This is a genomic window from Actinophytocola sp., from assembly GCF_036555685.1.
GTDB lineage: Bacteria > Actinomycetota > Actinomycetes > Mycobacteriales > Pseudonocardiaceae > Actinophytocola.
This window is the reverse complement of sequence record NZ_DATBKY010000264.1, coordinates 1-56,516: the sequence shown is the minus strand read 5'-3', so window position 1 is coordinate 56,516 and position 56,516 is coordinate 1. Positions and strand designations below refer to the sequence as shown.

Here is a 56,516-nt window from a genome sequence, read left to right as displayed (position 1 = left end):
AGGCGAGCAGGACCTTGCCGAGCGCGGTGGCGTGCAAGGGAAGCATGGCGCCGATGCCGAGAGTCTGCATGGAGTCATCGGGCCGGAACACGTGGTGCACGACGAGCACCGCACCGTCCAGGTGCATCCCGATGCGGACCTCCTGGCCGCTGCGCGCGGCCAGCGTGTCCGACCAGTTGATCGAGCGGGACCGCAGCTCGTTCGCGTCCAGGTAGCTCGTCCCGAGGTGCAGCAGCGCCGCGCCGAGGCGGTACCGGCCGGTGGCGTGGTCCTGCTCGACGAACTCGACCCGTTGCAGCGTACGGAGAATCCCGTGCGCGGTCCCCTTCGGCAGGCCGAGCGACGCGGAGATCTCCGCGAGCCCGTGGTGGCCCGAACCGCGTGCCAGCAGTCGCAACACCGCCGCGGCGCGCTCGATCGACTGGATGGAACCCGGCACGACACGAAAGCTAGCTGGCAGAACCGGTGTCGGCAATGTCGAACACCGCGGCGAGCCGCGTTTTCCCACATGTCCGCTGTGCCCGTTTCCATAGCGGACCCAGGCTAACCACCGAAACGGGCAGCAACCAGGGAGCGGGTTCGACATCGTCGACCGCGTTCCGTTGCCGCACCGGATGCCCCAGCTTACGTTCGCCGCGGCCGTTCGACGACGAATGGAGGAACCGTGTCCCTCGGCGAGGTGTTCTTCAGCGAAGTCCTGGGCACCGGCATGCTGCTCCTGCTGGGCGGCGGCGTGGTGGCGAACGTGTTGCTGGCCAAGTCCAAGGGCAAGGACGGTGGCTGGCTGCTCATCAACTTCGGGTGGGGCTTGGCCGTGTTCGCCGGCGTGTTCCTCGCGTACAAGTCCGGCGCGCACCTCAACCCCGCGGTGACGCTGGGCATCCTCGCCAGCGGTTCCGGTGAGTACGCGCCCGGCGTGGACATCACCTTCTCCTCGACGCTCGTGTACTTCGCGGGCGAGATGGTCGGCGCGTTCCTCGGCGCCTGCCTGGTCTTCCTGACCTACCGCAAGCATTTCGAGGCCGAGGAGGACGAGCGGAAGAAGCTCTGGGTGTTCTCCACCGCGCCGGAGATCCGCAGCCCGGCCTGGAACTTCCTGACCGAGGTCGTCGGCACGTTCGTGCTCGTGATCGTGGTGCTGTCGTTCGGCAACACCCCCCAGCAGCTCGGCCCGCTCGCCGTGGCGCTGCTCGTGGTCGGCATCGGCGCCTCGCTGGGCGGCCCGACCGGGTACGCCATCAACCCGGCCCGCGACCTCGGCCCGCGGATCGCGCACGCACTGTTGCCGGTGCAGCACCGCCCGGTGGTCACCGCGCGGCCACCGGCCGTGGGGGTGGGCGCCGCGGCCGCCGCCGAGCTGGGTTCCCGGCCGCGCAAGGACTCCGACTGGGGCTACGCGTGGATCCCGGTCTTCGGCCCCATCGTCGGCGGCGTGATCGCCGGTCTCCTCTCCCAGGTCGTGTTCTGACGGTGTTCTGACGGGGTTCCGAGAAAGGACGCATGATGTCTCAGTACGTGCTCGCCATCGACCAAGGCACGACCAGCACCCGGGCGATCGTCTTCGACCACTCCGGCTCGATCGTCTCCGCCGGCCAGAAGGAACACCAGCAGATCTTCCCCCGCGCCGGGTGGGTCGAGCACGACCCGAAGGAGATCGCCGAGAACACCCGTGACGTCACCGGCCAGGCGCTCGCCAAGGCCAACCTGAACATCGGTGACCTCGCGGCGGTCGGCATCACGAACCAGCGCGAGACGACCGTGGTGTGGGACCGGCACACCGGTGAACCGGTCTGCAACGCGATCGTCTGGCAGGACACCCGGACCCAGGCCATCGTCGAGGAGCTCGGCGCGCTGGGCGACAACGGCCCCGAGCGGTACAAGGCGAAGGTCGGCCTGCCGCTCGCCACCTACTTCTCCGGCCCGAAGGTGCGCTGGATCCTCGACAACGTCGCGGGCGCGCGGCAGCGCGCGGAGAACGGCGACCTCCTGTTCGGCAACACCGACACGTGGACGCTGTGGAACCTCACCGGCGGCCCGAACGGCGGCGTGCACGCCACCGACGTCACCAACGCGTCGCGGACGATGCTGATGGACCTCGACACGCTGTCCTGGGACGCCGACATCGCCGCCGAGATGGGCATCCCGCTGTCGATGCTGCCGGAGATCCGCTCGTCGTCGGAGACCTACGGGCACGGCGGTCCCGGCGGCGTGCTGAAGGGCGTGCCGATCGCCGGCATCCTCGGCGACCAGCAGGCGGCCACGTTCGGCCAGGTCTGCTACGACATCGGCACCGCGAAGAACACCTACGGCACGGGCAACTTCATGCTGCTCAACACCGGCGAGGAGAAGGTGCCGAGCAAGAACGGCCTGCTGACCACGGTCTGCTACAAGATCGGCAAGGCCCGCCCGGTCTACGCGCTCGAGGGCTCTATCGCGATCACCGGCGCGCTCGTGCAGTGGCTGCGGGACAACCTCGGCATCATCTCCTCCGCGGCCGAGATCGAGACGCTGGCCCGCGGCGTCGAGGACAGCGGCGGCGCGTACTTCGTGCCGGCGTTCTCCGGGCTCTTCGCGCCGTACTGGCGGGCCGACGCGCGCGGCGCGCTCGTCGGCCTCACCCGCTACGTCGACAAGCGACACCTCGCCCGCGCGGTGCTGGAGGCGACCGCGTTCCAGACCCGCGAGGTGCTCGACGCGATGAACGCCGACTCCGGCGTCGCGCTCACCGAGCTCAAGGTCGACGGCGGCATGGTGCAGAACGAGCTGCTGATGCAGTTCCAGGCGGACATCCTCGACGTGCCGGTGGTGCGGCCGAAGGTCGCCGAGACGACCGCCCTGGGCGCCGCGTACGCCGCGGGCCTCGCGGTCGGCTACTGGACCGGCCTGGACGACCTGCGCGGCAACTGGGCCGAGGACAAGCGGTGGATCCCGCAGGTCGACGCCGCCGAGCGGGAACGGGTCTACCGGAACTGGAAGAAGGCGGTCACCCGGACGTTCGACTGGGTCGACGCCGACGTCCGCTAGCAGTTCGTTCGCCGGATCGGGGTTTGCGATGTCCGTGCGGCTGGACGCCGCGTACCGGTCGGCGGCGGTGCGTGCCATCGCCGGTACCGGGGCCGGCACCGAGTTCGACGTGCTCGTCGTGGGTGGCGGCGTGGTCGGTGCCGGCGCCGCCCTCGACGCCGCGTCGCGCGGCCTGTCGGTCGCGCTCGTCGAGGCGCGGGACTGGGCGGCGGGCACGTCGAGCCGGTCCAGCAAGCTCGTCCACGGCGGGCTGCGCTACCTGGAGCAGCGGGACTTCGCGCTCGTGCGGGAGGCGTTGCGGGAGCGCCGCCTGCTGCTGCAGCGGCTGGCCCCGCACCTGGTCCGGCCGGTGCAGTTCCTGTTCCCGCTCACGCACCCGGGGTGGGAGCGCGCCTACGTGGGCGCCGGCGTTGCGCTCTACGACAGCATCGGCGGCGCCCGCGCGCTGCCGGTGCACCGGCACCTGTCCCGCGGGCGGGCGCTCGAGCTCGCGCCGTCCCTGCGTCCGGACGCGCTCACCGGTGCGATCCGCTACCACGACGCGCAGGTCGACGACGCCCGGCTCACGATGACGCTCGCCCGGACGGCCGCGCAGCACGGCGCCACGGTGCTCACCCGAGCCGAGGCGAGGGGGCTGCTGCGCGACAGCGGCCGCGTGGTTGGCGCCCGCGTGCACGACGTGCGCTCGGGCGTCACCCACGCGGTCCGCGCCCGCCGGGTGATCGGCGCGACCGGCGTGTGGACCGGCGGCCTCGGCTCGGCGCCGTTCACCATCCGCATGTCCAAGGGCGTGCACGTACTGGTGCCCCGCTCGCTCATCCGGCTCGGCACCGGCCTGGTCACGCGCACCGAGAAGAGCGTGCTGTTCGTCATTCCGTGGGGCCGGTTCTGGCTTGTCGGCACCACGGACACGCCGTGGCAGGGCGACCCCGACCGCCCCGCCGCGACCCGCGGAGACGTCGACTACCTCCTCGCCCACGCGAACGCGCTGCTGCGCGAACCGCTGCGGATCGAGGACGTGGTCGGCGTCTACGCGGGGCTGCGCCCGCTGCTCGCCGCCGCCGGCACGAGCGAGACCACGAAGCTGTCCCGCGAGCACGCGGTGGCGCAGCCGGAGCCGGGCCACGTGATCGTCGCGGGCGGCAAGCTGACCACGTACCGGGTGATGGCCGCGGACGTCGTGGACGTGGCCGCCCGCGGGCTGGGCCGGGCGGTCGCGCCGTCGCTGACCAGGCACCTGCCGCTCATCGGCGCAGTCGGCCACCACGAGCTGTGGGCGGACCGGGCGGACCTGGCCCACCGGGCAGGCCTACCGGTGTCCACTGTGGAGCGTCTGCTCGGCCGGTACGGCTCCGAGATCACCGACCTGCTGGCGCTCATGGCGGACGACCCGGAGCTCGCGTCGCCGCTCGGCGGGGGCTACCTCGCCGCGGAGGCCGTGTACGCGGTGACCCACGAGGGTGCGCTGGACCTGGACGACGTGCTGGCCCGCCGCACCCGGATCGCGATCGAGTACGCCGACGGCGGCGCCGGCGTGGCAGCGCGGGCGGCCGAGCTGGTCGGCGAGCACCTCGGCTGGGACGCGTCGAGCCGGCGCGCGGCCGTGGCGGCCTACCGCGAGCAGGCCCGCGCGGAGTCGGCCGCGCTCGCCCGGGTGACGCTCGCGCCGGCCTAGCCTTCGACCGGCGGCGCCCACCCGGGGCGCGGGATGAGGCAGAACGGGTGGCCGGCCGGGTCGGCGTAGACGTCGTCGCGCAGCCGGGTGGCACCGAGCGCGAGCACGCGCGGGCCGGCCGCCTCGATGTCGTCGACCATGACGTCGAAGTGGACCTGCTGCGGCGCGGCCGGATCCGGCCAGCGCGGCGGCACGTGGTCCGGCGCGAGCTGGAACGCGAGGCCCGAGGTGGTGTCGTCCGCCGACACCACCACCCAGTCCTCGCTCGTGTACGTCACCGGCAGGCCGAGCAGCCCGGAGTAGAACGCGGCCAGCGCGCCCGGGTCGCGGCAGTCGAGCACGACGTGGTGCAGCCGGCCGATCGGGGTTGGCATGGTCGCATTGTGCATCGGTTCACCCGCGATGGGTGAGCACAGGCTCGGGCGGCCAAACCTAGCGTCCGGCGCATGACCACAGATGTGTGGCTGGACGCGTTCACCACCGAGGACTACCGGGCCCGGATGAGCCGGGCCGTCGACGCGGCGGTCCGCGCGGGCCTGGACGGCGTGATCGTCGCGCCTGGGCCGGATCTGGTGTGGCTGACCGGCTACCAGCCGACCGCGATCACCGAGCGGCTGACCGCGCTGATCCTGCTGGCCGGTCAGCCGGCCACCCTCGTCGTGCCGGCGCTGGAACGACCGGACGCGGAGGCGGCCGCCGGAGCGCCCGCGCTGCGGATCGTGGACTGGGCGGACGGGTCGGACCCGTACCGCGCGGCCGCCGCGCACCTGCCGCCGGACGGGCGGCTCGGCATCTCCGACTCGACGTGGTCGCTGCACCTGCTCGGCTTGCTGAACACGGTGCCGGACACCCGGTACGACGCGCTGAGCCCGGCCCTGCCGATGCTGCGTGCGGTGAAGGACGCCAACGAGCTCGCCCGCCTCGCGGCGGCCGGCGCGGCGGCGGACGCGGCGTACCGCGAGATCGGCGACCTGCGCTTCACCGGCCGGCGGGAGAGCGACGTGGCCGCGGACCTGGCCCACCTGCTTCGCCAGTTCGGGCACGAGCAGGTCGACTTCACGGTCGTCGGCTCGGGGCCGAACGGGGCGAACCCGCACCACGAGGCCGGCGGGCGGACGATCCAGGCGGGCGACGCGGTGGTGCTGGACTTCGGCGGCCTGATGAACGGCTACGGCTCGGACACCACGCGCACGGTCTGCGTCGGCGAGCCGTCGGCGGAGATCCAGCGGGTGCACGACGTCGTGCGGGCCGCGCAGCAGGCGGCGTTCGACGCGGTGCGGCCGGGCGTGCCGTGCGCGGAGATCGACCGGGTCGCCCGCGCGGTGATCACCGAGGCCGGCTACGGCGACCGCTTCATCCACCGCACCGGCCACGGCATCGGCGTGACCACGCACGAGCCGCCGTACCTGGTCGAAGGCGAGAAGCAGCCGCTGGAACCCGGCATGTGCTTCTCCATCGAGCCGGGGGTCTACCTGCCGGGCCGCTTCGGCGTCCGCATCGAGGACATCGTCACGGTCACCGAGGACGGCGGCTACCGGCTGAACAACACCGACCACGGCCTGCGCGTCGTCCGGTAGCGGGTCGGCAAGCGGTCGTCACGGCCGGGGCGGCTCCGGGGCGTGCAGCGGGAGCCGGACCTGGAAGTGGGTGTCGCCCGGCTGCGACTCGACCCGCAGGTCGCCGCCGTGCCGGTTGGTGATCACCCGGTACGACACGTCCAGGCCGAGGCCCGTGCCCCGGCCGACGCCCTTCGTGGTGAAGAACGGCTCGAAGACGCGACGGCGCAGCTCCGCCGGCACCCCGGGCCCGGTGTCGATCACCTCGACGAGCGCGTAGTCGCCGTCGCGGGCCGTGCGCAGCGTCAGCGTGCCGGACCCGTCCATCGCGTCCAGCGCGTTGTCGATCAGGTTCGTCCACACCTGGTTGAGCTCCGCGGCGTAGCCCGGCACCCGCGGCAGGCTCCGGTCGAAGTCCTTCACGACCCGCACGCCGGACGGGATCTTGCCCGACATCATCACGAGCGTGGCCTTGAGCCCGTCGTGCAGGTCGGTCTCCTGGTGCGGCGTGCGGTCGAGCTGCGAGTACTGCTTCGCGGCCCCGACGAGGGCGGATATCCGGGTCGTGCTGTCCTTGATCTCCAGCAGCAGGTTCTCGGTCTCCACGGTGTAGGCGAGCCAGCGCAGCGCGGGCTCGAAGAAGCCGGTGTCCACGGCGGCCTCGATGTCGTCGAGGTCGTCGGTGGTGAGCCCGGCCGCGACGAACACCGGCGCGAGGTCCCAGCCGCCGGCCACGTCGCGCTCCTCGAGCCACTCGCCGAGCTCGTCCTCGCGGTCGGACTCCTGCATCGGCGTCAGCTGCTCCGCGGTGTTGACGCGGCCGACGAACTTCTCCTGCAGGATCGTCAGCTTGTGCAGCTGCTCGCCGTCGAAGCGGCCGTCCGCGAGCAGCTGCAGCTTGTGCCGCATGCCGGCGAACCGCTCCCGTAACGTCTCCGACGCCCGCACCGCGGCCGCGGCCGGGTTGTTCAGCTCGTGGGTCAGCCCGGCGGTCAGCTTGCCGAGCGCGAGCAGCCGCTCCCGCTGGGCGATCAGCTCCTCGGCGTTGCGGAAGCCGACGAACATCCCGTCCAGCAGGTGCACGGCCATGGGGAACCACTGCCGGAACTTCGCGCCGAACTCGGCGACCGGCAGCGCGAGGAACTCCGCGTCGGTCACCGCCCGCACGCTTGTGGGGTACAGCTGCTCGACCTGGTCGCCGAGGTAGAACTGGATGGCGCCGCAGTAGACCCCGCGCCGGTCGGTCCGCACGGTCTCGACCTCCGCGCCGCGGACCATCCGCACCATGCTGAGCGTCCCGGACAGCAGCACGTAGAAGCACTCCGCCGGGTCGCCTTCGGCGGAGACCACGTCGCCGGCAAGGTAGGCGACCACGTCGCCGTGGGCGGAGATCCAGTCCAGCTGGTGCTCGCCGAGGTCGGCGAAGAGGAACAGCTCGCGCAGTTCCGCATTGGACAGACGACGTGTGGTGCTCACCGCTCCTCCAGGTACCGGTGCACGAGCGTCACGGCCATGGCGCCCTCCCCGACGGCCGAGGCCACGCGCTTGACCGACTGCGCGCGGACGTCCCCGGCGACGAACACTCCCGGCACGCTCGACTCCAGGTAGTACGGATCGCGACCGAGCACCCAGCCGGTCGGGCGGCGGCCGTCGAGGAGCAGATCCGGCCCGGTCCACACGAACCCGTGCTCGTCGCGCTCCACCACGCCGTCGAGCCAGTCGGTCTTGGGCTGCGCGCCGATGAAGATGAACAGGTGGCTCGTCTCCACCTTCTCCGACGTGCCGTCCGCGTGGTCGAGCCGCAACCCCTCGAGGTGCTCGCCGCCGTGTGCCTCGCCGACCGTCGTGCGGGTGCGGACGTGCACGTTGTCGATGGCCTCGAGCTGCTGGATCAGGTAGTGCGACATGGACGAGTGCAGCGACTCGCCGCGCACGACCAGCGTCACCGAACGGGCGTGCCGGGAGAAGAACACCGCCGCCTGGCCCGCCGAGTTCGCCCCGCCGACGATGTAGACGTCCCGGTTCGCGCACTCGGGAGCCTCGGTCATCGCCGACCCGTAGTACACGCCGCGCCCGGTCAGCTCGGCGCACCCGGTCGCGGCCAGGTTCCGGTACGACACGCCGGTGGCGAGGATGACCGCGTGCGCGGCGATGGTGCTGCCGTCGCCGAAGCGCACCGCGCGCGCCGAGCCCTGTACCTCCAGCGCGGTCACGTCCCGCGCGGTGAGCATCTCGGCGCCGAACTTGATCGCCTGCCGCCGCGCGCGGTCGGTGAGCTGCGCGCCGGACACGCCGTCCGGGAAGCCGAGGTAGTTCTCGATCCGCGAGCTCTGGCCGGCCTGTCCGCCCGCGGCCTGCCGCTCGACGAGCAGCGTGCGCAGGCCTTCGGACGCGCCGTAGACCGCCGAGCCGAGCCCCGCCGGCCCGCCGCCGACGACGATCAGGTCGTAGAAGTCGGTCACCGGGTCGACCGTCAGGCCGACGGCCGCGGCGATCTCCGCGGGGGTCGGCGCGAGCAGGGCCCGTCCCTCGGTGGTGATCACGACGGGGATCTCGGTCGGGTCCGCGGCGGCCGCGTCGAGCAGCCGGCGGCCCTCCGGCTCGTCGATGCTGTAGTACCGGTAGGGCACGGCGTTGCGGGCGAGGAAGTCCCGCGCGTCGTAGGTCGGCGCCGACCACCGGTGGCCGACGATCTTGATCTCCTCGACGGCGGAGTCCGCCGAGGCGCGCCAGGTCTCGACGAGCGCGTCGACGACCGGGTAGAGCTTCTCCTCCGGCGGGTCCCACGGCTTGAGCAGGTAGTGGTCGACGTCGACGAGGTTGATCGCCTGGATGGCGGCGTCGGTGTCGGCGTACGCGGTGAGCAGGGCGCGGCGCGCGCGGGGGAAGAGGTCCATCGCCTGCTCGAGGAACTCGATGCCGTTCATCTCGGGCATGCGGTAGTCGGCGAGTATCGCGGCCACGGCCTCGCCGCGCAGCTTGAGCTCCTTGAGGGCCTCGAGCGCCTCCTGCCCGGAGGAGGCCCGCACGATGCGGTGGGCCTCGCCGTAGCGGCGGCGCAGGTCCCGGGCGACGGCGCGGGAGACCCCGGGATCGTCGTCGACGGTCAGCAGGACGGGCTTGCTGGTCACACCGCGACCTCGTCGACGTAGCACCAGCGCCAGTCCTCGCCGGGCTCGAACGACCGGACGACCGGGTGGCTGGTCTGGTTGTAGTGGGCGGTGGCGTGCCGGTTTGGGGAGGAGTCACAGCAGCCGACATGCCCGCAGCTCAGGCATTCCCGTAGGTGGACCCACGTGCCGCCGATCGCCAGGCAGTCCGTGCAGCCCTCGGTGGAGCTCGCCGTCACGTCGCGGATCTGGTCGACGTGCGTACATTCAGCCATGCCACATCTTTACACCCGAACGGCAGGCGACAGCCCGGTCGAAGGCCCCCGTCACGCTCACGGCGAACGCCGGGAAGCTCCTGCGTGTTCGGTGCGTGTTCGGTGCGTGCTCGGTGTGTGCTCAGTGCCGTGGGCGCCCTACGTCCGGTTTGCGGTAGTCGCAGACGCCCGTCGGGAAGATCTGCTCGAGCCGTGCCAGCTGCGCACCCGTCGGATGCCAGTCGCCGTACAGGCCACGGGCCAGTGCCGCCCGCACCGGTTGCAGCGCGCACTTGTAGTGCTGCTCGTCGAACGGGCCGCCCGCGATCGTGCGGGACGTCTCGTGGATCGGGAACCGCTGCGTGCACGCGCCTGCCGGGCCGTGGTCGAGGATGCCGCGCCACGCGTCGGGGCCGCGGTAGATCAGCGAGCCGTCCGTCGCGAAGCAGCTGTCCACCGCCTCCGGCGGCTTGTTGCCGACCACGCCGCGCGACGGGTGCGCGTGCAGGTTCTCGATCCACCGGTCCATGACCGCGAGCGCCATCGGCGTCTGGTCGAACGCCCGCGCCGGGCGCGCGTCGGTGAACCACACGACCTGGTTCGCCGCGCTCCCCCGCCGCTCGATGATCCGCTCGCGCGCGGCGAACGACTGCCGCGCGTTGTGCATGTTCAGCTCGGCGTCGAGGTAGTGGCGCCAGTCGATGACCGGGATGTCGATCCGGCCGTCGAACACGAGCCCGGACCGGTACGCCGCGCGCATGGCCTCGACGCTGCCCTCGGTCCGCGGCGCGACGCCGTCCGGGCCCGGCGGGCTGATGTTCCGCGCGCTCCACACGTCGATGTCGGCCGGGCACGCGGTCGCGATGAACGGGCAACCCTCCTGCACGGCCCGGCTCGGGTCCTGCCAGCCGCCGACCGTCGCGTTCAGGTCCAGGAACTCCGCGGGCGTGAGGTTGCCGTCCACGAGCGCCTTCAGCCCGTACTGGACACCGACGTTGTCCCAGGTGGACCGGGCGAACCCGGTGACCGGGTCGCGGCCATACACGTTCACCGCGTCGTTCCAGTGCGTCCACTCCACCGCCGCCTGCTGCTCGGGCGTGATGCCCGGCGCGGTGCCGAACTTCGGGTTCAGCACGAGCGGTGAGAGCCCGCGCCATCCGTTGACGCACTCCGTCGAGCCGGGGGCCGGCAGCCACGGCGTCAGCTGCTGGTACGGGTTCGCCACGGTGTCCGACGCGGCCAGCCCCTCCAGCTGCGAGCGGTTCGACCAGACCCGCCACTTCGACGCCGGGTCCGCCCGCACCTTCAGGTCCATCCACCGCTCGAGCAGCTCGCAGTCGCCGACGTGGATGGTCTGCGTGACCATGTCCGGGTAGGAGTACTGCGGGATCGCGCCGTCGAGCAGGCCCTCGTGGTTCTGCCCGTAGACGTACTGCTGGATGCCGCCGCCGGACCCACCGAGGCCGACCGTGTACTCGGGGTCGTCGTACTCGGTCACGAAGCGGGACTTCACCATCAGCGCGGTCTCGCCACCGAGCACGAGGTTGTAGTGCGTGTTGGTCTTCGTGCCGGTCGACCACGCGATCGCGTAGCCCTGCCCGAGGCCGTACGGGTAGCGGGACTCGTCGGCGTTGTTGGAACCCTGGTAGTGGCCGACCGCCACGCCGCCACCGAAGTAGTAGATCAGCTTGCGGTTCCAGTACGGCAGCTCACCCGGCCCGCTCGCGGTCGGGTCCAGCACGGCGATCGTGTAGACGAAGCGGTTGATCGTGCCGCGCTCCCAGCGGATCACGAAGTCGACCGTGGCGCCCTCGCTCGTCGTCGTGGTCGTCATGTCGGCGGGGCGGGGCGCGGCCGGGTCGTACGGCTTCCATGTGTTGTCGGCGGCCCGGTAGAAGTAGCCGGTCGTCGTGGGGAGCGAGCAGTCGTCGTCGAGGAACGGCCCGGTGAGGCCGAAGCCGGCGAGGTGCTGCGGGGTCGAGCAGAAGAAGTCGGGCTGCTGCGGACCGGAGAACATGGGCCCGGTGCTCGGGTGGTTGACCAGCCGCAGGGTGGCCCGACCGTGCCGGACGGCCGCGCGGACGGTGCTCTCGCCCAGCGGCAGGTCGCGCAGCACGCCCTCGAGCGCGTGCGGCGCCTGGTCGTCCGGGGCGAACGAGGACGTCATGTCCACGCCGTTCACCGCGACCGTCGCGCCGTCCAGCGGCACCGACCGCGGCACGACCACCCGCACGCGGGCCGCCCCGCCGCTCACGTACCGCGCGGGGCCGGACAGGATCTCCAGGCGCAGCCGGTCGTGCGCGTGGCCGCCGCCCTGGGCCTCCAGCGGGGCCGCGGCCGCGGTCACGCCGCTTGCGGTGAGCACGGCCAGCACGGCCGCGACGACGGTGACTCGACGCTTCATCGCGCCCTCCCGGGATCCGTTCCACCCCAGCCGCGAGCGCCCGCCGGCGAGGCCGGGCCACCGCAAGGAGGAACGCTAGGCCGGGCGCGCGGGAGGCGTCAACGCCGCCATTCGGGCGCCGGCGGCGGATCCGCTCGGGACTCGGGCCCCGCCACCGCCGGGGCAGGAGTCGAGACCGGCGAGCGCCACCAGCTCCCCCGCCGCGCAGATCCGTCCGAAGTGGACAAATTGTCGGCTCGTCGACGGTAACCGTCACCGGGAGCCGGTATTTGTTGACGCGTCATCAACCAGTGGTACTTTGGTGACATGTCACCAAAGTACCGGCGGCTGCCGCACCGCCTCGACCAGCTGGACACCGTCCTGTTCGCGGTCGCGATCGGCCCGCTCGCCCGGGTTTCCTCGCCCGCCCAACGATTCCCACACTCGAACGGAACGCACCGCAATGGCTGACCTGCGCTTCGGCCTGGACCTGCCGGCCGACCACGCCCCCGGCCGTGACCTCGTCGCCGAAGCCCGGCGTGCGGAGGAGCTGGGCTTCGACTTCGTGTCCACCTCGGACCATCCGGAGGGCGACCGCCCGTCCTACGAGGTCTGGACCATGCTCACCTGGGTGGCCGCGCGGACGAGTCGCATCGGGATCGCCACCCGGGTGCTCGGCGTGCCGTACCGGCCGCCGGCCATGGTCGCCAAGATGGCCGAGACGCTCGACCGGCTCTCCGGCGGGCGGCTGATCCTCGGGCTCGGCGGCGGGTACTCCGACGACGAGTTCCGCGCGTTCGGGCTGCCGGTGCCCACCGCCCGCGAGAAGGTCGACGGCATGGCCGATGCCATCCGCATCGCGCGCGGGCTGTGGTCGGAGCCGTCGTTCACCTACCGCGGCGCGGTCCACCACACCGACGCGGCGGACCTCGAGCCGAAGCCGCGGCGCCACATCCCGATCTGGGTCGGCACCTACGGCCCGCGCGCGCTGGCCGCCACCGGCGAGCTCGCGGACGGCTGGATTCCCTCGCTCGGCTTCGCGCCACCGGAGCGGATCCCCGCGATGCGCGACCGCATCCGGGCCGCCGCGGCGGCTGCGGGCCGCGACCCCGACGCCATCACCTGCGTCTACAACGTGGGCGTCGACCCGCGGGCCACCGAGCGTCCCGCGCGGCTCGCCGAGCGGCTCGCCGGGTTCGCGGAGCTGGGTTTCTCGGCCGTCAACCTCCAGGTCAGCGGGCCGGACCGGGCGGAGCAGGTCGAGCTGATCGCGCGCGAGGTCGTCCCGGCCGTGCGGGCCGGATAATGACACGTCATCGAGCCCCCTAGGCTGGCCGACGTGACCGAGGCGAGGTGGCTGACCAGCGACGAGGACCGCGCGTGGCGCGGTTACCGGCGGATGCGGTCGCTGCTGGACCTGCAGCTCGCGCGCGATCTGATGAGCGACAGCGGGCTCTCCGAGGCCGACTACGACGTGCTGTCGACCCTGTCGGAAACCGACGGCCACCGGCTGCGGCTCCGCGAGCTCGCCGCCCACCTGCTGTGGTCGACGAGCCGCGTGTCCCACCACACCGCGCGCATGCAGCAGCGCGGCCTCGTCGTGCGCGAGGAGACCCCAGGCGACGCCCGCGGCTCGATGGTCGTGCTGACCGGCGAAGGGTTGCACACGATCCGCGAGGCCGCGCCCGCGCACGTCGCCTCGGTGCGGCGCCACCTCATCGACCTGCTGACCAAGAAGGAGCTGGCCGCGTTGGACACCCTCAGCCACCGGGTCATCGAGCGGCTCGGCGGGGCGGCCCGATGAGCACGACGCTGACCCCACCGGAGTCCGAGTCGCAGGCCGAGCCGGGCGAGGCGCGGGACAAGCAGCCCCTCGCGCGGCGGTTCGCCGCGAGCGCATGGCTGCCGCGGCTCGTCACCGCGCTCGCCGTGATCCCGGTGCTGACCACGCTGCGCGACGTCGCCAACGCGGGCAAGTTCCAGCACCTCGACTACCTGTTCACGCTGACCAGGGTCACCAACCCGGACGGCACGCTCAAGGCGTTCGACCTGCGCAACTACCTGTCGAACGAGCACATCCTGGGCCTGCCGTCGGTCTTCTACTGGATCAACATCAAGCTGTTCGAGGGCGACAACCGCACGCTCGGCGTGTTCGTCGTGGCGATAGCCGTGGCGACCGTTGCGGTGCTCGGCTACGCGCTGCCGCGCACCCTGCCCCCGCTGGTGCGCGCCGGCCTCGTGGTCGCCTCCGCCGCCCTCATGTTCAGCCCGCACGGCCTCTGGAACTACACGCGCGCCATGAGCGGCACGGCCTGGCTCAGCGCGAACCTCATCGTGATCGTGGCGTTCCTCCTGGCCGTCCGCGGCCGGTGGTGGCCCGCGTGGGCGCTCGCGTTCCTCGGCAGTATCAGCTACGCGACCGCGTTCGCCGCGTGGCCGGTGCTGTCGCTGCTCGCCTTCGCGCGGCGGGAACCGTGGTGGAAGCGGCTGCTGCCGCTCGTGGTGGGCGGCGCGATCGTGCTGGTCTGGTACTCCTACCGGCCGCAGGCGCCGCTCGCCGGCAACCCGACCCGCGACCTGGCGAGCATGCTGTACTACTTCCTCGCCATCGTCGGGAAGCTGTGGACGACCGACGCCGGCGCGGTGGCCGCCGTGTGCGGCCTGCTCCTGCTGGGGGTCTACCTCGCGCTCGCGTCGAGCAAGATCGCCCGTGAGCGGCAGATGTGGTTCTGGTGGGCGCTCGCGCTGCACGCCCTCCTCGGTGCCGTGATGATCACCGCCGCGCGGGTGGACTACGGCGGCGAGGTCGGCATGAACACCGCGCGCTACACGTCGGTGTCGGTGCTGCTGACGATTCCCGCGCTGGTGATGCTCGCGACCGTCGTGTACCGGCGGCTGCCGCTGCGCACGTTCCAGATCGCCGGCGCGGTGATCATGGTCGGCGTGCTCGGGTTCGCGCTCGGCGGGCCCAACGGCGCCGAGGAGCGGGTGGCCGACAAGGAGCACCAGGTCGAGGCGATCGCCGTGCACGGCGGGTTCAGCGACGCGTACCGCCGCTACCCACCGGCGAAGGATCTGGTGCCGCGGCTGCGGGCGCTGGGCCACTACCCGTTCACCGACGACTTCTCGCTCGGCTGCGGCGGTCCGGAGTTCGGCTCGAGGCTCGACCTCGACGACATGACGGCCCTGCGCGACGCCGCCGGCAACAAGGTGCCGAACCACCCGGCGGGCGCCGTGGAGAGCGTCGAGCCGGTCAAGCCGGACCCGTTCTTCCACGGCAAGGCGGTGCCGCTCTTCCGCGGCTGGGCCGTGGACGGCAGGAACCTGGTGCGCTGCGTGGTGATCACCGACGGCTCGGGCACGATCGTCGGGGGCGGCGTGAGCGGCGAGACCCGCCCGGACATCGCGTTCAAGTACGCGGGCATCGTGCCGAACACTGGCTTCGTGGCGATCGGCCCGGCCGACCAGGACAGCCGCATCGTCGTCGTCTTCGACGACGGCTCGATGCGCTGGCTGGCGCCGCAGGTCACGCGGTAGCGGGGAGCCGGTCGGGGCCGACGCGGACGATCCGCTTGCCGACGTTCTCGCCGGCGAGCATGCCGATGAGCGCGCGCGGTGCGTTCGCCAGGCCCTCGACGATGTCGTGCAGCTCCACCAGCTCGCCCGCGCGCAACCACCCGGCCAGCGCCGCGACGGCCTCGCCGAACCGCTGCGTGTAGTCGAACACGAGCAGGCCCTCCATGCGCAGCCGCTTGGTGACCACCAGGCCGGGCACCCCGGCCGGGCCCGGGGCCGGGGTGCCGGTGTCGTACTGGGACACCGCGCCGCAGCACACGATGCGGCCGTGCGTGTTCATCCGGCGCAGCGCCGAGTCGAGCACGTGCCCGCCGACGTTGTCGAAGTACACGTCGACCCCGTTCGGGCACGCGTGCCTGAGGTCGTCGGCGAACGTGGGGCTGCGGTGGTCGATCGCCGCGTCGAAGCCGAGGCGCGTCGTGAGCACCTGGTTCTTCGCCGCCGAGCCGGTCACGCCGACGACCCGGCAGCCGTGGATCCGGGCCAGCTGGCCGACCACGCTGCCGGTGGCCCCGGCGGCCGCGGACACGAGGACGGTCTCTCCCGCCGCGGGCCGGCCGACGTCGAACAGTCCGAAGTAGGCGGTCAGCCCGGTCGGCCCGAACACGCCGAGGTGATACGCGAGGTCCCCGGCCGGCTCGATCTGCCGCACCCGCCCGGCCGGCAGCACCGAGTACTCCGCCCAGCCGCCGTCGCCCACGACGTAGGTGCCGATCGGGACGCCGGTCCCGTTCTCGGCGGCCACCTCGCCCACGACGAGCCCGGCCATCACCTCGCCGGGCAGCACCTGGTCACGGTAGGTCCGGCCCTGCAGCCACGCGCGGTTGGCCGGGTCGATCGACAGCAGGACGGTGCGGACGAGCACCTCGCCCTCGCCCGGCTCCGGCACGGCGCCGTCCTCGATGCGGAAGTGCTTCTCCGCCAGCGGACCCTCGGGTGTCGCGGCCACCAGGATCCGGCGGTTCGTCGTCTCAGCCACGGTTCGGCGACATTACCCCAGGTCAGTGCGGACGGCCAGATCCTCGGCCGGATGCCGCCGAGCCGGTCTCCGTCGGGGTCCACAGTAGACGCACCACCATTCGCGCCGGGAAATTCGATCGCCATCGCCGCAGGGGTCCGGCACCATGACAGCCACCGCGTGCTCGGAGGGGGTGTTTCGCGGTGTCCAGACGCAAGTCGGCGGTAGTGCTGGCGCTGCGCTACTACTGGCAGGAAATCACCCGACGCAAGCTGGTCGCGATCCCCGGGCTGCTGGGTCCCGCGGTCGGCAACATCTGCATGCTCTACCTCGCTCCCCTCGTGGTCGCGAAGCTGGCCGGTGATCTCGCGAACGGGGCGAAGCCCGACCTCGCCATCCTGCTGCCGGCCGTGCTCTGCTTCGCCGGGCTGATGCTGGCGTCCGAGGTGATGTGGCGCATCGGCATCCACTGTCTGAACCGGACGGACGGGCGCGGGATGGAGAGCCTCTACGTGCTCGGCATGAACGAGCTGCTCGCCAAGGACGCGGTGTTCTTCCACGAGAACTTCGCGGGCTCGCTCACCAAGCGGGTGCTGAGCTTCGCCGCCCGGTTCGAGGAGTTCGTCGACACGATGGCGTTCAACGTCATCGCCGGCATCGTCCCGCTCGGATTCGCCTCGGTGATCCTCTGGCGCTACGATCCGATGCTCGTCGTCGCGCTGGTCACGCTGATCACGGTCACCGGGTTCGTTATCGCGCCGCTCATCCGCCGCAGGCAGAAGCTCGTGGACGAGCGGGAGGCCGCGATCGCGCGGGTCTCCGGCCACGTCGCCGACAGCCTGATGAACATGGCGACCGTGCGCGCGTTCGCCGCGGAGCCGCGCGAGGCGGCCGAGCATCGCTCGCGGGTGGCCGAGCAGCGCCGGCTCGCGATCCGCTCCTGGGACTACGCGAACCTGCGCATCGACATGCTGGTCGCCCCGATCTCGGTGCTGACCAACACGCTCGGGCTGCTGCTCGCGGTCGGCCTCGGCGGCGGGCGGCTCGGCGTCGAGGCGATCGTGGTGACGTTCGCGTACTTCAGCAGCGCGACGCGGATCATGTTCGAGTTCAACCAGATCTACCGCAGGCTGGAGAGCTCGCTCACCGAGGCGGCCCAGTTCACCGAGCTGCTGCTCGAGGGCCCGACCGTGCTCGACCCGGAGTCGCCCGAGCCGCTGCGCGCGACCGGCTCGGACGTCCGCTTCGAGCAGGTGCACTTCGCGCACGCGGGCGCGCCGACGCTCTTCCGCGGGCTCGACCTGGTCGTGCCCGGTGGCACGAAGGTCGGCCTCGTCGGCCGGTCCGGCGGCGGGAAGACCACGCTCACCCAGCTGCTGCTGCGGATGATGGACATCCAGTCCGGCGTGATCCGCATCGGTGGCCAGGACATCTCCCGGCTGCGCCAGGCGGACCTGCGCGGGCTGATCGCGTACGTGCCGCAGGATCCCGCCATGTTCCACCGGACGCTGCGCGAGAACATCGCGTTCGCCCGGCCCGACGCCACCGACGCGCAGATCCTCGAGGCGGCCCGGGCGGCGCACGTCACCGAGTTCGCGGAGGTCCTGCCCGACGGGTTCGACACGCTCGTCGGCGAGCGCGGCGTGAAGCTCTCCGGCGGGCAGCGCCAGCGGGTGGCGCTCGCCCGCGCGATCCTGCGCGACGCGCCGATCCTGCTGCTGGACGAGGCGACCAGCGCGCTGGACTCGGAGAGCGAGATCCTCGTCCAGCAGGCCCTGTGGCGGATCATGGACGGCCGGACCGCGCTCGTGGTGGCGCACCGGCTGAGCACGGTCGCGCGCATGGACCAGCTCGTCGTCCTCGACCACGGCGAGATCGTCGAGCAGGGCACGCACGAGGAGCTGCTGCGGCGCGAGGGCACGTACGCCCGGCTCTGGCAGCACCAGTCGGGCGGTTTCCTCGACGACGCGGTCGAGGCCGGGGTCAGCTGAGCCGGTCCACGCGGGGCGTGAGCAGCGCCTGGATCGGCAGGTGGTCGGAGGGGAACTGGCCGTCGCGGGAGTAGGTGTTGACGCCCGCGGCCGCGACGGCCAGGTCGCCGCGGACGAACATCCAGTCGATCCGCGGGCCGTCCGGGGTCAGCGGGTGATAGCCGTGCCAGGTCGCGAACAACGGGCCGCGGTGCTCGGCGGCCGCGATCCACGTGTCGGTCAGGCGCGCGCCCTCGACGAGGGTCGAGTAGGCGGCGGACCGCCCGGCCACGGCGTTGAAGTCGCCGGTGACGATCACCGGGAGGCCGGCCGGGATCGCGTTGAGCCGGTCGCGGATCAGCTCGGCGCTGCGCACCCGCGAGGTCTCCGAGACGTTGTCGAGGTGGGTGTTCAGAACGGCGAGCTCGGTGCCGGTTCGCCTGTCCCGCAGGCGAACCCACGTGGCCATGCGGACGGTCGTGTTGCCCCACGACCGCGAGCCGGGCACGTCCGGGGTGTCCGACAGCCAGAAGTTCCCGGAGTCCACTGCGGACAGCCGGCGGGTGTCGAAGAAGATCGCGCAGTGCTCGTCCGCGGTGCCGCCCGCGCGGCCCTCGCCGACCCAGTCGTAGTGGTCGGGCAGGTCGTGTTCGATGTCGAGCAGCTGGCGGTGCAGCCCCTCCTGCGTGCCGAGCACGGCCGGCAGCTCGGCACGCAGCAGCTCGGCCATGACCGGCCGGCGCTTGCGCCACGAGTTCGGTCCGACGGGCGAGGCGAACTTGAGGTTGAACGACATCACCGAGAGCGTGTCGCCCTCGACCGGTCCGAACACCCGCCGCTCACCTCCTCGGTCCGACTGCGCCGCCGAAGCCGGCAGGGCCAGTGGCGCGACGAGCCCGAGCGCGAGCGCCGAGACCAGCCCCACCGGACGCAGGATTCTACTGTGGACCCGACGCGACATGGCTCCCCCTCGTCCCGGTTGTGCCCGGGATTCGGAGGAGCCAGGTCAGCGGATTGGTCCCGTCAGGGGAAGATCACCAGATCGCGTCCGCGTACTCCGGATGGTCGATGAACGGGTTCCGGTTGTGCTGGTACTGGTCGAAGATCACGTCGTTGCGGGCCTGCTCGGCCGCGTCCGGCGGGTCCTGCGTATTCCACGCCAGCAGCACCGAGAGCTTGCCCATGAACGGCTGCGTGTCGTTGCCGACCTGGTCGTTCGGCTCGAGATCGGCGAACCCGTCGTCGCCGTCGTAGCGGACGGCCATGTACATGATGCCGCGGGCGATGTCGCCCTTCACCGCGTCGCGCGGCTCGAACGAGTCACCGTCGACGAAGCTGCCCGGCGCGTCCGGGACCTCCTGGCCGCCTTCGTCGAAGTCAAGGTTGCCGCGGGTCTCGTTGACCGGGACCGCGGACGGCCGCAGGTGGAACAGGTCGGTGCCCGGGCCCGGGTCGGTACCGAAGTCGCCGTGGCTCTTCGCCCACGTGTGCTCGCGGTTCCACTGGTCCTGCCCGCCGCCGTTGGCGTCCGCGGGCATCGCCTTGCCGCTGTAGATCATCACGACGTTCGCGGCGTTCGCCGGGTCCGCGTCGGTGACCTTCAGCGCGTCCCACACCTGGTCATAGGTGAGGTGCTCGCCGTTGCCGATGATGCCGTGCAGTGCCGCGTGCAGCTCGGCACCGGTCTTGCCCTCGGCCGCGTCGTAGTAGCCGTCGGGAATTCCGGCGGGCAGCACGACGTCCGGGTCGCTCGCGGACATGGCCAGCGGCGGGATCGCGATGCCGAGGGCGGCGAGCGCCACGCCGGCTGCCGTCAGCACGGTTGCCTTCCTTTTCGCGCGCATTTGTTTGGCTCCAGTGGGGACCGGCGACGATCTTCGGTGCAAAAACACTGACATGCGAGCGTGTACGGCAAACACCCACGAAAGTCGGGTTTGACCGAGGTAGCGGTGCCGCGTTCAATGCACGTGGTCCATTTCCGAAAGGCGAGACGGAGGCGGCTCCATGGAGCTGAACCGGCGGAACGCATTGCGAATCGGGGCATTCGGCGCGATCGCGGCAGCCGGCGCTGCCGGAGTCGGCAACGCCTGGGCGGCCGATCCGAGACGCGGCGGCCATCCGGGCGAACACACCACTCTCGACCGGACGCTGCTGCTCGGCCAGCCGGGCGCCGGCGGCTACCGGCCGATCGTCCCCGGCCCCGGTGAGCCGCACCTGGTCCGCGACGAGCTGCTGCCCGCCGCGCTGCGGTCCGCGGCCGGCAGGCACCGGCACGGCCGGGCGGTGCTCGCGTTCGGACAGCTCACCGACATCCACGCCATGGACGCGCAGTCACCGGCGCGCGTGGAGTTCCTCGACCGGTACAACGACCCCGACTCGCCACTCGCCGGCCTGCTGCCGTTCGACTCCGCCTACCGGGCCCACGAGTTCCTGTCCGCGCAGATCAGCGACTCGATGGTGCGCGCGATGAACCTGGTCCGGCGCGGGCCCGTGACCGGGCGGCCGCTGTCGTTCACGATCGCCACCGGCGACAACGTCGACAACGTCCAGTTCAACGAGCTGCGCTGGTACATCGACCTGCTCGACGGCCGCCGGGTGCGGCCGGACTCCGGGGACCTGTCGCGCTACGAGGGCGTGTCCGATCAGGACAGCTACGACGTGCGCTACTGGCATCCGGACGGCACCCCGCCGGGCAAGCAGGACGACCTGCCGCGCGCGAACTTCGGCTACCCGGTCGTGCCGGGGTTGCTCGACGCCGCCCGCCGCCCGTTCCACGCCACCGGCCTGGACACGCCGTGGCTCACCGCGTACGGCAACCACGACGGCCTGATCCAGGGCAACTTCCCGCCGATCCCGGAGCTGGGCCTGCTGGCCACCGGGAACAAGAAGATCGTCGACCTGCCGCCGGGCACCGACGTCGTGCAGCTCGCGCTGAAGCTCGCCGCGATGGACCCGCAGGCCATCGCCACGCTGCTCAGCGGCCCGTCGCGGACGATCACACCCGATCCGGACCGGCGCTTCGTCAACCGGCTGGAGACCATCCGGGAGCACTTCCACACCAGCGGCTCGCCGCGCGGGCACGGCTTCTCCCGGTGGAACCTCGCGACCGGGAACGCCTACTACGCCTTCGATCGCGGCGTGGTGCGCGGTCTCGTGCTGGACACCGTGAACCAGAACGGCGGCGCCGACGGTTCGCTCGACGCAGAGCAGTTCGCGTGGCTCGAGCGCGAGCTGGTCGCGGGCAGCAGCCGCTATGTCGACGCGCAGGGCAACCAGGTGACCCACCATTGCCGCGACCGGCTGTTCGTGCTGTTCAGCCACCACACGCTCGACACGATGACGAACGTGACCGGCGAGGGACGGGTCGAGCGCTTCCAGATGCTCGCCATGCTGAACCGCTTCCGGAACGTGGTGCTGTGGGTCAACGGGCACACCCACCGCAACACGGTCCTCCCGCACCCGGCCCCGGGCGGCGGCGGCTTCTGGGAGGTCAACACGGCCGCGCACATCGACTGGCCGCAGCAGTCGCGGGTGGTCGAGCTGGTGGACAACCGGGACGGCACGCTGTCGATCTTCGGCACGATCGTGGACATGGCCGCGCCCGCGTCGGCCCACGGCCGGCTGGACAGCCCGGCCGCGCTCGCCTCGCTGGCCCGGGAGCTCGCCGGGAACGACTGGCAGTCCCGCGCGCGTCCGGTTCCGGGCGAGGACGGCCGCCGCGGCAAGGTCGAGGACCGGAACGTGGAGCTGCTGGTCCCGGCCCCGTTCCGCCTCGGTTCGAGCCAGGAACCGGTCGCGGTGGGCGCGACCGGCTAGCGGTGCCGATCGGTGAGGTCGGCGCGCCGGCCGCCGGATGCGGCGGGTCCGCGATGACGGCGGTGTCGCCGGTTCGTCACCGCGCCAGGTCGTAGGTACGGCCCACCGACAGGAGGTCGACGTCGTCGCGCGGGGCGGCCGTCAGGCCCGGCGGGCGCGGGCGGAACCCCGGCACGTCGGCGAGCCCGCGGGTCTCGTCCAGGGCCGTCACCTGCGTCGCTCTCGTGTGGACGGTCAGCTCGACGCCCTCGGCCGGCAGGTCGCGGAAGCGGATCTCACCGGGCCAGGTGCCCGTGCGGGTGCCCTCGACCGCGACGGTTGCCGCGGCGCTGCCGGGCGCGGTCGCCGTGACCCGCGTGATCGGCGCGTCCAGGCGGAGCGTCAGCCGCGACGCCGCCCGGCGGGACGCGACCCGGAAGGTGACCGTGCCCGCGGTGCGCGACCGGACCTCGACCTGTGGACCGGCCAGGTCGAGCGCGGGCGCCTCGCCCGTCCACAGGTCTCCACGCGCGTAGCCGGCCGGCAGGCCGCGGGTGTCCCGCCCGTGCACGTACCGCGCGGTCCACCGGGCCGGCTCGCGGTCCGCGCTCACCCAGTACGCCTTGCCCTCGTCGGCGTCGAGCACGTACGCGAGGTGGCTCGCCGCCGGGTGCTCCGCGTCCGGCCGGTCGATCACCACGCCGGCGGCCACCGCCACCACGACGAGGACCGCCACCACCGACGGCACGAGCACGGCCCCGCGGCGCGAGGACGGCGCCAGCAGCTCGACCACCGGCAGCGCCAGCAGTCCGAAGAGGACGACGAACACCGGTCCGGCACCGCCGAGCGTCAGCCCGACCGCGACGAACACCATGTACCCGAAGTACAGGAGCAGCGCGGCACCGACGACGAGCCCGAGCGCCACCGCGGCCACGGACCACAGTGGACGGTCCAGCAGCAGCGCCACGAGGTACCCCGCCGAGGCGAACAACACCGGGACGACGAACAGGAACGACGCACCCGGGGCGAGCCCGGCGCACGCCACCGCGAGCAGCGCCGGCCACGCCAGCCCGCCGACCGCCAGCGCCGCGGGCCCGAGCCGCCTGCGCAGCAGCTGGTACCAGGCGAGCAGCGCCACGACACCGGCCAGCAGCATCGCCACGTGGTATGCCTCCGGCCGGTGCAGCAGCCCCTCCGCGCTCTCGTAGGCCGGCCGCACCCACACCAGCACCGTCCACACCAGCTGCCCCAAACCGAACGCGACCGCCAGCGGCACCAGCGCCGACGCCGCGCCGGCGAGCACGCGCGGCACCGTCACCAGGCCCCGCCGCCGGGCGAGCCACGTCAGCAGCCCCACCAGGAGCACGGCCAGCACCGCGAGCGGCCAGACCAGGCCGTTCGGGTAGCCGACCGGCACGCCCAGGACCCGGAAGTACGTGTCGTCGTGGTCGGTCCGCAGCGTCCGCAGGTCCGTGCCGCCCAGCGCGCGGGCGAGCGCCAGCATGTTCTCGCCGTGGTGCTGCAGGCTCCCGCGGTCCAGGTTCGCGATCGAGTCGCCGGCGGTGTGGTAGCGGGCGGCGCCTTCGATGAAGGCGAAGTTCAGCCCGTCGAAGCCGCCCGCCGACAGGGGCGTGAAGTCGGTGTTGTTCGGCAGCAGCCGGTAGACCTCGACCATCGACGAGTCGCCACGGGGGTGCGGCGCCGCGTCGGTGAACACGTCGACGAGGCCGGCGTTGTCCCGGGACGTCTCGAACATCAGCGACGGCCCACGCACGCCGCGCGCCTCGAAGTTGAGCACCACCCCGCCCCGGCTGCCGAGCGGGTGCTCGCGCACGAACGCGTCCGCGCCGAGCAGCCCGTCCTCCTCGCCGTCGGTGATCAGCAGCACGAGGTCGTTGCGCGGTGCGTCGCCGGTGCGCAGCGCGCGGACGGTCTCCAGCAGCGCGGCCACCGCGGCGCCGTCGTCGGCCGCGCCCGGGCCCATCCCGACCGAGTCGTGGTGGGCGGCGAGGAGCACCGTCCCGGTTGGATCCGTGCCACGCAGCGTGGCGACGATGTTGTCGACCCTGCCGAACGCGGCGAGCCCGTCCCCCGCCTCGGCGCCGACCGAGTGCTGGACCTCGACGTCCAGCCCGGCGGACCGGAGCTCGCCGGTGAGGTAGTCCAGCGTGCGGTCGTTCGCCGGGCTGCCGAGCGGGCGCGGCTCCCCGGCGAACCGTGTCAAGTGGACCATCGCGCGCTCGGCGCTGAACTCGCCGGCGGGGGCCGAGCCCGGTGCGGGCCCGACGCCCCGCTCGGTGAGCGAGTGCACCACGACCGCCACCGCCAGCACCGCCAGCACGGCGAGGCCGGCGAGCACGCGCCGCGGCGCGTCGATCAACTTCGTCACGGCGCGACAATAGGGTGCGCCGCGGCGCGGCTACAGGCGGATCGCCTTCTTGTTCATGAACTCCTCGATGCCGGCCGGGCCGAGCTCGCGGCCGATGCCGGAGCGCTTGATGCCGCCGAACGGCAGGTCGGCCTGCGAGCCGCCCGCGCTGTTGAGGTACACCATGCCCGCCTCGATCCGCTCGGCCACGCGGCGGTTGCGCTCGGGGTCGGTGCCCCACACGCTCGCGCCGAGCCCGAACGGGCTGTCGTTGGCGATCGCCACGGCCTCGTCGTCGTCCGCCGCGCGGTACACGACGATCACGGGGCCGAAGATCTCCTCGCGATAGGCGTCCATCTCCGGCGTCACGTCGGTCAGCACGGTCGGCTCGAGGAACGCGCCCGGGCCGTCGACCCGCTTGCCGCCGGTGCGCAGCGTCGCGCCCTGCTCGACCGCCTTCGCGACCTGTCCCGCCACCTCGTCCGCGGCGGAGACCGACGACAGCGGCCCGAACTTCACCTTGGGGTCGCCCGGGTCGCCGGGCACGAACTGGTCCGGCACGTGCTTCACGAGCCGGTCCACGTAGTCGTCGTAGATGTCGGCCAGCACGATCATCCGCTTCGGGGCGTTGCAGGACTGGCCGCAGTTGCGCATCCGGGAGGTCGCCGTGGCCTTCACGGTCTCGTCGATGTCGTCGGTGTCGAGCACGAGCAGCGGGTCGGACCCGCCGAGCTCCAGGACCGTCCGCTTGAGATGCTTGCCCGCCTCGGCCGCGACCGCGATGCCCGCGTTCTCGCTGCCGGTGAGCGACACCCCGGCGATCCGGTCGTCGGCGATGATCGACGGGATCTGCCTGCTCGAGGCGAAGAGGTTGACGTACACGTCGTCGGGTACGCCGGCGTCGTGCAGCACCTTCTCGATGGCCGCGGCCGAGCGCGGGCAGATCGAGGCGTGCTTGAGCACGATCGTGTTGCCGAGCACCAGGTTCGGCGCCACGAAGCGGGCCACCTGGTAGCACGGGAAGTTCCACGGCATGACGCCGAGCAGCGCGCCGATCGGCTGCTTCACGATGACGGCCTCGCCGCCCTTGACCGACATGGGCTCGTCGGCGAGCAGGTCGGCGGCGTTGTCGGCGTAGTAGTCGAAGATGTCGACCACGACGCCGATCTCGCCGCGGCCCTCGTTGACGCGCTTGCCCATCTCCAGGGTCATGGTCTCGGCCAGCTCGTCGGCCCGCTCGGCGAACAGCTCCGCCGCCCGGGAGACGATCTTGGCGCGCTCCGCGACCGATCGCTGCCGCCACGACGCGTACCCGGTGTGCACGCGCTCGATGGCCGCCTGGATCTCCTCGTCGGTCGCGTTCGGCACTTCCTCGACGAGGTCGCCCGTCGCCGGGTTGGTCAGTGTGTACATGTTGGCCATCGTAGTGCATACCGTATACACGTTGCACCGTTTGGTGGTGCGCAGGTCAGGGTACGAATCAGGGGAATCACCGAGGTCAGCAGGCCCTCACGACTGGATGATCGAGTCATGACCGCGATGTGCGAGCCGCGTGGCTGCCGAACACACCGCACCAACCGCGGTGACCACAAGTAGAGATTCCGGAGAGGCGGAACAGCATGACCACGACCTTGTCCAGGCCCCGAACCGGGCGGATGATCGCCGGCGTGTGCGCGGGGATCGCGGACCGTTACGGCTGGAAGGCCAGCACGGTCCGGCTGCTCTTCGTGCTCTCCTGCCTGCTGCCCGGGCCGCAGTTCGTCATCTACCTGATCCTGTGGCTGACGATGCCAGAGCGTCCCTGACCTCCCCGGTGTCCCGGTGACCGCCGCGTAGCGCGGACGCGATCGCGGCGACGACGGCCATCGCGGCGGCCACACCGAACACGATCACGAGCCCGTGGTGGAACGGCTCGGAGACCAGGTGCGGGAAGAACGTGTAGCCGGTGAGCGTCTCCCGCTGGGCGGCCGGCAGGTCACCCAATACCGCCGGCCCCAGCAGGTGCTCGACCGGGTTGTTGCCGAGGAACGTCGCGAACAGCGTGCTGACCGGCGGTAACGACGCCACGTGGTGCGCGGTCTCGGCCGGCACGCCGTGCGCCTGCAGGCCGCTGCTCAGCGTCGCCGGCAGGGACGACGCGAGCCCCGAGATCATCAGCGCGAAGAACACGCCGATGGACAGCGCCGTGCCGGAGTTCTGGAACGTGGAGCGCATGCCCGACGCCACCCCGCGGTGTTCCGGCGGCACCGAGCCCATGATCGACGACGTGTTCGGCGCGGAGAACATCCCCTGCCCCAGCCCGCTGAGCAGCAACAACGCGGCGAACGTGAGGTAGTCGAAGTCCGTCGGCAGCAGGAGCAGCCCGACGAACGAGCAGGCCACGAGGCACAGACCGAGGGTGGAGAACAGGCGGGCGCCGAACCGGTCGGAGAGGTAGCCCGAGATCGGGCCGGCGAGCAGGAACCCGAACGTCAGCGGCAGCATGAAGATGCCGGCCCACAGCGGTGTGTCCGCGTAGTCGTAGCCGCGCAGCGGCAGCCAGATGCCCTGCAGCCAGATGATCAGCATGAACTGCAGCCCGCCACGGGCGATCGCGGTCAGCAGCGCGGCGATGTTGCCGGCCGCGAACGCGCGCACCCGGAACAGCGCGAGGTTGAACATCGGCTCCGCGACCCGCGTCTCGACGAAACAGAACAGCGCGAGCAGGGCGAGGCCGCCGAACACGCCGGCGAGCACCATCGGGTTGCCCCAGCCGGTCGGGCTGCCGCCGTAGGGCTGGATGCCGTACGTGATGCCCGCCAGCAGGACGCCCGCGCCGGCGGCGAACGTGACGTTGCCCAGCCAGTCGATGCGGCTGCGCCGCCCGGACGCGGTCTCGCGCAGGCTCAGGTACGACCAGATCGTGCCGGCCACGCTGATCGGCACGCTGACCCAGAAGACCGCACGCCAGTGGACCACCGCGAGCAGGCCGCCGGCGAGCAGGCCGAGGAACTGGCCGGCGAGGGCGGTGATCTGGTTGATGCCGAGCGCCATGCCGCGCTGCCGGGCGGGGAAGGCGTCGGTGAGGATCGCCGCCGAGTTCGCGGTCAGCATCGATCCGCCGAACGCCTGGACGATCCGCCACAGGATCAGCCACATCGCACCCGCGCCGCCGTAGAAGGGATCGAGCGAGAGCGCCACCGAGGCGATCGCGAAGATGAGGAACCCGAGGTTGTAGATCCGGACCCGGCCGAACATGTCGCCGAGCCGGCCGAGGACCACCACGAGCACGGCCGACACCAGCAGGTAGCCCAGGATCATCCAGAGCAGGTAGCCGATGTTGCCGGGCGCGAGCGGGTCGAGGCCGATGCCGCGGAAGATCGCCGGGAGCGAGATGATCACGATGGAGGCGTCCATCGTCGCGATCAGCACGCCCAGCGTGGTGTTGGACAGGGCGATCCACTTGTAGTTCGGGCCGATGGGCAGGTCGCGTAACCGCTCCGCGCGGCTCACGGCTCCCCCTCGCCGGCTCGGTCGAGCCGCTCGCGGTCGCCCTGTATCAATCGTTCGCTCGCAGGCTCGCTCAGGATCAACGGTTCGCTCGCAAGCTCGCTCACAGCCTCTCCGCCAGCCTGTCGAGCAGGGGCAGGACGGCCGCGAGCGCGCGCCGCTCGGCCGGGCTGAACTCGGCGCCGAGCACCTTCGCCAGCCGTTGCTCGGACTCCGATCGACGTTCCCGCAGCACCTCGCGCCCCCGTTCGGTGATCGTCATGACCGCTCGCCTGCCGTCCGAGGCGTCCTGGCCGCGCGCCACGAGCCCGCGCTCCTCCAGCGCGGCGAGCGTGGCCGCCATCGCCTGCGGCCGCACGTGTTCCAGCTCTGCGAGCGAGCCCGGTGAGTCGGCGCCCTCGGTGAGCCGGTGCAGCACCGACACGCCGGACAGGGAGATGTCGCCGACCGCGTGCGCCTGGCGCAGCCGCCGCGTGATGCGGCCGACCGACAGGCGCAGCGCCGCACCCAGCTCGGCCGCTTCGCCGTTCCGGAGTCCCACAACTACTAACAATAGACTTATCAATTGGCCTTAACTACGTGCTGTACGCGATGTCCGGTTCCGCGGGCTCGGGGTGGCCGAGGTGGGTGAGCCAGCCGCGCACGACACGGTGCAGCTCCTCCGCGCCGACGATCTTGCCGGGGCCGGGCAGCTCCGCGGGGTAGAGCAGGAAGCCGCGGGACTGGCCGCCGCCGAGCCCGCCGTGCGAGCCGACGTGCGGCTCGAACGGGGACGCGTCGTCGCTGGCGGGCGTGTAGCGGCTGTTGATCAGCAGGTCCGGGCAGTGCGGGAAGCCGTCGGTGCGGCGGATGAGGTCGGCCGCCAGCTCGCCGTAGCCCTCGAGCGGGTCGGCGCCGGTGACCGAGTCGTCGGCGAGGCGGCGCGCCCCGTCGCGGCCGAGCACCATCGGGCCCGACTTCGCGCTGCGCACCAGGACGAAGCCGACGCCGGGATGGTCGGCGAGCGCGGGCAGCAGCTCCGGAAACTCCTGCTCGATGGTCTCCAGCTCGACCCGGCCGGCGTGCTCGGTGAACGACACCATGGCCACGTGCCCGGACACGACCACCACGACGCCCGGCGCCGCCCTGGCCACCGCGCCCGGCTCGCCGCCGGGCGCGCGGTGGCGCTCCGGCCTGGCGTGGGCGCGGTCGGCCCGGGCCCGCAACGTGCGCGCGATCGGTCCGGCACCCGCGGCGGCGGCCATGGCCGCGTTGAGCTGCCAGCCGCCGATCGGCTTCGGGTTGTGGCGCGTGCGCCGCCGCGGCCCCGGCTCCGCGCCGCACAACCGGCCGACGAGCGCCTCGACCGACTCGCCGAACCGGTCGGTGAACGCCTGGCCCTGGGTCACGCCGTGGTCGGAGAGCACGACGAGCCGGTAGGGCCGCGGCGCGAGCCGGGCGGCCCGGTGCAGCCGGCCGATCTGCTGGTCGATGGCCCGGATGACGGCCAGCGCGTCGAACCGCTCGATCCCGGTGTGGTGGGCCACCTCGTCGTAGCCGAGGAAGTCCGCGTACACGACCGGGCGGCCGGCCAGCATGTCGCCGATGATCGCGGAGACGACGAGATCGCGGGCGATGACCGTGGTCCCCGCCCTGGCGAACGGGTAGAAGCCGCCACGCTTGACCCGCGGCTGCACCCCGGCACGGCGCTGGCGCGTGGACGCGGAGATCTCCCGGAGCACGTCGACGAGCGCGGAGCCGGCCGTGCGCAGCAGGTTGGCCGGGTTGGCGAAGTACGCGTAGTAGCCGCTGCCCACGCCGTCGGTTCGCTTGTGGTGGGCGAGGAACGGGACCCGGCTCATCGTCAGGCTCGTGTGGTCGGCGTCGCCGCTGAAGAGGCCACCGCGCGCGGCCCCGCCACCGGCGAGCAGGCCGCGCCCGTTCGAGTGCCGGCGCTCGATCTCCGCGGCGTCGGCCGGGTGCGCGCACGCCATCACGTGGTCCCGGTCCTTCTCGTACCACCGGAAGCCGAGAATGTCCTCATTGGACCCGTGCAGCAGCGCGCACACGCTCGCCCCGGTCTGCGAGCTCCAGTCGCAGTGCCAGTCGGTGAGCGCGTGGCTGCCCTCGGCGAGCCAGCGCGCGAGCGTCGGCAGGTCCCCGTCGCGGATCCCGCGGCGCACGGTGTCGAAACCCAGCCCGTCGATCTGCAGCAGCAGGACGCCGGGCGGGACCTCCTCGCCGACGCCCTCGCCCCGGCGCATGCGGCGGGCCGCGCGGCGGAAGAACAGCTCGTCCTCGTCCAGCGCCAGCACGCTGCTCACGACCGCGCCGACCGCCGACACGACCAGCACCACGACGACCGCCGTGCGCAGGTTCGCGACGAGCACGCCCGGCACCACGAACGAGAGGGCCAGCAGCGCGCCGCCGAGCAGCACGAACGAGCCGAGCCCGAGGGTGAACACCGCGAGCGGCAGCGCCACCCGCAGCGCCAGCGGCCAGACCACGGCGGTCAGCAGGCCGTACAGCGCGGCGAAGACCACCGGCTGCCACCAGTGCGGCATCGCGAAGTCCTCGAGCGCCAGGTCGAGGAGGTGCAACGCGAGCACGACGAGAACCCAGACGAGCAGCAGCCGTGCCACGAGCCGCCCGCGACGCAGCAGCCGGCGCTGCTCCGTCTCCCCGGAATCGACTCTCCTGGTCACCTTGGGTTGCTACCGTCCCGTTCCGCACGTACTCGTGGCTGGGCCGCGTCCCGTTCCCTTTGGGCGTGGCTGGGCGACGAGCGGCCCGAGCGGGCTCGCTCGCGCCGGCGGGCGATGAGCGCGCTGACCGCCGTCACCAGCAGGATCAGTGCGGCCGCGAGCAGGGAGGCGACCACGGGGTTGTCGAACAGGCCGCCGCTCAGCACGCCGAGCGCGGCGTAGCCGAGCGCCCACAGCAGGCACGCGGCCGTGGCGACCGGCACGAGCCGCCGCCACGGGTAGGCCAGCGCGCCGGCAGCGAGCAGGGCCGGGATGCGGCCGGCGGGGATGAGCCGGCCGATCACGATGAACTGCCAGCCGCGCTTCTCGAACGTCGCGCGCGCGTGCGCGAGCCGCTCCTCGGAGTGGCGGCGTTCGAAGAAGCGGCTCAGCACACCGGCGCCGCCCCGTCCGGCGGCGAAGGTCACGAGGTCGCCGGCGAGCGCGGCGACCGTGGCCACGAGGATCACCAGCACCAGGTCGAGCCGGCCGGAACTCGTCGCGATGGCCGCCGCGGCGCCGACGAGCGCGCCGGTTGGTACCACCGGCACGAGCGACCCGAGCAGGACGCCGCCCGCGAGCACGGGATACCCGATGGCCTGCGGGTTCGCCCAGTCGAAGGCGCTCATGCGGGACTGTCCGGGGCCAGCTCGGGCAGCTCGACGTCGCAGCCGGGTGGGGTGACCGCGACCCGCGTGTCGAGCCCGAGCCGGGCGACGGCCGCGGCGAACTCGTGCGGCGGGTCGACGAGCAGCCGCCGCATCCGCGCGCCCGCCCTCCCCGGTGCGCGGGTGAGGCCTGCGAGGGCGAGCGTGCCCCAGTGCACCGGTACGGTCACGCGCGGCGCCAGCAGCTCCACCGCCCGGGCGGCGCGCGCGGGCGTGAGGTGTCCCGGGCCGAGCGTCGGGCCCCAGCCCCAGACCGGCAGCAGCGCCACGTCGATGTCGGGCAGGTCGGCCATTCCGGGGAACAGGTCGGTGTCGCCGGCGGCGTAGACGGTGACTCCGGCACCCGTGACGAGATGGCCCATCGCCACGGCCTGGGGCCCTCGGGTGGAGCGCGGTCCCCAGCGGTGCCCGGAGTGCTCGGCCGGTACGCCGGTGACCCGCAGGCCGCCCTCCACCAGCTCCTCCCCCGGCGCCAGCTCCTCGACGCGCCGGATGCCCTTTCTGCGCAGCCAGCCGCCGGCGCCGCGCGGCACGACGACCCGCACGCCTGGGCCGAGCAGGCGCAACGACGGCAGGTGCAGGTGGTCGCCGTGCAGGTGCGAGAGCAGCACGAGGTCAACGCGGGCCCGGTCGGCGGCCGTGCAGGTGCCCGCGACCCGGGTCAGCGCGGACACCCGCCTGGTCAGCACGGGGTCGGTCAGCACCACGCGGTCCGCCAGCTCGATCCGCACGGTGGAGTGCCCGACGAACCGCAGCCCAACTTCTGCCACGGGCCGAGTATCCCAACCCGCGAGCACCACGGCACGCGTGGTCAGGACAGCCGGATCCGCGGGTCCAGGACCGCGTAGAGCAGGTCCACGACGATGTTGGCGGCGACGACGAACACGGCGGCCAGCAGGACGATCGCGATGATGACCGGTTCGTCGGAGTTCGTCACCGCCTGGACCGACATCCGGCCGAGCCCGTTCAGGCCGAACACCTGCTCGGTGACGATCACGCCGCCCAGCAGGGTGGCCACGTCGATGCCGAACTGCGTGGCGATCGGGATCAGCGCCGCGCGCAGGCCGTGCCGGTAGGTCACCCGGCTCTCGCGCAGCCCCTTCGCCCGCGCGGTCCGGATGTAGTCCTCGCCGAGGGTCTCGATGAGCTGGCCTCTGGTGAGCCGCACGTACACGGCCATCGTCGCGACCGCGAGCGTGATCCACGGCAGGATCAGGTGCACCGCCCACTGCCACGGGTCCTGCGTCAGCGGGACGTAGCCTCCGCCCGGGAAGAAGTCCACGCCGGCCACGTGCAACCGGTAGAACAGGAAGTACAGCAGGAGCAGGCCGAGCACGAACGTCGGGAAGGACAGCCCGGTGAGCGCGAACAGAGTCGCGCCGCGGTCGAGGAAGCTCCGCGGGCGGGTCGCGGACAGCACTCCGATCAGCACCCCGAGCGTCACCCAGATGATCGCGGCGCCGATCGCCAGCGAGGCGGTCACCGGCAGCGCCTGCGCGAGCAGCGTGGTCACCGGCTGGTGGCTGTAGTAGGAGTAGCCGAGGTCGCCGTGCAGCAGCCGGACGACGAAGTGTCCATATTGGACTCGGATCGGCTGGTCCAGGCCGAGCTGGTGGGTGACGGACGCGACCAGTTGCTGGTCCTGCGCGGCGAACTTGCCGAGCAGCAGCGTCGCGACGTTGTGCGGGGCCACGAAATACAGCCCGAACACGATCACGCTGATCAGCCAGATCACGAGGATCCCGGTCAGCAGGCGGCGGACGAGGAAGCGGACCATCGCTCACCGTCCCCGGAACTCGGTGCGCGGGTCGAGCGCGTCGCGGACGCTGTCGCCGAGCAGGTTGAACGCGAGCGTCGTCAGCACCAGCGCGAGGCCGGGGAACACGAGGAACCACCAGGCCACCTGGTAGAAGTTCTGCGAGTCGCTGATCATGTTGCCCCAGCTGGGGGTCGGCGGGATGATCCCGACGCCGAGGTAGGACAGCGTCGCCTCGAACACGATCGAGACCGGGATGAGCAGTGTCGTGTAGACGATCACCGGCGCGACGAGGTTCGGCAGCACGTCCACGAACATGATCCGCACGTCGCCCGCGCCGAGCGAGCGCGCGGCCTCGACGTACTCCTTCTCCCGGATCGCGAGCGTCTGGCCGCGCACGATGCGCCCGACCGCGGCCCAGGAGAAGAACGCGATCACCGCGATCTCGATCAGCTCGCTCGGCCCGGCCACCGTCACCAGCGCGATCGCGAACAGCAGGAACGGGAAGGACAGCACCACGTCCATCAGCCGCGCCAGCACCGTGTCCACTGCCGGCCCGAGGTAGCCGGCGCACAGCCCGACGACCACGCCGATCACCACGGCCGCGACCGCGGCGCCGACGCCGACCAGCAGCGAGACCTGGCTGCCGTAGACGATGCGGACGAGGATGTCCCGGCCGAGGTTGTCGGTGCCGAGCAGGTGGTGCGGGCTCGGCGGCGTCGGCAGGCCATCCGTCGTGATGCCGCCCGTCCGATCCTGTTGTGTGGGGCCGTATCCGACGAGCATGCTGATCGGCTCGGCGAGCACGGCCACGAGCACGAGCAGGCCGATGAACACCGCGCACACGACCGCGACGCGGTCGTGGCGCAGCCGGTCCCACGCCAGCCGCCAGGGGCTGCGCCCCTCCACCGGCTGCCCGGGCTCCTCGGTGCCGACCGCGAGGGCCGGGCGCCGGTCGGTCGTGGACATGCGGCCTCCTCACGCCCGGGCCAGGTTCTCCCCGGCCTCGACCGGGAAGTGGCACGCGGTCAGGTGCGCCGGCGGGTCCGCGGCCCGCACGACGAGCCCGGGTTCCTCGGCGGCGCACCGGTCCCGCGCCTTGGGGCAGCGCGGGTGGAAGCGGCAGCCGGCCGGCGGGTCGACCGGGGACGGCACGTCGCCGGTGAGGATGATCCGCTCGCGGCGGTCGGCCAGGTCGGGATCGGGCACCGAGGCGGCGGAGAGCAGCGCGGCCGAGTACGGGTGGCGTGGGTGGCCGTAGAGCCCGGCCGCGTCGGCCAGCTCCACGACCTTCCCGAGGTACATCACCGCGACGCGGTCGCTCACGTGCTCCACGACGGACAGGTCGTGCGCGATGAACACGTAGGTCAGCCCGAACTCGCCCTGCAGGCCCGCCAGGAGGTTGATGATCTGCGCCTGGATCGACACGTCCAGCGCGGACACCGGCTCGTCGCAGACGATCAGCTTCGGCCGCAGCGCGAGCGCGCGGGCCACCCCGATGCGCTGGCGCTGGCCGCCGGAGAACTCGGCCGGGAACCGGTTGTAGTGCTCGGGGTTGAGGCCCACCAGCTCCATCAGCTCCTGGACCCGGCGCTTGCGCTCGAGGCCGTCGGCGAGCCCGTGGATGGCGAACGGGTCGCCGATGATCGAGCCGACCCGCCGGCGCGGGTTCAGCGAGCCGTACGGGTCCTGGAAGATCATCTGGATCTCGCGGCGGACCGGTCGCAGCCGCCGCCGGGTCAGGTTCGTGATGTCCTGGCCGTCGAACGTCACCGTGCCGGCGGTGAGCGGGTGCAGCCGGGTCATGCAGCGGGCCAGCGTCGACTTGCCGCAGCCGGTCTCGCCGACGATGCCCAGCGTCTCACCGCGCCGCACCTCGAGGCTGACGCCGTCGACCGCGCGCACCGAGCCGATCTGGTGCTTGACCACGATTCCCTGCCGGATCGGGAAGTGCTTGACGACGCCGGCCACGCGCAGCAACACGTCCGGATCATCCACTTCGGACTCCTCCCTCATCGAGTCCGACCTGGTAGGCGGGCAGCCAGCACGCGGAACGGTGCGCGGGCGAGCCGATGTCGCGCAGTTCCGGCTCGTCGGTCACGCACTCGGCCATGACGTAGCGGCAGCGCGGGTGGAACGCGCAGCCGCTGGGCACGGCGATGAGGCTGGGCGGCTGGCCCGGGATCGGCCGCAGCGCACCATGCGTGCCCGCCGCGCCCGGGATCGACTCCAGCAGCCCCTTCGTGTACGGGTGGTGCGGCTCGTAGTACGCCGTGCGGCGGTCGGCGACCTCCACGAGCTTGCCGGCGTACATCACCAGCACCTCGTCCGCGATGTCGGCGACCACCCCGAGGTCGTGGGTGATCACGATCAGCGCCGTGCCGAGCTCGTCCCGCAGCCGGGCGAGCAGGTCGAGGATCTGCGCCTGCACGGTGGCGTCCAGCGCGGTCGTCGGCTCGTCGGCGATGATGAGCTTCGGGTCGAGCGCCAGCGCCATCGCGATCATCGCGCGCTGCCGCATCCCGCCGGAGAACTGGTGCGGGTAGTCGTCCACCCGCGTCCGCGCCCGCGGGATGCCGACCATGGCCAGCAGCTCGATCGCCCGCCGGCGGGCGGCCTCCTTGCCGATGTCGCGGTGCGCCCGGATCATCTCGACGATCTGCCAGCCGACCCGGTAGAGCGGGTGCAGGCTCGACAGCGGGTCCTGGAAGATCGTCGAGATGCGCGCCCCCCGAACGGCGCGCAGCTGATCCGGGCGCATGGTCAACAGGTTCCGGCCCTCGAACAGCGCCTCCCCGCTCACCTCGGCGCCGCGGGTGAGCCCGAGCAGGGTCTGGGTAGCGACCGTCTTCCCCGAACCCGACTCACCGACGATGCCCAGCGTCTGCCCGGCATCGACGTCGAAGGACACGCCGCGGACGGCCCGGACGTAGCCGTCCGCGGTGGGAAACGTGACCCGCAGGTCCCTTACCGACAGCAGTGTCATGGCCGGCTCAGCTCGTCGGGCTCAGCCAGACGTTGGTGTAGTCGTACTGCGTGGAGAACGGCCAGAAGATCGCGTTGTGCACGCGGGTCGACCGCATCAACGGGGTGGACTGGGTCTGGAACGGGACGATCGGGGCGTCCTTCATGATCTGCACGTCGGCGGCGTGCAGGGCGGCGTCCGCGTCGGCCTTGTTCGTGGCCGCCAGCGCCTTGTCGATGTCGGCGTTGACCTGGTCGTTGTTGTAGTCGCCCCAGTCGGTCGAGCCAGGGCCGTAGGTGCGGCCGTCGAACAGCGGCTCGACGATCGCGCGGCCGTTGTCGCCGTACCAGTCGGGAACCCAGCCGGGTTCGGAGATGTCCCAGACGCCCTTCTTCGCGGCGGTCGGGTCGGACAGGTACTTGCCGTAGTAGTCGCTCGCCGCGGACGGCTTGCCGACGACCTTGATGCCGCACTTGGCGAAGTCGGCCTGCACGGACTGGTAGACGTCCGGGTGCTTGCCGGAGGTGCGGTAGACGTCGGTGAGCGTCAGGCCGTGCGGGTAGCCGGCGGCCGCGAGCATGCTCTTGCACTTCGCGGGGTCGCCCTTGCCGTCCGTCGTGGCGTACGGGTCGATCTTCTGGTAGCCGACGTTGCCCGGCGGGATGACCTGACCGAGCGGCGTGTTCAGCGCGGGGCCGCCGTAGATCTGGCCCATGGCCACCTTGTCGATGGCGTACTCGAGGGCCTGGCGGACCTTCACCTTGCCCAGCGCGCCGCCGTTGTTCGGGCTCTGCAGGTTGAACACCAGGAACGGGTTCGTGTCGTAGTTCGGGTAGATGCCTAGCCGGGCGTCGGCCGCGGACTTCAGCTGCGGCACGTTCGCGGTGGGCACGGTGGTGTCCCACTCGAGGTCCTGCGTGCCGGCCGCGATCTGCTGCTGCACGCCGTTCTCGTCCGGGCCGAGCGTGACCTGGATGGTTTGGACGTACTGGTGGCGCAGCGGGTCGGAGCTCTGCTGCCACGCCGGGTTCCGCTCGAGCACGTAGGACTGGCCGGGCACGTACTTGGTGATCGCGTACGGGCCGTCGGAGATCGTGTGCTGGCGGAAGTTCGCGTCGTCGGGCAGGTAGTTCAGGTACTCCACCGGCGCGGCCGAGGAGAACGGCTCGGCGAGGATGTTGACGAAGTCGCCGGCCGGCGCGAGCAGGGTGAACTTCAGCGTGTTCGCATCGACGGCCTCGATGCCGCTGAGGTCATGCGTGGTGATGAACTTCCGGAACGACTGGACGTCCTGGCGGACCTTGGCGAACGCCGCGCAGTAGTCCTTCATTCCCGCGATCGTGTTCTCGTAGTAGCCGGGCGCGCCCACCGAGTTCTGGGTCGGGTTGCACAGCCGCTTGAACCCGAGCACGAAATCCTGCGCGGTGACCGGCCGGGCCGGTTTCGTGTTCCACTCGACGTCCGGCCGCAGGTGAATCGTGTAGGTCTTCCCGTCGGCGCTGACGCCGCCGTTGTCTTTTGTCGGCATTTCGGTCGCGATGTCCGGTGCCGGCTGCAGCGCCTTGTTCTTGTCGGTCGAGGCCGGATAGCTGAACAGCTGGCGGGTGAAGGTGCGCTCGAGCGAGTAGCTCGTCGTGTAATACGCGGACGCGGTGTCCAGATGGTCGACGTCGGCGTTGCCGACGATGCGTAACGTGCCACCGGTCACGGGCCTGCCGGTGGCGTTGACGTTGGCGGTCTGGTTGTAGCCGTAGCTGCCGCCCTGGCCACCACCGCTGCCGCCGGAAGAGGTGTGGTCGCCGCTGTTGCCACAGGCCGCGAGGCCGAGCGCGACGAGAGTGAGGGTGGACGCTGCCACCGCACCTTTACTGAACGCAACCATTCCTACCTCGCCATTGACATGAGCGGGTCCGGCGGACGTGCGCGTACCACCCCAGGCGCGCGGATGTCCCCGGGCACGGTATGGGTAAATTGCGTCCGCGAGGTTAGGCCGGCAACTCGGGAAAGGTAGCGCGGGATCGCATTCGTTAGCGAAACACAACCATTTCGCCGCCATTCTTATATCGAATGTCCGGCGATTTGTCGGGTAGGACGGCGAACGCCTGATTAATGCCGTTCCGAGCCATTCCGATTGCTTTACCGTAGCATCACGCCAAGGCTTGACACCAGCCTTACAAACGACATTTGTTGGGCGATTTCTCAGCGAACCCACAGACAGTTCTCAGGAATTGCCGGTCCTACGCAACGTGCCCGGCCGGTGGCACAAGGCAACGGTAATTGGCGCCCCGCGGCGTGCTGACGGTAATCGCTCCTGGTAGGTACGATTCGCCACGTGGCAGGGACGAGCCGCGGTACCGGCCAGCCGCCGCAGGAGCTGCGGTTCTGCCGGTCCGCCGACGGCACCCGGATCGCGTACGCGCGGCACGGGTCGGGGCCGCCGCTCGTCATCGCGACCTGCTGGCTCAGCCACCTACAGCACGACTGGCAGAGCCCGGTATGGCGGCACTTCCTCGCCGACCTGGGCGAGATCGCCACGGTCGTGCGGTACGACGAGCGCGGGTACGGGCTCTCCGACTGGGAGGTCGAGAACTTCGGCCTGGAGGCGCAGATCGCGGACATCGAGGCCGTGGTCGACGACGCCGGGCTCGACCGGTTCGCGCTGATGGGGATGTCCCAGGGTGGCCCGCCCTCGATCGCCTACGCGGTGCGGCATCCGGAGCGGGTCTCCCGGCTGCTGTTCTACGGCAGCTACGCGGCCGCGTTCCGCGATCCGACACCCGACGACCTCGAGCTGGACGAGACGTTCGAGCGGCTGATCAAGGTCGGCTGGGCACGGCCGGACTCCGCGTTCCGCCGGGTGTTCACGTCGTTGATGATCCCCGGCGCCACCGAGGAGCAGATGTCCTGGCTCGACGAGCTGCAGCGCGTGTCCACCTCGGCGGAGAACGCGCTCAACGGCCGCCGGCAACGCAAGGTCTCCAACGTGGTGGACCTGTTGCCGCAGCTGGACATCCCGACCCTCGTGCTGCACTCGCGGGGCGACCGGATGAACGACTTCGAGGAGAGCAGGTTCCTCGCCTCGGGCATCGCCGGGGCGCGCCTGGTGGTGCTGGAGAGCGCGAACCACATCGTGCTGGGCGACGAACCGGCGTGGCGGGTGTTCATCGACGAGGTGGGCGGGTTCCTCGCACCGGAACGCCGTGCCCCGCGCACGCCGGCGGCCGCCGCCGCGGCATCCGTGCTCTCCGCGCGCGAGCTCGACGTGCTCCGGCTCGCGGCCGAGGGGCAAGACAACGCGGCGATCGCGCGGACCCTGACGCTCAGCGTGCGGACGGTCGAGCGGCACCTGCACAACACGTACGCGAAGCTCGGCATCCAGGGCAAGGCCGCCCGCGCCGCCGCCGTCGCGCGGCTGCTTTCCCGCGCCTGACCGCTACGCGCAACCCGACACCCCGCCGCGCCTCGCGAGCCGGAAGTTGCGTGCACGCGCCGACGCGCCGGAAGCCGCCGCGTTCGTAGTTTCGCCGCATGACGACGACCGAGACCGCGAGCTTCCTCGCCACCGCCGAACCCACCGACCACATGCGCGGCCGCGACGCCGACAACGTCGGCTACGTGATGAACGTGTCCCGGCTGTGGAGCCACCAGCCGGACCTCCACACAGGATTGTTCGGGCTCATGGGCGCGGCCGCCAAGGCCGCGTCGCTGAGCTTCCGGCAGCGGGCCGTCCTGGTGGTCGCCTGCGCGTCGACGGTCCGCGACGCGTACTGCTCGCTGGTATGGGGCATGAAACTCGCGAACGCCGCGGGCGTCGGGGCCGCCGAGGGCGTGCTGCGCGGCGACGACTCGGCGCTGGACCCGGCCGAGCGCGCGCTCGCCAGGTGGGCACGCGCGATGACCGCCGACCCCAACGGCACCGAGGCGGGCGACCTGCAGCCGCTGCGCGACGCCGGCTACGACGACGCGCAGATCCTCGCGATCACCGTGTTCGTCGCCGCGCGCCTCGCGTTCGCCACGGTCAACGACGCGCTGGGAGTGCTTCCCGACGAGACGCTCTACGAGATCGCCCCGCCGCCCGTCGTCGAGGCCGTCACCTACGGGCGACGCGCGTGAGCCGAACCGCGTCACGCCCATCAGTGTGCGCCCGGTTCGCACCATCCGTGCCGGCCACCGAAGCACCGAATCCGTGGTGGGCACGGATGTGCCCGGCCCGCCTCGTCGGCGAGCCTCGAAACCCCGTAGTCGAAGGAGATAGTCAGATGACCACCACCGAGAACACACTCCGCAACGGCGTCGACACGGCGACCCTGTTCGCCACGCTCGACGCGGTCAAGGGCGACCCCGAGATCGCGAAGTTCCAGTTCCGGGCCAGCAACCGCTGGGTCAGCGGAACGCACAACAGATCGACGATCCACGACTTCCACGGCGCCAAGCAGGAGATGGCGCACCGGGAGCCGTTCACGTTCGACGCCGACCACCCGCCGGTGCTGGTCGGCTCGGACCAGGGTCCGACGCCGGTGGAGTACGTGCTGCACGCGCTGGCCGCGTGCCTGGCCGCGGGCATCGCGAACATCGCCGCCGCCCGCGGGGTGAACCTCACGGAGGTCACGTCGACCGTCGAAGGGGACATCGACCTGATGGGCATCCTCGGGCTCGACGACCAGGTGCGCAACGGCTACCAGGGCATCCGGGTCAGCTTCGTGCTCCGCGGCGACGACCCGGCGAAGCTGCGCAAGGTCGTCGAGCAGTCCCGCCGCCGCTCGGCCGTCTACGACGTCGTCACGGCCGGCGTGCCCGTGTCGATCGACGTCGACGCCGGCTGACGGCTCCCGGTCACCCGCCGGGCCGGCCGGTCCGATCCGGCCCGGCGGAACCCCTCGAGCAAGGAGTTTCCCTTGTCCACCACCGACACCGTCGTCATCGGTGCGGGCCAGGCGGGCCTCGCCGCCAGCCGGTGCCTCACCGACCGCGGGCGCGACCACGTGGTGCTCGAACACGGCCGCGTGGGCGAGCGCTGGCGGGGCAGGTGGGACTCCCTGCGCCTGCTGACCCCGAACTGGATGAACGCGCTGCCCGGCCGGCCCTACCGCGGCCCCGACCCGGACGGCTTCGCCGCGGCCGGCGCGTTCACGACCGATCTCGAGGACTACGCCCGGTCGTTCGGCGCACCCGTCGAGGAGCACGCCGGCGTCGAGACGCTGCGCCTGCGCGCCGGCGGGTTCGAGGTCGCCACCGCGCACGGTGTGCGACGCGCCGCGAACGTCGTCGTCGCCACCGGCTGGTGCGACCGGCCCGCGGTCCCGGCGATGAGCCGGAACATGGCCGCGGCGGTACACCAGGCCACGCCCGGGGACTACCGCGACCCCGGCTCGCTGCCGGCGGGTGGCGTCCTCGTGGTCGGCGCGTCGGCGACCGGGGCGCAGCTCGCCGAGGAGCTGCGTGCCGCCGGGCGGGACGTGACGCTCGCCGTGGGCGGCCACACCCGCATGCCGCGCAGCTACCGCGGCATGGACATCTACTGGTGGCTCGAGCGCCTCGGCGTGCTCGACCGGACGATCGACGAGATGCCCGACCCGGCCCGCGCGCGCCGCGAGCCGTCGGCACAGCTGGTCGGCAGGACCGGCCGGCGTCCGCTCGACCTCGCCACGCTCGCCGCCGCCGGGGTCCGGCTCGCAGGCCGGGTGCGCGGCGTCGACGGCCACCGGGTGCGGCTCTCGCCCGACCTGCCGGTCACCGTCGGCACCGCGGACCGCCGGCTGCACCGCCTGCTCGAACGCATCGACCGGTACGTGGACGCGGTCGGGTTGCGCGGCGAGGTCGGCGAGCCCACCCGGACCCGATCCGTCCGCCTGTCGCACCCGATCGAGGAGCTCGACCTGCGCACCGCCGGCGTCCGCTCCGTCGTCTGGGCCACCGGCTACCGCCGGGTCTATCCGTGGCTGCGGATCCCCGTGCTCGACGACCACGGCGAGATCCGCCACCACCGCGGCCGCACCGGCGTGCCGGGCCTGTACGTGCTCGGCCAGCGCTTCCAGCACCGGCGCAGCTCGCACCTCATCGGCGGGGTCGGCCGCGACGCGGCCGACATCGCCGACCACATCTGCGGGCCACGCTCCGGCGATCCCGCACAGCTCCACCTGGAGACCACCCATGCGCGAACATGAGAGACCCGCCTACGACGCCGTGATCGTCGGGGCCCGCGTCGCCGGCGCGGCCACCGCGCTGCTGCTCGCCCGGTTCGGGCTGCGCGTGCTGCTCGTCGACCGGGGCCGCCTCGGCGCCGACACGATGTCGACCCATGCGCTGATGCGCGGCGGGGTGTTGCAGCTCTCCCGGTGGGGACTGCTCGACGCGGTAGTCGCGGCCGGCACGCCGCCGGTGTACCGCACGACCTTCCGTTACGCGGACGACGTCGTGCCGGTCGCCGTGAAGCCGTCGCTCGGCGTGGCCGCCCTCTACGCGCCGCGGCGCACGGTGCTCGACCCGATCCTGGTGGACGCGGCCGCCGCGGCCGGTGCGGACGTCCGGTTCGGCGTCGCGGTCGCCGACGTGAGCCGCGACGAGCGCGGGCGGGTCGACGGCGTCGTGGGCCGCACGCGCACCGGTGAGGTGTTCCGGGCCCGGGCCCGGTTCGTCGTCGGCGCGGACGGCATCCGGTCCACGGTGGCCGAACGGGTCCGGGCGCCGGTCGAACGGATCGGCTCGTCGGTGGCGGCCGTGACCTACGGGCACTGGACCGGCCTCGAGACCGACGGCTACGAGTGGAACTTCCGCCGCGACGCGGCGTCCGGCGTGGTGCCGACCAACGGCGGGCAGGCGTGCGTGTACGTGAGCGCGTCGCCGCGGCGGATCGGCCGGGGCGGCCGCGAGACGCTGACCCGCATCGTGGCCGAGTCGTCCCCGCCGCTCGCGGAACGGCTGGCCGCCGCGGCCGCGCCGGCCGCGCTCCGTACGTTCACCGGCAGCCGCGGCCGTGTCCGGCGGTCGTGGGGCGAGGGGTGGGCGCTGGTCGGCGACGCGGGGTACTTCAAGGACCCGCTGACCGCCCACGGCCAGACCGACGCGCTGCGCGACGCGGAGCTGCTGGCGCGCGCGCTGTTCGCGGCCATCGCGGGCGACCTGCCCGAGCACGAGGCGCTGGCGGGATACCAGCGCACCCGCGACGAGCTGTCGTCGACGTTCTTCGAGCTGACCGACGTGATCGCGGGCCACGGGTGGACCGACGACGAGATCCAGGTCCTGCTGCGCCGGCTCAGCGCCGCGATGTCCGACGAGGTGAAGACGCTGTCCGACCTGCCGCCGGTACCGCCCGCCGGCCGGCTTGTCCACTGTGGATGATCGGCGTCAGAACCCGTGGACGTACGGTCCCCGGCCCGGCGCGGGCGGGCGGCTGCCCGCGGGCGGGCGCGGCCGGCGCGGCCGTGCGCTCGGCAGCGCCGCCGGAGCACGGACCTCGCGCCACGACACGGACAGCTCCACGCCGCGGCCGTCCGTCGCGGGGACCGGGCGTGTGCGGTCGCCGACCAGGCAGGCCAGCGCGATCATGCTGACCGCGAGCCAGAGGTTCAGCCAGTCGTTCACCGACGACAGCGAGACGGGCGCGGCCCCGTCGGTCAGCACGACCGCGCCGCCGTAGTGCCACAGGAAGAACACGACACCGCCCGCGATCAGGAAGCCCCGCGCCCCGCGGGTGGTCCGGGCCGCCGCGAGCCCGGTGAACCCGAGGGCGAGATGGACGGCTCCGTCGGCGGTCAGCGGGGCCCCGACGCCCGTACCCAGCCCGAGGACACCCGCCACGACGAACGTCGCGGCGATGACCTCGACGGCGAGCCGCCCCGGATTCCGGTGTGCCATGCGGTCATGATCCACTATGCGCGGCCCTTCTGCCGTCAGAAACGCGGAGGGTTGCCGAACCGGTATGCCCCGGATCGGAGTCGATCAATCCTCGGGCGGTTACCGAGTGTGTGGGTTGAGTCACCGGCGTCGGGAAAGACGATCGCGTTGTGCCACGATTTCCGGTGACGAAAGGAACTCATGAGCACCTCGGGAACCGTGTCCGCGGACCGCATGGTCGACACCGACCGCTACCCGCTCTCCGACCCCGACGGGCCCGCCTGGCGCGCGGTGGTCGCCCGCACCCGCGACGAACTGGCCGGGCACGGCTGCTGCGTGCTCCCCGACTTCATCCGGCCGGAGCTGCGTGGCGAGCTCGAGCGTGAGTGCGCGGAGATCGCCCCGCTCGCGCACACGCGGATCGAGCGGGTCAACGCGTACAACATCGCGCTCGACACCCCGTTGCCCGAGGACCACCCGGGCCGGGTGATCATGGAGCGTGGCAACGCGTTCGTGGCGCGCGACCACATCCCGGCCACCGCGATCATCCAGCGGCTCTACGCCAGCCCGGTGTTCCAGCGGTTCGTCGCCGACTGCTTCGCACTGCCCGCACTGCACGAGCTCGCCGACCCGCTGTCCGCGCTCACGCTGAACGTGATCGCGCCGGGCCGCGCGCACCCGTGGCACTTCGACACCAACGAGTTCACCGTCAGCATGCTGACCCGACCGGCGGCGGCGGGCGGCGTCTTCGAGTACTGCCCGAACATCCGCTCCGCCGAGTCGGAGAACTTCGCCGACGTGGCCGCCGTGCTGGCCGGCCGCGGCGAGCGCCTGGTCCGGCGGCTGGAGCTGCGGCCGGGCGACCTGCAGCTGTTCCGCGGCCGCTACTCGCTGCACCGCGTCAGCACCGTGCGCGGCGAGCACGCCCGGCACACCGCGATCTTCGCCTACAGCGAGCGCCCCGGCGTGCTCGGCAGCGCCGAGCGCACCCGCCAGCTGTTCGGTCGCGTGCTGGACGAGCACCGCGCGGCGGACGCCGTCCGCGGCGACCAGCTGCTCGACTGACAAGGAGGCCGGCCCGTGCCATTCGACTCGACCGGCAAGGTTTCCTTCGACGAGGTGTATACCGCGCCGGACCCACGCCCGTTCTTCACCGCGCTGCGCGAGGTGGACTACCACCTGCCGCAGCTCGCGAAGCCGTACTTCGCCAAGCTGATCGAGGAGCGCGCCAACCCGACCGTGCTGGACGTGGGCTGCTCGTACGGCGTCAACGCCGCGCTCTACCGGTGCGACGCGACCATGGACGACCTCTACGCGCATTACACCGGCGAGGAGGCCGCGGACCTCGACCGCGCGGGGCTGCTCGCCCGCGACCGCGCGCTCGCGAAGTCCCACGACGTGCGGTTCATCGGGCTCGACGTCGCCGCGCCCGCGCTCGCGTACGCGCGCGAGGCCGGCTTCCTCGACGAGGCCGTCCGCGCGGACCTGGAGAACGACGACCCGACGCCGGAGCAGAGCGCCGTGCTGGCCCAGGCGGACCTCGTCGTCTCCACCGGCTGCATCGGCTACGTCTCCGAGCGGACCATCGCCCGCCTCGCCGACCTGCCCGGCGGACGCCGGCCCTCGATGGCGCACTTCGTGCTGCGCATGTTCTCCTACACGCCGATCGCCGACAGCCTCGCCACCCTCGGCTACGAGACCGTCGGCGTCGAAGGCCTGTTCAAGCAGCGCCGGTTCGCCTCGGCGCAGGAGCAGGAGCAGCTCCTCGACGCCGTCCGCGCGAACGGCTTCGAACCGAGCGAGCAGGAGCTCGACGGCTGGCTCTGTGCCCAGCTGCACCTTTCCCGACCCACCGACCGACGAGGACACCAGTGACGACCAGCGAGCGCACCTTCGGCAACGAGGAGCACCTGCCACGGGTGCCGGTCCCGGCACTGACCGACACCTGCCGCCGGTTCCTGGAGTGGTCGGCCCCGCTGCTCACCGCCGAGCAGCGCGCGCAGACCGAGCGGGCCGTGGCCGAGTTCCTCGCACCGGCAAGCCCCGCCCACGAGCTACAGGCCGAGCTCGAGCGCTACGACCGGCGCCCGGACGTGGCGAGCTGGCTCGACGACTTCTGGGCCACCCGCTACCTCGGCCGCCGCGACCGGATCGCGCTCAACGCCAACTTCTTCTTCCTGTTCCACGACTCCGGCGAGGACCAGGTGACGCGCGCGGCCGGGCTCATCGCCGCGGCCGCGGACTACAAGCTGCGGCTCGACGCCGAGGAGATCCCGCCGGCCACGACGCGCGGGCGGCCGCAGTCCATGGTGCAGAACAAGTTCCTGTTCTCCACCACCCGGATCCCCGGCGCCGCGCAGGACACCGTCCGCGCGCCCTACAGCGAGGCGCACCCCGGCCCCTCGACCGCGCGGCACATCGTCGTGTTCCACCGCAGCACGCCATACCGGCTCGACGTGTTCGACCAGGACGGGCGGCCCTACGACCGCGAGGACCTTGCCGCCGCGCTGCAGACGCTGATGAAGACCGCACCGGTGACCGACGACCCGTCGACCTCGGCCGGGCATCTCACCACGATGGCCCGCGCGCAGTGGGCGGCCTCGCGGCAGGCGCTCCTCGACGCCCATCCCGGCAACGCGGCCGCGCTCGACGAGATCGAGGCCGCGCTGTTCTGCCTGTGCCTCGAGCACGACTCCCCCGCCGGCACCCAGCAGGCGTGCGACCACCTGCTGCACGGCGACAGCGGCAACCGGTGGTTCGACAAGTCGTTCTCGCTGATCGTGTTCCCGGACGGCGCGGCAGGGATCAACGTCGAGCACTGCGGGCTGGACGGCACCACGATCCTCAGCTTCGTCGGCACCCTGTTCGGCCCGCTCACCCGGCCGGCCGTCCGCGGGCTGCCCGAGGTGACGCCGATCGAGTTCACGCTCGACGACGAGCTGCGCGCAACCGTGCGCGCGGCCGGCGAGTCGTTCGCCGCCTACGCCGACGCGACCGCGACCCGAGCGCTGTCGTTCCCGGACTTCGGCTCGAGCCGGGCGAAGGCGCTCGGCGTGTCGCCGGACGCCTTCGTGCAGATGGCCTACCAGCTCGCGCACCGCCGCGCGAAGGGGCTGACCGGCGCCACGTACGAGTCGATCGCCACCCGCCACTTCCGGCACGGCCGGACCGAGGCGATGCGGGTCGTCACGCCCGAGGTGCTGACGTTCGTGTCCGCGATGGAGGACCCGGCCGCGGACCGGGAGACGCGGCGGGCGGCGTTGCGGGCGGCGGCCGCCGCACACGTGGCCCGGGCCAAGGAGTGCCAGGCCGGCGACGCGCCCGAGCAGCACCTTTGGGAGCTGCAGCTGATCGGGAAGCGCCGCGGTCTACCCGGGGACCTCGCGCTGTACGAGAGCCCCGGCTGGCTCGTCATGCGCGACGACTACCTGAGCACGAGCGCGGTGCCGTCGGTCGACATCCAGTACTTCGGTTTCGGCTCGACGAGCCCGCAGTGCATCGGCGTCGCGTACGTGCTGCTGCCCGAGCGGCTCAACATCTACCTGAGCACCCCACGCAGCGTGGCCGAGCAGATGGACCGCTACGCCGACGAGCTGGCCGCGGCCATCGACGAGCTGCAGGAGCTGCTGGCGGACTAGCGTTTCGGGCGGGCCGTCGGCAGCTTGTCCAGGTTCGCCTGTACCTCCGGGAGATCCTCGTAGACGACCGCGGCGCCGGCCTCGACGAGCTCCTCGGTACCGAAGCCGCCGGTGCGCACGCCGACCGTCGGGACGCCGAGCCGCTCCGCGGCCTGGCAGTCCCAGACGGAGTCGCCGATGGTCACGACCTCGTCGCCGTCGCCCTTCACCTTGTCGAGCGCGACCTCGAGCAGGTCGGCCGCGGGCTTGCTGGCGTCCACGTCCTCCGCGGTCGTCCACGCCTGCACGATCGAGCGCGCGTCGAGCAGGTCGAGGTAGTGGTCGATGTGCTCGGGCTTGCCGGAGCTCGCCAGCACGACCGTGTCGCCACGCTCGCGGAACGCCAGCAGCAGGTCGCGGGCGCCGGCCAGCAGAGTGACCTCGGTGAGCATCGGCGCGAAGGCCGAGGCCCACAGCTCACGCACCCGGTCGCCGTGCTCGGCCTCGACCTCGTCGCCGGCGACGGCCGCCACGAGCCGGTCGCCGCCCATGCCGATCGACCGGTGGATCCGCCAGACCGGCACGGTCACGCCGACCCGGCGGAACGCCCGGAACCACGCGACGGCGTGGTGGTAGTTCGTGTCGACCAGCGTGCCATCCACGTCGAACACCGCAATCATGCCCACAGCACTACCCACATCCCGGTGCCGCACACTTGACTGACCGGTCAACTCGCCGCTAGCGTCCCGGTGCATGCAGACACGGGACCGGATCGTCCGGTCGGCCGCGCGGCTGTTCCTCACCCGCAGCTACCAGTCCGTGGGCATCGCGGACCTCTGCACGGCGGCCGACGTGCGGAAGGGCAGCTTCTACCACTTCTTCCCGTCGAAGGCGGACCTCGCGAAGGCGGTCGTCGACCTGCACGCGGGCGAGCTGGAGCGGCGCCTGGCGGCGGACGGCTCCCCCGCCGAGCGCCTGTTCGCGGTCGCCGACGCCGTGACGCAGATCCAGACCGGCTTCGAGAAGAGGTTCGGCCGCGTCGTCGGCTGCCCGTTCGGCAACCTCGCCGCCGAACTGTCCACAACGGACGACGAGCTGCGCGCGCACGTCGCCGGGGTCTTCGCGCGCTGGGAGGCACGGCTCGCGGATGCCTGCCGGGCGGCCGCCGACGCGGGCGCCCTCCACGACGGCGTCACGCCGGCGACGCTCGCACACATGATCCTCGCCCAGATCCAGGGGCTGATCCTGCTCGCCAAGGTCTCCGGCGCACCGGCGGCCGAGATCACCGCGGGGCTGCGCGCGATGATCACCACGAACGTCCGGGAGGCAGCGTGACCGTCGGAGTGACCGTCGACTTCCACTTCGATCCCATGTGTCCCTTCGCCTACCAGACCGCACGGTGGATCCGGAACGTGCGCGACGAGCTCGACCTGACCGTCCACTGGAGATTCTTCAGCCTGGAGGAGGTCAACCGGTTCGAGGGCAAGAAGCACCCCTGGGAGCGCGCGTGGTCCTACGGCTGGTCGCTGATGCGGATCGGCGCCGTGCTCCGCAGGCGGAGCATGGACCTGCTCGACGCCTGGTACGCCGCGACCGGCCGGCTGCTGCACGCCGAGGGCGGCAAGCCGCACGACCCGGACGTGGCACGGAAGCTCCTCGCCGGCATCGGGGTCGAGCCGGAGCTGCTCGACGCCGCGCTCGCCGACGAGACGACCCACGACGAGGTCCGGGCCGACCACCAGCGGGTCATCGACGCGGGCGGGTTCGGCGTGCCGACGCTGTTCCTGCCCGGCGGCCACTGCGTGTTCGGCCCGGTGCTCGTCGACCCGCCGGCCGGGGCGGACGCCGTGCGGCTGTGGCAGGTCGTGACCGGCATGGCCGAGTTCCCGCACGTCTACGAGCTGCAGCGGCCCAAGGCGCCGGCCGACCAGGCGCTGATCGCCGACACGCTGCGGCCCTACCTGCGCGGCCGCGACTGGGTCAGCGTGAACCGTGGCGAAGTGATCGACCTCGGGAGTGTCTCGTGATCGAGAAGGATGCCGTCGTCCCCGCCCTCGTGGCCGAGTGGTCGGCCATCGACGACCTGCTGACCTCGCTTCGTCCGGAGCAGTGGGAGTGGCCGACCGCGTTGCCCGAATGGACCGTGCGGGACAACGTCTCACACATCATCGGCACCGAGTGCGCGCTCGACGGGCAGGCGCCGCCGCCGTGCGCCACCGATGTGCGCGCGCTCCCCCACGTGCGCAACGACATCGGCGCGGCGAACGAGCTCTGGGTCCAGGGGCTGCGTGCGGAGAGCCCGGAACGCATGCTCGAGCGGTTCCGCGACATCACCGCGACGCGCCGGAAGGCCCTGGAGGCCATGACGCAGGCGGACTTCGACGCGCCGTCGTGGACGCCGGCCGGCCAGGCCACCTTCGGCCGGTTCATGCGGATCCGGCTGTTCGACTGCTGGATGCACGAGCAGGACATCCGCGAGGCCGTCGGCGTAGCCGGCCACGAGGACGGCCCGGGTGCGGAGCTGGCGTTCGCCGAGATCATCGGCGCCCTCGGCTACCTCGTCGGCAAGAAGGCGGCCGCCCCGGAGGGCGCGGGCGTGACGGTCGAGCTGACCGGTCCGATCCGCGGCACCTGGCACGTCCTGGTCGCGGGCCGCGCCTCGCTCGTCGACGAGCTGCCGGGTCCGGCGACGACGACGCTGCGGCTGTCCTCGACCCTGCTCAGCCGCCTGGCGGGTGGCCGCGGTCCCGTGGCCGAACGGCTGCCGGAGGTGACCATCGAGGGCGACACCGACCTCGGCACCCGCATCGTCCACGCCCTCCCGTTCACGATCTGAAGCGGTGGCTGTCGATCCGGGACGCGGCCGCTCGTGTAGGGGGCATGAACGAGATTCGGACTCTGCTCACCGGGCGCGGCCTGCTCGAGTCGCCGCGCTGGCATGACGGACGGTTGTACGTCTCCGACTGGACCGCGGGCGAGGTCCTGGCCCTCGACGACGACGGCGGCGCCGAGGTCGTCGCCAAGGTGGCAGCGCTGCCGCTGTGCACCGCGTGGGCGCCCGACGGCCGGCTGCTCGTCGTGGACGCCGCCCGCGGGCTGCTGCTGCGCCGCGAGCCGGACGGGTCGCTCGCCACGCACGCGGAGCTGGGCCGGGCGGGCTGGAACGACATCGTGGTGGACGGCCGGGGCAACGCCTACATCGACAGCGTCGGCTACGACCCGGCCACGCCCGGTGAGGTCCGGCCGGGCGCGGTCCACCTGGTCACGCCGGACGGCTCGGTCCGCGAGGTGGGCGGCGGCATCGCGTTTCCCAACGGCATGGCGGTCACTCCGGACAACGGCACGCTGATCGTCGCCGACTCGCACGGGCACGCGCTGGTCGCGTTCGACATCGAGGCGGACGGCGGGCTCGCGAACCGGCGTGTCTGGGCCGACCTCGGCGTCGGCACCCCGGACGGCATCTGCCTCGACGCGGACGGCACCGTCTGGTACGCCGACGTGCCGAACCGGTGCTGCGCGCGGATCGCCGAGGGCGGCGCCGAGCTCGCGCGGATCGAGCTGGACCGCGGCGGGTTCGCGTGCGTGCTGGGTGGTCCACACGGGACGACGCTGTTCGCGGTCGCCGCGCGGTGGCGTGGCATGACCGAGACGGAGATGGTCGAGCCCGGCTCCGGCCAGGTCGTCGCGATCGACGTGGACGTGCCGGGCGCGGGCTGGCCGTGAGTTCCGCACCGCGCCACTCACTCGCCGCCCGGCCGCTCGAGCAGCTCGGCGACGATGCGTAGCGCACCGTCCACTTCGGCCGCGACGTGCATCAGGCCGGCGAACGTCGACGATGCCGGTCTCCGCGGCCAGCTCGCGCAGCTCGTCGGCGGCCGGTCCGCGGTCGTCCCGGGGACGAGGTTGAGGCGCAGCACCGCGGGGAGGTCGGCATCCCCACGCCCGGTCGCGACGGCGGCCTCCTGGATCACCTCGCGCCGGCCGCGCAGCGCGGCCGCCGGTGTGGCACCAGCACGCCGGGCAGCCAGCCGTCGGCGCGGCGGCCGATCCGCCGCAGCGCCGCTTCGCGCGTGCCGCCGGGGTGGATCGGCGGCCGCGGCCGCGGTACCGGCCGGAGGTCCACATGCGACTCGGCACCGTCGGCACGTGTCCCCGGCACCCGGCCGGGTTCGGCGTCCACAGTGCCTCGAGAGCGTCGACCGACTCGTCGAGCCGCGCCCTCGACCGCGCCACGGCACGCCGGTGGCCGTGTACTCGTCGGGCGACCAGCCGAGGCCGAACCCGGGCAGGAGCCGCCCGCCACTCACGACGTCCTGGCGAAGCGGGCAAGCGAACCGCCCTGCCCCAGTGGACCGTACTGGGACAGGGCGAAGCCGAGCTTGATCGTCGTCACTCACCGCAGGCTAGCGCGCGGCGCGGCGGTACCGGGCCGCCACCACGGAGATCCAGACCATGGCTGCGATCGCGCCGACGGCCAGCGTCAGCGAGCCGGCCGTGCCGCCGCCGGACGCCCACAGGTCGCCGGCGAGCAGCGCGGTGCCGGCGCTGCGGGACAGCGCGGCGTCGCGGCGGTTCCCGGCGCGGCGGTAGTGGCTGCCCAGGACGTAGCAGGCGGTGATCAGGCACGCGAACGCGACGGTGCCGGCGGCCATGTGGCCGTAGCTGTGCCAGCTCATCGACGTCGGCACCGTGTCCGGCGTGCCGGCGGGGAACCCGGCACCCGGGTCCATCCGCAGGAGCCCGGCGGCGATCATCGCGAGGCCGTAGCCGCGGACCAGCCGGGGCGCCCAGGTACCGCCGCGAGTGCCGTGCAGGACCCGGCGGAGCCCGCTCGCGCCGGCGACCGTCAGCACGCCGGCGACGATGAAGTTCGCGACCTGCAGCCAGCCCGGTGAGCCGTTGGCGAGCGCGCTCAGCGGGTGGCGCGTGATGTCGAAGCCCTCGCGGGTGGCCGCCTGTGCCACGGAGAGGACCGCCCACAGCGGGCCGGCGACCGCGACGCAGCCGAGCAGCGTGCGGGTCGGGACCCGGGTCGTCGTGGTGGCCGCGGGGGTGTGGGTGGTGGTCATGTCGGCGCCTTCCTGTTGGCCGGTGTCGCTGACGCGTCGATCCCGCGATGTGACAGGGAACGAGCGCATTCCCTGTCACACCGCCCCGTTCGACGCCGATGCACAGGCAAGAGCCACGACGAGAAGGAGAAGGCCCATGCGTTACCTGATGCTGGCCAAGGGCGGCGACCAGAACCCCGACGAGAAGCTCCAGGCGGAGATGGCCGAGTTCATCCAGGAGACGGCGGCGGCCGGCGTGCTGCTGGCCACCGGCGGCCTCGAACCCGGCGGCACACGGATGATCTCGTCCGGCGGCGAGATCACCGTGACCGACGGCCCGTACACCGAGGCGAAGGAGGCCGTCGGCGGCTTCGCGCTCGTCGAGGTGCGGTCCAAGGAGGAGGCGCTCGAGCTCGCCCGCCGCTTCCGCGGCATCGTCGGCGACGGCGAGAGCCTGATCCACCAGGTCTTCGGGCCGGCGGACTAGCACGTGCCGGACACCAGCCGGAGCGGTGGCTCGACCGACGGCACGATCGAGGCCGTCTGGAAGCTCGAGTCGGCCCGGATCATCGCCGGGCTGACGCGGCTGGTGCGCGACGTCGGCCTGGCCGAGGAGCTCGCGCAGGACGCGCTCGTCGCGGCACTGGAGCAGTGGCCGGAGTCAGGCGTCCCGGACAACCCGGGCGCCTGGCTCACGGCCATCGCCAAGCGCCGCGCGATCGACCACCTGCGGCGCGCGCAACGACTGGAGCGCAAGCAGGCCGAGCTCGCCCGCGAGGCGCAGCAGGCCCACGACGAGCCGGACGACGTCCTGCGGCTGATCTTCATGTCCTGCCACCCGGTGCTGCCCACCGAGGCCCGGGTGGCCATGACGCTGCGGCTGGTCGGCGGCCTGACCGCGGCGGAGATCGCCCGCGCGTACCTCACCACCGAGGCGCGCGTCGCCCAGCGGATCGCCGACGCGAAGCGCACGCTCGCCGCGGCGGGCGTGCCGTTCGAGCTGCCGGACGCGGCCGAGCTGGCCGGGCGGCTGTCGTCGGTGCTCGAGGTCGTCTACCTGATCTTCAACGAGGGCTACTCGGCCACGTCCGGGGACGACCTCATGCGGCCGGGCCTCACGCTGGAGGCGTTGCGGCTGGGCCGGTTGCTCGCCGAGCTGGCACCGGGCGAGCCCGAGGTGCACGGGCTCGTCGCGCTGATGGAGATCCAGGAGTCCCGCTCGGCCGCGCGGGCCGGCCCGTCGGGCGAGCCGGTCCAGCTGCACGAGCAGAACCGGGGGCGCTGGGACCAGCTGCTGATCCGCCGCGGGTTCACCGCGATGCTGCGGGCACGCGAGCTCGGCGGGCGGCCCGGTCCGTACGTGCTGCAGGCGGCGATCGCGGTGTGCCACGCGCAGGCCCGCACCGCCGAGGAGACCGACTGGGCGCAGATCGCGACCCTCTACGACGGGCTCGTCCACCAGCTGCCGACGCCGATCGTCCGGCTAAACCGCGCGGTCGCGGTGGGGAACGCGCGGGGGCCGGTGGCCGGGCTGGCACTCGTCGACGAGCTCGCCGGTGACCCGGCTCTGCGCGACTACCACCTGCTGCCCGGGGTGCGCGGCGACCTGCTCGTGCGGCTCGGCCGGTACGCGCAGGCGCGGCTGGAGTTCGAGCGCGCCGCCGCGCTGACCCGCAACGCCGCCGAGCGCGCGTTCCTGTTGCGCCGGGCGGCGTCCCTGCCGGCCGGCGACTCGGGCGTCACCCTCGCCGAAGCGGCCGCGTCGTTCCTCGCCCGGTCCGAACTGGACACCGCGACGGCACGCGCGTACGGCCAGACGATGCGCCGCCTGCGCCTGGCCCTCGGCGACCGGCGACCACTCGCCACGCTGACCGCGGCCGACGTGGCGCGCGTGTTCACGACGGCATGGGGCTCGGCCGCGGCGGCGACGTGGAACCGGCACCGCGCGGCCGTGCGGTCGTTCGGCGCGTGGGCGTCCGTGGACCTGGCGTCCGATGTGGACCGCCGGGCGTCGGCGCCGGCGCGCGCCGAGCCGCTCGACCACGCGTGGCTCGCGGAGCTGTGGAACCGCCCGGAGGTGCCGCTGCGGGAGCGAGTGCTGTGGCGGCTGGTGCACGAGTCGGCCGTGCCGGCGCGCGTCGTGCTGTCGCTGAACGTGGAGGACGTGGACTGGGACGACCGCCGGGCCCGTACCGGTGGTGGGGACTGGGTGGCCTGGCGGGCGGAGACGGCGCGGCTGCTCCCCCGGCTGGTCGCCGGCCGCACCCGAGGCCCGCTCTTCCTGTCCGAGCGCCGTCCGGCCCCCTCCCGCACCCCGCCCGGCGCGGACCTGTGCCCGGAAACCGGCCGCCGCCGCCTGTCCTACGAGCGCGCCGAGTACCTGTTCAAGCAGGCGACCAAGCCGCTGGACCCGGCCGGCACCGGTTACACCCTGCGCCGCCTCATACCCCGGGCCGAACGGAGAGGCCGTCGCGCGTCCGCCGCCGGATAGGGTCGAGGGCATGACACCGGAGGACGTGGAGCGGGTCGCCCTCGGGCTGCCCGAGTCGGCGCTGGATCACCCCTTCGGGCCGGATGTCAACGTGTACAAGGTCGCCGGCAAGGTGTTCGCGATCATGCAGCCCGCCGGCGATCCGCCGCGGGTGACGCTCAAGTGCGAGCCTTCCCTGGCGCTCGAGCTCCGCGCCCAGTTCCCCGCCGTCATGCCCGGCTACCACACCAACAAGCGGCACTGGAACACCGTCGTCCTCGACGGGAGCGTCCCCGGCGACGAGATCGCCGAGATGGTCGAGCACTCGTGGGAGCGCGTCGTCGCGACGCTGCCCAAGGCCGTCCGCGCGCGGCTGGCCTGAGCGCCTACTTTCCCTTCGGACGGCGGAACCAGGCGTTCGACCCGGGCAGGTACATCCAGACCGCGGCCACGACGACGAGCACCGTGTACGCGAGCAGGCCCGCGGTCACGAGCGTGCGCAGGTCCTCCAGCATCGGGTCGGTCAGCGCGGAGACGACCACCGCGGCGTAGCCCACGCCGATGATCGCGAGCACCGTCAGGAACAGGCGCGCCCAGCCGCGGGCCGTCCGCATGGCGAACGCGAGCAGCAGGCCCAGCACCGCCAGCAGCACCCCGGTGCCGATCACGATCAGCACCGACGCGGACGCGACGCTGTCGATCGTGGACTTCGCGGCATCGGCGTCCCGGTCGCGCGCGATGCGGGCGAACTCCGTGCGCATGGCGTCGACCTTCGTCGCCGCGAGGGCGCCCGTGGCGCCAGCCAGCAGGCTGCCGAGGATCCAGCACCAGAACGAGAACGTGATGACCATCGGCCGGGAGAGCTCCTCGAGCGCGGCCATCGGCGGCATCGAGAGCCGGGCCGTGCTCGGCCGCGGCGGCGGCGCACCGAGATCGCTCATCAGGCACCCTCACTCGGCGGCGGCTCGCCGGACGGCGGGTCTGCCGGAGGCGGATCCTGGTTCGCCGGCGGGTCGCTCGGTGGCGGGTTGTCCGGGGGTGGGTCGCTCGGTGGCGGGTTGTCCGGCGGCGGATCGCTCGCCGGCGGGTTGTCCGAGGGCGGATCGCTCGCCGGCGGGTTGTCCGGCGGCGGATCGCTCGCCGGTGGACTGTCCGAAGGGGTGCCGGGGTCGGTAGTGCCCGGGTCACTCCCCCCGTCGTCGCCGCCGGTGTTCGGGGGCGGGGGTGGCGGGGCGCCGTCGACAAGCGCGTCGCGGTTCTTCGCCTTCGTGGGCTTGG

Annotated in this window: 53 protein-coding genes and 1 pseudogene (1 of these 54 running past the window's edge); 26 read left to right on the top strand and 28 right to left on the bottom strand. The window is 72.4% G+C overall.

Annotated elements, in window-relative coordinates:
* Positions 1-439: the 5' portion of an IclR family transcriptional regulator gene (locus VH969_RS26675; RefSeq protein WP_331979033.1), read on the bottom strand. 320 nt of this gene lie to the left of the window's left edge; the window shows 439 of its 759 coding nt (coding positions 1-439); the start codon lies at positions 437-439; its stop codon lies off the left edge, out of view.
* Positions 440-664: 225 nt separating this feature from the next.
* Between VH969_RS26675 and VH969_RS26670 the strand changes: the two genes are divergently transcribed.
* Genes VH969_RS26670 through VH969_RS26660 form a run of 3 tightly spaced genes read left to right on the top strand, consistent with a single transcriptional unit; the run spans position 665 to position 4,699 of the window.
* Positions 665-1,468, top strand: coding sequence for an MIP/aquaporin family protein (locus tag VH969_RS26670; protein WP_331979031.1), 804 nt, complete (start codon positions 665-667; stop codon positions 1,466-1,468).
* A 35-nt stretch (positions 1,469-1,503) separates the two neighbouring features.
* Positions 1,504-3,024: a glycerol kinase GlpK gene (gene glpK / locus VH969_RS26665; RefSeq protein WP_331979197.1), complete on the top strand. Its 1,521-nt coding sequence runs from the start codon at positions 1,504-1,506 to the stop codon at positions 3,022-3,024.
* Between the two features lie 28 nt (positions 3,025-3,052).
* Positions 3,053-4,699 carry a glycerol-3-phosphate dehydrogenase/oxidase gene (locus VH969_RS26660; RefSeq protein WP_331979029.1) on the top strand — a complete coding sequence of 549 codons (1,647 nt, stop codon included), beginning with the start codon at positions 3,053-3,055 and terminating at the stop codon, positions 4,697-4,699.
* On the opposite strand, the gene VH969_RS26655 is transcribed toward VH969_RS26660, so the two are convergent.
* Positions 4,696-5,073, bottom strand: a complete 378-nt coding sequence (locus tag VH969_RS26655) for a VOC family protein (protein WP_331979026.1) — start codon at positions 5,071-5,073, stop codon at positions 4,696-4,698. The two genes, VH969_RS26660 and VH969_RS26655, sit on opposite strands and share 4 nt — an antisense overlap.
* Before the next feature lie 72 nt (positions 5,074-5,145).
* On the opposite strand from VH969_RS26655, the gene VH969_RS26650 reads away from it, so the two are divergent.
* Entirely contained in the window at positions 5,146-6,276 is a 1,131-nt protein-coding gene (locus VH969_RS26650) for an aminopeptidase P family protein (RefSeq protein ID WP_331979024.1), read from the top strand.
* A gap of 18 nt (positions 6,277-6,294) precedes the next feature.
* On the opposite strand, the gene VH969_RS26645 is transcribed toward VH969_RS26650, so the two are convergent.
* From VH969_RS26645 to VH969_RS26630, 4 genes are all read right to left on the bottom strand, one after another.
* A complete protein-coding gene (locus VH969_RS26645; RefSeq protein WP_331979022.1) occupies positions 6,295-7,731 on the bottom strand; it encodes an ATP-binding protein in 1,437 nt (478 codons plus the stop codon).
* Positions 7,728-9,386: an NAD(P)/FAD-dependent oxidoreductase gene (locus VH969_RS26640; protein WP_331979020.1), complete on the bottom strand. Its 1,659-nt coding sequence runs from the start codon at positions 9,384-9,386 to the stop codon at positions 7,728-7,730. Before VH969_RS26640 ends, VH969_RS26645 begins: the two co-directional genes overlap by 4 nt.
* Complete coding sequence (locus tag VH969_RS26635) at positions 9,383-9,640, bottom strand: ubiquitin carboxyl-terminal hydrolase 14 (protein ID WP_331979018.1); 258 nt, start codon at positions 9,638-9,640, stop codon at positions 9,383-9,385. The genes VH969_RS26640 and VH969_RS26635 overlap by 4 nt, the downstream gene beginning before the upstream one ends.
* 121 nt (positions 9,641-9,761) lie before the next feature.
* Positions 9,762-12,023, bottom strand: a complete 2,262-nt coding sequence (locus tag VH969_RS26630) for a DUF6351 family protein (protein WP_331979016.1) — start codon at positions 12,021-12,023, stop codon at positions 9,762-9,764.
* 306 nt (positions 12,024-12,329) lie between these two features.
* Here VH969_RS26630 and VH969_RS26625 point away from each other — a divergent pair, with 306 nt between their 5' ends.
* Genes VH969_RS26625 through VH969_RS26610 form a run of 4 tightly spaced genes read left to right on the top strand, consistent with a single transcriptional unit; the run spans position 12,330 to position 15,539 of the window.
* The gene (locus VH969_RS26625; protein ID WP_331979014.1) at positions 12,330-12,473 is read left to right on the top strand and encodes a hypothetical protein; all 144 of its coding nucleotides are present in this window, start codon (positions 12,330-12,332) and stop codon (positions 12,471-12,473) included.
* Entirely contained in the window at positions 12,466-13,308 is an 843-nt protein-coding gene (locus VH969_RS26620) for an LLM class flavin-dependent oxidoreductase (protein WP_331979012.1), read from the top strand. Before VH969_RS26625 ends, VH969_RS26620 begins: the two co-directional genes overlap by 8 nt.
* Before the next feature lie 33 nt (positions 13,309-13,341).
* Complete coding sequence (locus VH969_RS26615) at positions 13,342-13,806, top strand: MarR family winged helix-turn-helix transcriptional regulator (RefSeq protein WP_331979010.1); 465 nt, start codon at positions 13,342-13,344, stop codon at positions 13,804-13,806.
* Entirely contained in the window at positions 13,803-15,539 is a 1,737-nt protein-coding gene (locus VH969_RS26610) for an acyltransferase (protein ID WP_331979008.1), read from the top strand. Before VH969_RS26615 ends, VH969_RS26610 begins: the two co-directional genes overlap by 4 nt.
* Here VH969_RS26610 and VH969_RS26605 read toward each other — a convergent pair.
* Positions 15,529-16,557: an NADP-dependent oxidoreductase gene (locus VH969_RS26605; RefSeq protein ID WP_331979006.1), complete on the bottom strand. Its 1,029-nt coding sequence runs from the start codon at positions 16,555-16,557 to the stop codon at positions 15,529-15,531. The genes VH969_RS26610 and VH969_RS26605 overlap by 11 nt on opposite strands.
* Before the next feature lie 182 nt (positions 16,558-16,739).
* Between VH969_RS26605 and VH969_RS26600 the strand changes: the two genes are divergently transcribed.
* A complete protein-coding gene (locus tag VH969_RS26600; protein WP_331979004.1) occupies positions 16,740-18,527 on the top strand; it encodes an ABC transporter ATP-binding protein in 1,788 nt (595 codons plus the stop codon).
* Here VH969_RS26600 and VH969_RS26595 read toward each other — a convergent pair.
* The gene (locus VH969_RS26595; RefSeq protein WP_331979002.1) at positions 18,520-19,431 is read right to left on the bottom strand and encodes an endonuclease/exonuclease/phosphatase family protein; all 912 of its coding nucleotides are present in this window, start codon (positions 19,429-19,431) and stop codon (positions 18,520-18,522) included. The two genes, VH969_RS26600 and VH969_RS26595, sit on opposite strands and share 8 nt — an antisense overlap.
* Positions 19,432-19,540: 109 nt before the next feature.
* Entirely contained in the window at positions 19,541-20,350 is an 810-nt protein-coding gene (locus VH969_RS26590) for an endonuclease I family protein (protein WP_414638624.1), read from the bottom strand.
* A gap of 160 nt (positions 20,351-20,510) precedes the next feature.
* On the opposite strand from VH969_RS26590, the gene VH969_RS26585 reads away from it, so the two are divergent.
* On the top strand, positions 20,511-22,322 hold the full coding sequence (locus VH969_RS26585; RefSeq protein WP_331979000.1) for a TIGR03767 family metallophosphoesterase: 1,812 nt from the start codon (positions 20,511-20,513) through the stop codon (positions 22,320-22,322).
* A 76-nt stretch (positions 22,323-22,398) separates the two neighbouring features.
* Here the strand turns inward: VH969_RS26585 and VH969_RS26580 are convergent, their stop codons facing one another.
* Both VH969_RS26580 and VH969_RS26575 read right to left on the bottom strand, forming a co-directional pair.
* Positions 22,399-24,690, bottom strand: a complete 2,292-nt coding sequence (locus tag VH969_RS26580; RefSeq protein ID WP_331978998.1) for a M28 family peptidase — start codon at positions 24,688-24,690, stop codon at positions 22,399-22,401.
* A gap of 30 nt (positions 24,691-24,720) precedes the next feature.
* A complete protein-coding gene (locus VH969_RS26575) occupies positions 24,721-26,082 on the bottom strand; it encodes an NAD-dependent succinate-semialdehyde dehydrogenase (protein WP_331978996.1) in 1,362 nt (453 codons plus the stop codon).
* 206 nt (positions 26,083-26,288) lie between these two features.
* Between VH969_RS26575 and VH969_RS26570 the strand changes: the two genes are divergently transcribed.
* A complete protein-coding gene (locus VH969_RS26570; RefSeq protein WP_331978994.1) occupies positions 26,289-26,474 on the top strand; it encodes a PspC domain-containing protein in 186 nt (61 codons plus the stop codon).
* Here the strand turns inward: VH969_RS26570 and VH969_RS26565 are convergent.
* The 10 genes from VH969_RS26565 to VH969_RS26520 all read right to left on the bottom strand — a co-directional run bounded on the left by VH969_RS26565 (position 26,431) and on the right by VH969_RS26520 (position 38,128).
* On the bottom strand, positions 26,431-28,065 hold the full coding sequence (locus tag VH969_RS26565) for an MFS transporter (RefSeq protein WP_414638626.1): 1,635 nt from the start codon (positions 28,063-28,065) through the stop codon (positions 26,431-26,433). The genes VH969_RS26570 and VH969_RS26565 overlap by 44 nt on opposite strands.
* A gap of 196 nt (positions 28,066-28,261) precedes the next feature.
* The gene (locus VH969_RS26560; protein ID WP_331978990.1) at positions 28,262-28,699 is read right to left on the bottom strand and encodes a MarR family winged helix-turn-helix transcriptional regulator; all 438 of its coding nucleotides are present in this window, start codon (positions 28,697-28,699) and stop codon (positions 28,262-28,264) included.
* A 34-nt stretch (positions 28,700-28,733) separates the two neighbouring features.
* The gene (locus tag VH969_RS26555; RefSeq protein WP_331978988.1) at positions 28,734-30,842 is read right to left on the bottom strand and encodes a phage holin family protein; all 2,109 of its coding nucleotides are present in this window, start codon (positions 30,840-30,842) and stop codon (positions 28,734-28,736) included.
* Positions 30,839-31,510 (bottom strand): DedA family protein, encoded by a 672-nt coding sequence (locus VH969_RS26550; RefSeq protein ID WP_331978986.1) that lies wholly within the window; start codon positions 31,508-31,510, stop codon positions 30,839-30,841. Before VH969_RS26550 ends, VH969_RS26555 begins: the two co-directional genes overlap by 4 nt.
* A complete protein-coding gene (locus VH969_RS26545) occupies positions 31,507-32,319 on the bottom strand; it encodes an MBL fold metallo-hydrolase (protein ID WP_331978984.1) in 813 nt (270 codons plus the stop codon). Before VH969_RS26545 ends, VH969_RS26550 begins: the two co-directional genes overlap by 4 nt.
* Before the next feature lie 41 nt (positions 32,320-32,360).
* The gene (locus VH969_RS26540; RefSeq protein WP_331978982.1) at positions 32,361-33,326 is read right to left on the bottom strand and encodes an ABC transporter permease; all 966 of its coding nucleotides are present in this window, start codon (positions 33,324-33,326) and stop codon (positions 32,361-32,363) included.
* Positions 33,327-33,329: 3 nt separating this feature from the next.
* Positions 33,330-34,274, bottom strand: a complete 945-nt coding sequence (locus VH969_RS26535) for an ABC transporter permease (RefSeq protein ID WP_331978980.1) — start codon at positions 34,272-34,274, stop codon at positions 33,330-33,332.
* 9 nt (positions 34,275-34,283) lie between these two features.
* Positions 34,284-35,321: an ABC transporter ATP-binding protein gene (locus VH969_RS26530; RefSeq protein ID WP_414638623.1), complete on the bottom strand. Its 1,038-nt coding sequence runs from the start codon at positions 35,319-35,321 to the stop codon at positions 34,284-34,286.
* On the bottom strand, positions 35,296-36,291 hold the full coding sequence (locus tag VH969_RS26525; RefSeq protein WP_331978975.1) for an ABC transporter ATP-binding protein: 996 nt from the start codon (positions 36,289-36,291) through the stop codon (positions 35,296-35,298). The genes VH969_RS26530 and VH969_RS26525 overlap by 26 nt, the downstream gene beginning before the upstream one ends.
* Before the next feature lie 7 nt (positions 36,292-36,298).
* Positions 36,299-38,128: an ABC transporter substrate-binding protein gene (locus VH969_RS26520; RefSeq protein ID WP_331978973.1), complete on the bottom strand. Its 1,830-nt coding sequence runs from the start codon at positions 38,126-38,128 to the stop codon at positions 36,299-36,301.
* Positions 38,129-38,602: 474 nt separating this feature from the next.
* Between VH969_RS26520 and VH969_RS26515 the strand changes: the two genes are divergently transcribed.
* The 5 genes from VH969_RS26515 to VH969_RS26495 all read left to right on the top strand — a co-directional run bounded on the left by VH969_RS26515 (position 38,603) and on the right by VH969_RS26495 (position 43,608).
* Entirely contained in the window at positions 38,603-39,700 is a 1,098-nt protein-coding gene (locus VH969_RS26515; protein WP_331978971.1) for an alpha/beta fold hydrolase, read from the top strand.
* 98 nt (positions 39,701-39,798) lie between these two features.
* Positions 39,799-40,383 (top strand): carboxymuconolactone decarboxylase family protein, encoded by a 585-nt coding sequence (locus VH969_RS26510; RefSeq protein ID WP_331978969.1) that lies wholly within the window; start codon positions 39,799-39,801, stop codon positions 40,381-40,383.
* A 146-nt stretch (positions 40,384-40,529) separates the two neighbouring features.
* Positions 40,530-41,093 carry an OsmC family protein gene (locus VH969_RS26505; protein ID WP_331978967.1) on the top strand — a complete coding sequence of 188 codons (564 nt, stop codon included), beginning with the start codon at positions 40,530-40,532 and terminating at the stop codon, positions 41,091-41,093.
* Positions 41,094-41,165: 72 nt separating this feature from the next.
* Positions 41,166-42,434, top strand: a complete 1,269-nt coding sequence (locus VH969_RS26500; RefSeq protein WP_331978965.1) for an NAD(P)-binding domain-containing protein — start codon at positions 41,166-41,168, stop codon at positions 42,432-42,434.
* Positions 42,421-43,608, top strand: coding sequence for an NAD(P)/FAD-dependent oxidoreductase (locus VH969_RS26495; protein ID WP_331978963.1), 1,188 nt, complete (start codon positions 42,421-42,423; stop codon positions 43,606-43,608). Before VH969_RS26500 ends, VH969_RS26495 begins: the two co-directional genes overlap by 14 nt.
* A gap of 6 nt (positions 43,609-43,614) precedes the next feature.
* Here the strand turns inward: VH969_RS26495 and VH969_RS26490 are convergent, their stop codons facing one another.
* The gene (locus VH969_RS26490; protein WP_331978961.1) at positions 43,615-44,124 is read right to left on the bottom strand and encodes a DUF4383 domain-containing protein; all 510 of its coding nucleotides are present in this window, start codon (positions 44,122-44,124) and stop codon (positions 43,615-43,617) included.
* A gap of 180 nt (positions 44,125-44,304) precedes the next feature.
* Between VH969_RS26490 and VH969_RS26485 the strand changes: the two genes are divergently transcribed.
* Genes VH969_RS26485 through VH969_RS26475 form a run of 3 tightly spaced genes read left to right on the top strand, consistent with a single transcriptional unit; the run spans position 44,305 to position 47,741 of the window.
* On the top strand, positions 44,305-45,168 hold the full coding sequence (locus tag VH969_RS26485) for a HalD/BesD family halogenase (protein ID WP_331978959.1): 864 nt from the start codon (positions 44,305-44,307) through the stop codon (positions 45,166-45,168).
* A 15-nt stretch (positions 45,169-45,183) separates the two neighbouring features.
* On the top strand, positions 45,184-45,978 hold the full coding sequence (locus VH969_RS26480) for a class I SAM-dependent methyltransferase (RefSeq protein ID WP_331978957.1): 795 nt from the start codon (positions 45,184-45,186) through the stop codon (positions 45,976-45,978).
* Positions 45,975-47,741, top strand: coding sequence for a choline/carnitine O-acyltransferase (locus tag VH969_RS26475; RefSeq protein ID WP_331978955.1), 1,767 nt, complete (start codon positions 45,975-45,977; stop codon positions 47,739-47,741). The genes VH969_RS26480 and VH969_RS26475 overlap by 4 nt, the downstream gene beginning before the upstream one ends.
* Here VH969_RS26475 and VH969_RS26470 read toward each other — a convergent pair.
* Complete coding sequence (locus VH969_RS26470) at positions 47,738-48,400, bottom strand: HAD family hydrolase (protein WP_331978953.1); 663 nt, start codon at positions 48,398-48,400, stop codon at positions 47,738-47,740. The genes VH969_RS26475 and VH969_RS26470 overlap by 4 nt on opposite strands.
* Positions 48,401-48,473: 73 nt before the next feature.
* On the opposite strand from VH969_RS26470, the gene VH969_RS26465 reads away from it, so the two are divergent.
* From VH969_RS26465 to VH969_RS26450, 4 genes are read left to right on the top strand one after another with little or no spacing between them, the layout of a single operon-like run.
* On the top strand, positions 48,474-49,055 hold the full coding sequence (locus VH969_RS26465) for a TetR/AcrR family transcriptional regulator (protein ID WP_331978951.1): 582 nt from the start codon (positions 48,474-48,476) through the stop codon (positions 49,053-49,055).
* The gene (locus VH969_RS26460; RefSeq protein ID WP_331978949.1) at positions 49,052-49,747 is read left to right on the top strand and encodes a DsbA family oxidoreductase; all 696 of its coding nucleotides are present in this window, start codon (positions 49,052-49,054) and stop codon (positions 49,745-49,747) included. Before VH969_RS26465 ends, VH969_RS26460 begins: the two co-directional genes overlap by 4 nt.
* On the top strand, positions 49,744-50,556 hold the full coding sequence (locus VH969_RS26455; RefSeq protein WP_331978947.1) for a maleylpyruvate isomerase family mycothiol-dependent enzyme: 813 nt from the start codon (positions 49,744-49,746) through the stop codon (positions 50,554-50,556). Before VH969_RS26460 ends, VH969_RS26455 begins: the two co-directional genes overlap by 4 nt.
* 44 nt (positions 50,557-50,600) lie before the next feature.
* The gene (locus VH969_RS26450; RefSeq protein ID WP_331978945.1) at positions 50,601-51,443 is read left to right on the top strand and encodes an SMP-30/gluconolactonase/LRE family protein; all 843 of its coding nucleotides are present in this window, start codon (positions 50,601-50,603) and stop codon (positions 51,441-51,443) included.
* 17 nt (positions 51,444-51,460) lie between these two features.
* On the opposite strand, the gene VH969_RS26445 is transcribed toward VH969_RS26450, so the two are convergent.
* From VH969_RS26445 to VH969_RS26435, 3 genes are all read right to left on the bottom strand, one after another.
* Positions 51,461-51,691 (bottom strand): hypothetical protein, encoded by a 231-nt coding sequence (locus tag VH969_RS26445; protein ID WP_331978943.1) that lies wholly within the window; start codon positions 51,689-51,691, stop codon positions 51,461-51,463.
* Positions 51,688-51,900, bottom strand: a complete 213-nt coding sequence (locus VH969_RS26440) for a hypothetical protein (RefSeq protein WP_331978941.1) — start codon at positions 51,898-51,900, stop codon at positions 51,688-51,690. Before VH969_RS26440 ends, VH969_RS26445 begins: the two co-directional genes overlap by 4 nt.
* Positions 51,901-52,123: 223 nt before the next feature.
* On the bottom strand, positions 52,124-52,789 hold the full coding sequence (locus VH969_RS26435) for a DUF998 domain-containing protein (protein ID WP_331978939.1): 666 nt from the start codon (positions 52,787-52,789) through the stop codon (positions 52,124-52,126).
* 136 nt (positions 52,790-52,925) lie between these two features.
* Between VH969_RS26435 and VH969_RS26430 the strand changes: the two genes are divergently transcribed.
* The 3 genes from VH969_RS26430 to VH969_RS26420 are packed head-to-tail and all read left to right on the top strand — an operon-like array spanning position 52,926 to position 55,620.
* Positions 52,926-53,255, top strand: a complete 330-nt coding sequence (locus VH969_RS26430) for a YciI family protein (protein ID WP_331978937.1) — start codon at positions 52,926-52,928, stop codon at positions 53,253-53,255.
* A gap of 3 nt (positions 53,256-53,258) precedes the next feature.
* The gene (locus VH969_RS26425; protein ID WP_331978935.1) at positions 53,259-55,259 is read left to right on the top strand and encodes a sigma-70 family RNA polymerase sigma factor; all 2,001 of its coding nucleotides are present in this window, start codon (positions 53,259-53,261) and stop codon (positions 55,257-55,259) included.
* A gap of 10 nt (positions 55,260-55,269) precedes the next feature.
* Positions 55,270-55,620 (top strand): MmcQ/YjbR family DNA-binding protein, encoded by a 351-nt coding sequence (locus tag VH969_RS26420; RefSeq protein ID WP_331978933.1) that lies wholly within the window; start codon positions 55,270-55,272, stop codon positions 55,618-55,620.
* Between the two features lie 4 nt (positions 55,621-55,624).
* Here the strand turns inward: VH969_RS26420 and VH969_RS26415 are convergent, their stop codons facing one another.
* Together VH969_RS26415 and VH969_RS26410 are read right to left on the bottom strand one after the other, a co-directional pair.
* Complete coding sequence (locus VH969_RS26415; protein ID WP_331978931.1) at positions 55,625-56,179, bottom strand: hypothetical protein; 555 nt, start codon at positions 56,177-56,179, stop codon at positions 55,625-55,627.
* Positions 56,179-56,516 (bottom strand): annotated as a pseudogene (locus VH969_RS26410) (hypothetical protein); the annotation flags it as partial. The gene VH969_RS26415 and the pseudogene VH969_RS26410, both read right to left, overlap by 1 nt.

Excerpts from the sequence above, each read along its gene's own strand:
- glpK (WP_331979197.1), top strand. The coding sequence starts at position 1,504 with ATGTCTCAGTACGTGCTCGCCATCGACCAAGGCACGACCAGCACCCGG.
- VH969_RS26660 (WP_331979029.1), top strand. The coding sequence starts at position 3,053 with ATGTCCGTGCGGCTGGACGCCGCGTACCGGTCGGCGGCGGTGCGTGCC.
- VH969_RS26655 (WP_331979026.1), bottom strand. The coding sequence starts at position 5,073 with ATGCCAACCCCGATCGGCCGGCTGCACCACGTCGTGCTCGACTGCCGC.
- VH969_RS26650 (WP_331979024.1), top strand. The coding sequence starts at position 5,146 with ATGACCACAGATGTGTGGCTGGACGCGTTCACCACCGAGGACTACCGG.
- VH969_RS26635 (WP_331979018.1), bottom strand. The coding sequence starts at position 9,640 with ATGGCTGAATGTACGCACGTCGACCAGATCCGCGACGTGACGGCGAGC.
- VH969_RS26630 (WP_331979016.1), bottom strand. The coding sequence starts at position 12,023 with ATGAAGCGTCGAGTCACCGTCGTCGCGGCCGTGCTGGCCGTGCTCACC.
- VH969_RS26625 (WP_331979014.1), top strand. The coding sequence starts at position 12,330 with ATGTCACCAAAGTACCGGCGGCTGCCGCACCGCCTCGACCAGCTGGAC.
- VH969_RS26620 (WP_331979012.1), top strand. The coding sequence starts at position 12,466 with ATGGCTGACCTGCGCTTCGGCCTGGACCTGCCGGCCGACCACGCCCCC.
- VH969_RS26610 (WP_331979008.1), top strand. The coding sequence starts at position 13,803 with ATGAGCACGACGCTGACCCCACCGGAGTCCGAGTCGCAGGCCGAGCCG.
- VH969_RS26590 (WP_414638624.1), bottom strand. The coding sequence starts at position 20,350 with ATGCGCGCGAAAAGGAAGGCAACCGTGCTGACGGCAGCCGGCGTGGCG.
- VH969_RS26585 (WP_331979000.1), top strand. The coding sequence starts at position 20,511 with ATGGAGCTGAACCGGCGGAACGCATTGCGAATCGGGGCATTCGGCGCG.
- VH969_RS26575 (WP_331978996.1), bottom strand. The coding sequence starts at position 26,082 with ATGTACACACTGACCAACCCGGCGACGGGCGACCTCGTCGAGGAAGTG.
- VH969_RS26570 (WP_331978994.1), top strand. The coding sequence starts at position 26,289 with ATGACCACGACCTTGTCCAGGCCCCGAACCGGGCGGATGATCGCCGGC.
- VH969_RS26565 (WP_414638626.1), bottom strand. The coding sequence starts at position 28,065 with ATGGACGCCTCCATCGTGATCATCTCGCTCCCGGCGATCTTCCGCGGC.
- VH969_RS26550 (WP_331978986.1), bottom strand. The coding sequence starts at position 31,510 with ATGAGCGCCTTCGACTGGGCGAACCCGCAGGCCATCGGGTATCCCGTG.
- VH969_RS26540 (WP_331978982.1), bottom strand. The coding sequence starts at position 33,326 with ATGGTCCGCTTCCTCGTCCGCCGCCTGCTGACCGGGATCCTCGTGATC.
- VH969_RS26535 (WP_331978980.1), bottom strand. The coding sequence starts at position 34,274 with ATGTCCACGACCGACCGGCGCCCGGCCCTCGCGGTCGGCACCGAGGAG.
- VH969_RS26530 (WP_414638623.1), bottom strand. The coding sequence starts at position 35,321 with ATGAGGGAGGAGTCCGAAGTGGATGATCCGGACGTGTTGCTGCGCGTG.
- VH969_RS26525 (WP_331978975.1), bottom strand. The coding sequence starts at position 36,291 with ATGACACTGCTGTCGGTAAGGGACCTGCGGGTCACGTTTCCCACCGCG.
- VH969_RS26510 (WP_331978969.1), top strand. The coding sequence starts at position 39,799 with ATGACGACGACCGAGACCGCGAGCTTCCTCGCCACCGCCGAACCCACC.
- VH969_RS26505 (WP_331978967.1), top strand. The coding sequence starts at position 40,530 with ATGACCACCACCGAGAACACACTCCGCAACGGCGTCGACACGGCGACC.
- VH969_RS26495 (WP_331978963.1), top strand. The coding sequence starts at position 42,421 with ATGCGCGAACATGAGAGACCCGCCTACGACGCCGTGATCGTCGGGGCC.
- VH969_RS26490 (WP_331978961.1), bottom strand. The coding sequence starts at position 44,124 with ATGGCACACCGGAATCCGGGGCGGCTCGCCGTCGAGGTCATCGCCGCG.
- VH969_RS26485 (WP_331978959.1), top strand. The coding sequence starts at position 44,305 with ATGAGCACCTCGGGAACCGTGTCCGCGGACCGCATGGTCGACACCGAC.
- VH969_RS26470 (WP_331978953.1), bottom strand. The coding sequence starts at position 48,400 with ATGATTGCGGTGTTCGACGTGGATGGCACGCTGGTCGACACGAACTAC.
- VH969_RS26465 (WP_331978951.1), top strand. The coding sequence starts at position 48,474 with ATGCAGACACGGGACCGGATCGTCCGGTCGGCCGCGCGGCTGTTCCTC.
- VH969_RS26450 (WP_331978945.1), top strand. The coding sequence starts at position 50,601 with ATGAACGAGATTCGGACTCTGCTCACCGGGCGCGGCCTGCTCGAGTCG.
- VH969_RS26435 (WP_331978939.1), bottom strand. The coding sequence starts at position 52,789 with ATGACCACCACCCACACCCCCGCGGCCACCACGACGACCCGGGTCCCG.
- VH969_RS26430 (WP_331978937.1), top strand. The coding sequence starts at position 52,926 with ATGCGTTACCTGATGCTGGCCAAGGGCGGCGACCAGAACCCCGACGAG.
- VH969_RS26420 (WP_331978933.1), top strand. The coding sequence starts at position 55,270 with ATGACACCGGAGGACGTGGAGCGGGTCGCCCTCGGGCTGCCCGAGTCG.
- VH969_RS26415 (WP_331978931.1), bottom strand. The coding sequence starts at position 56,179 with ATGAGCGATCTCGGTGCGCCGCCGCCGCGGCCGAGCACGGCCCGGCTC.